This is a genomic window from Variovorax sp. P4_B11, from assembly GCF_056402355.1.
The window spans coordinates 1-55067 of record NZ_JBFUHO010000008.1 but is presented as its reverse complement, the minus strand read 5'-3'; the positions used below and the strand labels follow the sequence as shown (position 1 = coordinate 55067).

The following is a 55067-nucleotide window of genomic DNA, read 5'->3' as shown; positions in this document are numbered from 1 at the left end:
GGCCGATCGTGAGGTCAAGTGGGGCAAGTTTGTCGTCGATCCCGAATGGGTCGAGGTCAGAAAGGCGAGCGAGGCAGCCGGACCGATTGTTGCGAATATGGACAGCTCGTTCTTGGCGCCAACCTCTTTCTCACCTGCGAAATAGTCTCTTCCGCGCGGACGACACAGTTGGCTGGGACGCGGTATCAACGCCCAATGCCGCTTCAGTCTGGCCTACAGCGCTAACGACCGGGGCTGCGCACCACCAACGCGTTGGCTCAAGCTTCTTGAGCGGAGCGTGGCGGGATTCATTCGCTCTTGCGACACAGCTTATTCAGGTAGTGCCATGGTCGACTGCACCAACCTTGAGGGTCAGTCGGCGCCAGCCGTGCGCCCCCGCGCACCTTGCTGCGCTTGGTGACCTGAGCTCTATTCGGGTCGAGCTTCGGAAGATGTCCACGCTGATATGGCGACCGGCCACACCAGCAGAGCGGGAGCCGATCGAGGTGCGCGTGAGCCCCGACGAACTTGTGGTGGTGAGCTACCCAGGCCCCGACCGATCCATCAGCATGAGCGACCTGCGCGCCCGGCGTGCTGTGAGCCGCCGCTGCCGCAACGGCCGCATCGGTGAATTCCTGAAGGAGCTGGACCTGACCGAGGGGCGAGCTACGGGCATCCCGAAGATCCTGAAGGAGATGGCGGGCAACGGTTCGCCTCCCCCCTGTTTGAGACCGACGTTGATCGAGCGGCTTTCGTCATCCGGCTGCCGGTGCACGCAGGCGCGCGCGCGGCCAGGGAAGTCACCACGGAAGTACGCCGGGTCGTCGCGGCCATGAATGGTGAGCTGTCATGCCAGGAACTTCAGCGCCTGCTGAGGCTGGCGAATGTCGAGCATTTCCGAAAGGCCTATTTGTTGCCGGCGCTGGCCAGCGGCGTGCTGGAAATGACGCTTCCGGAGGCACCGCGCAGCAGCAAGCAGCGCTACCGTCTCACCGCGGCTGGCCAGCGGGTCAAGGAACGCCTGTGAGGACGCGGGCATGAGCGAGGCGAGAACCTGTTCGAGGCCTTTCCCAATGTCGCGCGCCTCGCCTTCACAAAGGGCCACTGCATCGGCATCGACATTTCGGAGCCGATGATCGCCGCCGTCCGGGCCCGCGCCGAACGCGAAGGCACGCCGGCCCGCTTCGTCCGCGCCAACGCGCGTCCGAAAAATATCCACAAATTTCGGACAAATGAAGCTTGATGAGCAGGTTTGGTTGTCCGTAAGAGGCGGCATGTTTCGGACAATCCCATTGCATAATGTCCGAAAAACGTATACAAATATCGGACAACCATGTCCGACCTCAAATCCGCTGTCCTATCGCTTGTCATAGCCGACGGAGCCAGCCGCGTCTGGGTGCCGACGGACTTCGCTGCTTTCGGCAACCGCGACGCCATCGACAAGACGCTGCAGCGCATGGTCCGCGACGGCGAACTGAGGCGCATCGACAGGGGCCTGTACGACAGACCGACCATCAACCGGCTCACCCAACGGCCCACGAGTCCGGACTATCGCGCCGTGGTGGACGCCATCGCGCGCCGGGATCAACTTCGCTTGCTCGTCGACGGCATGACGGCCGCGAACGACCTCGGCCTGACCGACGCGGTGCCTGCCCGGGTCACGATTCACACAGACGCCCGGCGCCGGGCCGTCAAGCTCGACAACCTGGTCATCGACTTCAAGCAGACAGCCCCCAGCCGTCTGTACTGGGCCGGCCGGCCGGCCATGCGTGTCGTGCAGGCTTTGTATTGGTTGAAGGACACCTTGGCCACGGATCGGCAGCGAATTCTGAGCAAACTGAGCAAGCTGCTGGAAGACCCGGCTCATGGCGATGCCGTCCGCAAAGACCTGCTGGAAGGCCTCAGTATGTTGCCGACCTGGATGCAAAGTCTCGTTCGTGAACTGCCGGGATGCGATCCCCAAACCGCGAAAGCCTCAGTGCTCAAACGACCCAAGGCCAGCGCAAGTGCGAAACGTCCCCGCTCGAAGAGCGCGATCAGGGAGGGGGCTTGAACGCCGACTTCCAGACCGTGATCGCGGCCGCAGATGCCGAGCGGCGAGATCTTTTCCTCGGCGCGGCGGCGCGCCTTGGCACCGCTGTCCAGAACGTCGAGAAGGACTTCTGGGTCTGCTGGACCCTGGACGCCTTGTTCAACGGCCTGCCCGGCGGTGGTCCGCGCCTGCTGTTCAAGGGCGGCACGTCCCTCTCGAAGGCCTTCGGGCTCATTTCCCGGTTCTCCGAGGACATCGACATCACGGTCTTCCGCGATGACCTGGGTCAGGGCGTCGAAGCGGCAGACCTGGATGGGCTCAGCGGAAAAAGACGACGCGCCCGCCTCGACGCCATCCGCGATGCATGCCAAAGCTACGTCGCGGGACCGTTGACCGCGCAGTTCACCGAAGTCGCGGCCGCTGCGATTCCCGCAGGACGCTTCCGGCTGGAGGCAGACCCCGATGACAAGGACGGTCAAACCCTGCTGTTCTGGTATCCCGCTGTGACCGCCGCCGAGGGCAATTACATTCGCGCCGCCGTCAAGATCGAGGCTGGCGCCAAGTCCGCGCTGGACCCGCACACCGCCGCAACGGTGACGCCCTACGTGACGGCCGATCTACCCGATCTGGACCTCGCAGTCCGCAATGTCACGACGGTGCAGCCGGAACGAACGTTCTGGGACAAGGTCATCATCCTCCACGGTCTGCGCCAGTGGTACGACCGCCGCAATGAACTGCGGCACGAAGGCCAGCGGGTATCGCGTCACTACTACGACATTCATCGACTCGCGCAAGCCGGCGGAGCGCAAGCCTGGCAAGCCGATCACGGGCTTGCCTCCGATTGCGCCACACATGCCAGGCTGTTCTTCGGCAGCCCGGACCTGGGGCTGGACACGGCGGCTGCCGGTACGTTCACGCTGACCCCTGACGGCGCCATGCACGAGGCACTCGGGCGGGATTACGCAGCCATGTCCGGAATGATCTTCGGCGACATCCCGCCCCTGGACACGGTGCTGGCCAGCGTTGCTGCCTTGCAGGAGGCCATCAACGCGGCCGGACTCACGCAAAGTGGGGGCCGCTTGATCGGATAGGCCGTGGCGCGCTGCGGGGCGATCGGTCATGGCATGGCAGCCCACAACGGTGGCGTCACGCGGACGCGAACTATTGTCCCGGCGCCTTCGCAACCCTCTTCCTCCCCACCCCCAGACCCCCAGCCCCCGCAGCCCCCACGATGCGCCGAAAGGTAGGGCATTCCATATGGCTAGGCGCCGGGCAGGCGGCGGCGTGCCGCAGGCCGTCGCGCATGGCGCTCAGTTTGCGGATCGTCCGGTCGAGTTCCTCCGCCTTGGCCGCGAGCATCTGGCGGTCGATGCGCGGCTGCCCCTCGGGCGCGAACATGCGCGCGATCTCGTCGAGCGAGAAGCCGGCGGCGCGCCCCAGCGCGATCAGCGCCAGCCGCTCCAGCACACCGGGATCGAACAGGCGGCGCAGCCCGCGCCTGCCGGTGGAGGCGATCAGGCCCTTTTCGTCATAGAACCGCAGCGTCGATGCGGGAACGCCGGATTGCCCGCTCGCCACTTCTGGGAAAGCGTTGACGACTGAGAGGCATCCTGCAAGATGCACAGGCCCTTGCGCGCCTCGCCGCCTGTGCCTGACGTGCAAGTGGGGCCGCATCGCGCGCCGAGCGACGAACGCCCCTGGAACGCGCACACTGTTCGCTCTCGGCCTTGCCGGGATTGGAACGTCGGATGACGGAACTGAACATGGCGCGGCAGCGCGGGATCCTGGTGTGGGAGGCTGCTTGCGAGCGACTCAAGAACGCACTGCACGCGGCCGCGCATATGCCGCCAGCGACGCCCGAACAGGTCGTGGAAGCGCTGCGCCTCGCCCGCCAGGCCCTCGAAGAGCTTGAACTGGCGTTTGCACCGGAAGACGCCGATTGATCACGAACGCCGGCCCCGTCGGGGGACCTGGCAGGCCTGGCCAGCCAGGCGCTCTCCGCTGAGGTCTATAGCCCCCCAGGGGGCTGGGGAGATACGCCATGGCCCTGTTTCTTGAAGCCGCCGAAGCCTTGGTCACCGACTATCTGCACGGACGCACCCTGCCGGAGGTGGTGCACAAAGCAGCAGTGCAAGCGGTTCGAACGCGGCTGATCGATGGGAAGCTGCCCGTCCTTGACAAGGTGCTGTGTAGCGATATCGACCGCGAGGCGAGTTAGGCGCCTGCGCAGCGCCGCCATCCTGATCGCGCGCAACTACTTGTCTCGACGAGCGCTGGCAGACGTGTCCGGCGGTTTCGGCGCAACGTCCTCCGGCTTCTTGAAGTCGCCGATCACGCCTTTCAAGGGACAGATCGAGAATGCCGGGCATTTCTTGCAGCCGACGGCTATTGCAATCGGGCAAAGCGTCATATGGACCTCCTTCTCGCGTGGCCGGCCAGCACGAGCATCGAGCCAACGCGCGACCAATGTACTCCTTGACGCAGCACCAGGTTGTGGCCCAAGGGCAGATGTCCAACAAGCTGTTGGACAGCTTCCTCATTCGGCCAGGCCTCGGCAAAGGCCCGCATGTACATCAGGTTGGCGCGCGAAAAACCCTTCATGTCCGGAAAGGCCGTGCGCAGATCGTGCGCCGGTTGCTCGATCACCTTGGCACCCCAGCCCTCGCGCGCCTGCGGCTCCAGGATTTCGCGGCCGATCTGCCGCGCCAAGACGCGACGATCCGACAGGCTATTGCCGGCGACGTCCTCTCAGGTGGCGCAGCGGTCGATGCGCGGCCGCCCCTCCGGCGCGAACATGAGCGCAATCTCATCGACGGTGGCGGCCCGGTTGGCTTCCATCAGCCGGTGGGCGCCGATGCGGGTGACGGCGCCGAGAGCTTGGGAGAGGCGTTCGTCGTCAAGCCAGGGGATCGCCTGGCCATCGACGTTACGGCCGTGACTACTACTTGCCGGGTGGGCGGAACTTGGCGGCCAATGCTCCGGCAGCCTTCATCCCCTCGGCTAGCTGTTCCATCGTCACTAGTTCAAGCGAGCTGCCTTCAGTGACCGTGCCGGCAGCCATCGACACGATCCCAAGTGGGATGCCCTGAGTAAGCGTTCCCTCTGTGATCGCAATTATTTCGCCCGACATGGGTGAGTACCACAAGTGCAGCAATTTCACGCCGGCTGCCTCATAGAACGCCTTGACGGCCGCCGTGCGATCTTCCGGCTTGGCGAGCATTCCCTTGAATGCTTCTGGGCTGTACTTGGCGCGTATCAGATGAATGCTCATGATGTGTCTCCTGTTTCGCCGAGGGGATTCAGACATGTTCAATTTCGCCACACTGCGAACGCCTTCTACTTGGGCTCGCCTTGGCAGGGTACCGCCCTGAATTCCTTTCGTCTAGAAGCTGTCCATCGCGTGTCGGGAGTAAATGAGTCTTTCAGTCACCCAGGACAGTCGGCCCCGGCACATAGTACGAGCCACGCCGTTCTCCATGCTTCTCAAGCTGCCCGGCAATTCGCAGGCGCTGTAGCAGGTCACGGGCCTGCGGCGCGCTCAATCGGCACAGTTCCATCACGTCTGCCCGCCGAATCTGCCCATGCTGCCGCACGTAATTGAGCACCAGTTGCGCATGCTGCAGGCTGGTGAACCCGGCTTGACGGGTATAGCCGGCCTTGTCGCCCAGAGCCTGGTAAACCCCGGACTGAGTGTGTAGCTGCGACCGCGCGCCGCGCCGTGCGCCTGCACCAGGCCGGCCTCCACCAGCGACTCCAGCGTGCGTTTGGCCTGCGTGACATCGCGCTGGATGTGCAGGGCCAGTTCGTCGGTGCGCAGGCGCTTCAGCTCCCGCAAGGCGGCCAGGGTGATCAGGCTGTCGATGGGCAGGGCAGTGCCGCGGCGGCTCTCTTCCTCGATCACCAGCCGCAAGAAGGATGAGTCCGCCTCGACGGTGGCCAGTTGCAGCACCACGTTGTGCACATCGGTGCGCCGGTAGTCGGGCTCCGGCCGGCCGAAGCGCAGCATGCCGCGGTAGATCGTGTCCACGCCGCGCCCCGAACGCTCGACGATCCCAACGCGCTTCATTGCGTCGGCCAGCGCACGGTTGCGCGGTCGCGGCTCGGTCGTCAGCAGATTGGCCAGCGTCACGCCGTCCACCAGCCCGCCGGGGTTGCTGATGGTCAGGCCCTCGTCGTCCAGCCGAACATGCACCGCACCCAGGCGGTGATAGTCGCGATGGACCAACGCATTGGCCACCGCCTCGCGAAACGCGCCCATGTCCACCTTGGGCACCGGCACGCGGAACAGGCTGACCTGGATCTCGCGCTCCGGGTTGTAGGGCCGGAAGTTGGTCTCCAGCCAGTCCAGGGCCTTGAGCAGCGGGAAGCGGCGGAATTCGTTGAAGCCGACCGCCTCGCGCGCCAGCACCTGAAAGGCGAACTCGTGCGTGGGCACCAGATCGCGCAGCGCCTGCTCGCGCCCGACCAGCAGCAGGCCGGCGAGCGTGGGCAAGCGGCTGCCGTCCACTTGGCGGGCCGTGAGACCCAGCGCGCCATCGAGCGCCTCGTCATCCAGTTCCAGCAGCACGCGATCGCCACCATATTGCTGCACGCTCTGGCGCAAGCGCTCGCGCTCCAGCGGGTCGAGGTCGGCCGGGGTGGCGCCCGCCACCACCTGCGCCGACGCATCCATCAGCCCGAAGCTGGACGCCCGACTGGAGCGGCCATGCGGCAGCATCGCAACGCATTCGGGCTGGCCATCCGCAAAGTTTCCTGTTCGAGCTGGTCTTCAGTCATGGCTGTGCGTCGGAGTCGTCGAGGGCACCGAGCGTGCCCAAATCGTTGGCCAGCTCCGCTTCGATCGCGGCGATGCTAGGCAGGCTGTGTTCCAGCGCATCGGGCAGATCGCGCAGCAACTGATACTCGGCCACGCCGATCGGCTTGTCGATGCCTGACAGCGCGTATTCGGCGACCAGACGGTTTTGTTGCTTGCACAGCAGCAGGCCGATGGTGGGCTTGTCGTCGGGGGCCTTGATTTGCGCGTCGACGGCCGAAAGGTAGAAGTTGAGCTGGCCCGCATGTTCGGGTTTGAAGGCCGTGGCCTTGAGTTCCACCACTACATAGCATTTCAGGCGCGTGTGATAGAAGAGCAGGTCGATGAAGAACTCGTCGCCCGCCACCTCCAGGCGGAACTGCCGCCCGACGAACGCAAAGCCCGCACCGAGTTCCAGCAGGAAGCGCGTGATGTGGCGGATCAGACCGTTTTCGATCTCGCGCTCATGCGCGTCATCACCCAGGCCCAGAAAGTCGAACAGGTAAGGGTCTTTGAGCGTGTCGTGCGCCAGTGCCGAATCAGGCGCCGGCAGGCGAGCCTGAAAGTTGGTGACCGCCGTGCCCTGGCGCAGGTGCAGGCGGTTTTTGATATTCAGCGCCAGCGTGCTGCGCGACCAGCCTTGCTGCACCGTCTGTTCGGCGTACCAGGCGCGATCTGGTGTCGCATCCAGCTGGGTCAGCAGGGTGACGATGTGGAACCACGGCAATTGGTCAGCGGGCTGCTGACCAAATTGGCCGTCAGGGCAATGCTGGGCAAAAAACCGCATGTACTTCAGGTTGCTGGACGACCAGCCGCGCATGTCCGGAAACGCGTCCTTCAGGTCGCGCGCCAAGCGGTCGATCACCTTGGCGCCCCAGCCCTCACGTGCCTGCCGCTCCAGGATGTCGCGGCCGATCTGCCAATACAGCCACACCAGCTCGCGATTGACGGCCAGCGCCGCGCGCTGCTGGGCGCTGTGGATGCGGATCTTGAGCTCGGCCAGCCAATCGGCGTAACCGGCTGGCGGCTGGGTGAGGGAGGCAGTGCGCTCGGTCATGGCATGGCAGCCTACAACAGTCGCGCCACGCCCACGCGAACTAATCCCCCGGCGCCTTCGCAACCCTCTTCCTCCCCACCCCCACACCCCCAGCCCCCGCAGCCCGCACGATGCGCCGGAAGGTAGGGCATTCCATATGGCTAGGCGCCGGGCAGGCGGCGGCGTGCCGCAGGCCGTCGCGCATGGCGCTCAGCTTGCGGATCGTCCGGTCGAGTTCCTCCGCCTTGGCCGCGAGCATCTGGCGGTCGATGCGCGGCTGCCCCTCGGGCGCGAACATGCGCGCGATCTCATCGAGCGAGAAGCCGGCGGCGCGCCCCAGCGCGATCAGCGCCAGTCGCTCCACCACGCCGGGATCGAACAGGCGGCGCAGCCCGCGCCTTCCGGTGGAGGCGATCAGCCCCTTTTCGTCATAGAAGCGCAGCGTGGATGCCGGAACGCCGGATTGCTGCGCCACCTCGGCGATGTCCAGATGTCTCATCCTCTTGACAGGACAATTGGTTCGCGTAAGAACGGTTGCGGACCCGCCAAGGGCTTGAGCGGCTCACATGCACGCCGCAGCATGCTCCGGATGATTAAAAATGACGGCGCTGCCGAATCTGCCTATACCGTTCGTTGGCTCCCTGAAAGGGCAAGATCGTGCTCCGTCTCTACTTTCGCGAACCAATCCCCGAACTCAATCAAGCCGCACATGCACTCGATGCCGCCGTGACGGCGCATCTCCGGGGTGACGCGGCGGCCGCGGCGGACCGCATTCATGCGACCAATACGCCGATCCTTCGCGAGTGGATCGAGTCGCTGTGGGGCAAGAAAAGTCCCTACGTAAAGTTTAGGGCAGTCGCTGGCGCCCCGCCTCACATCCCGAGGTCACAGCGAGCCGAAACTCGCATGCCGTCCATCTTGGAGAAGCGTGCTTTGGTCGAACGCGACGGCTTTCATTGCAGAGTTTGTGGCATTCCGCTGATCCGAGCGGAGGTGCGAGCGAAGATGGCCAAGGCCTACCCGAAGGCACTCCCCTGGGGGGACTCGAACAAGACACAGCATGCAGCGTTCCAGGCGCTGTGGTTACAGTACGACCACATCGTGCCGCATGCGCGTGGGGGGCTGAACGACACCGACAACATGATCATCGCTTGTGCCGGCTGCAACTATTGCCGATGGCACTACACGCTTGAGGAGGTAGGCCTGTCGGATCCTCGCCTGCGCGAGCCCGTAAGCTCCGAGTGGTGGGATGGGCTAGAGCGTTTCATCGAAGTGACGCCTCGGATTCGCCGCGACATAGATGCCTAGGCGGCGAGTCGCACCGCTCGTTCTGGCAGACCCAACCGGTCCATCCCGAGAAGCTCTTCGCGATCCAGGTCGAAGGGCAGAACTTCCAGGCTGAGGCCTCCGCCGAAGTCGAAGCGGTCGAGCGCCGCTGAAAAGGCCTTTGTTCGCGGATAGATCAAAGCTAGAGATCCCGATCCGTTGAGGTACTTCTGGCCGTAGGCGAAGAGCTGGTAGAAGTCCCCTTGGCTCAGGCCGTACTTGTCTTTGCGATTGCCCGCGTCGAGCAATTTCCACTTCGTGTCCAGCACCCAACGTCGGCTGCCGTCAACGATATAGATGTCGGGTTCCAATTGAAAGATCGGCCGCTGCTGGTGTTCGCACAAGGATAGGCTTCGGGCTGGCGTCCGCATGTCGATGCCTTGCACCAGGGTGCGGCGTAGCCAGCGGGCCACGAAACGCTCGAAGAGCTTTTCCATCGGGAAGAGCAGGCTCATTCCCTCGTAGTCACCGGCCAACGCCAAGGGCATGTGCTGGTTCAGGATCAACTCGCACCAAGGTTTGACCTGCCGATAGTGCGCAAGGAGGCGATTGGTTCCCCAGGAACGAAAGTCCCGATCGACCTGCTTGCTGACAGGAATTTCGACAAGGCGGAGGCTCAGTTCTTGAGCCAGGCGCCAGTTTTCGGGATCCTGAGTGCTTGTTCGCACTCGCTCTAGCGCTAGCTTCAACAGTCGGTTTTCAGGCCGATCAGGTAGATAAACGTCATGACGCACATGGAAACGGTGGCCACACCCTGGCCGTTGGCGCAGTTGCAAGTTCAAGTCCAGCCGCCCCCGCAAGAACGGCAACTCGTCTTGAACCTGCTGGTATTCGAAACGCAAGCCGCGGGTGACCAGCGCGTCCAGCGCCTGAAGAAACTGACGCAACACCCACTCAGACAGTGGCGCGTCAAACAACTGGAGCGACGCTGCGCCCACGTCGCGCGCAGGGAGGTCCAAATGGGCCAGCAAGAGTTTGCGAAGCAAGGCGCGCGCCTCTGTAAGGCTACCGCCCTCGGCATGGTGTTTGGGGACGATTTCTACGACCGTGCCGCAGGGCGTTTGCACGACTCCAACGAAGTTTTCTATCTTCAAGCGCCGCCGGCCTTCTACCAGTGCCAGACGCGCACCGCCGCGCGAGAAGGTATCGCTCAAACGGCACAGATGATCGAAGGCCGACTCCGTCACTTGAGCGCAGTCTAGTGACGCGTTGACGGGCTCGGTGCATAGCCAGGCGTGTTCACGGACACTGATCCGCTTCGGTTTCATTCGCCTGCCGTCGCGCCACGGACATCGATCACGCCCAGGTAACTATCCTTCCTTCGAAAGGCACCGTTGTTGACCGTCCAGGCCTGAGGGTTGCGCACCACGTTCACGTCGGGGCCGAACAGGTCGCTCGCATCCATTGATCCACCAGTGATGAACTGGAAATCCGCGGCCTTGCGATGGTCATTCAGCACCCATTGAATTCGCTGCCAGTCGTCAAAGAAGTACTCCTGCAGCAACGGCAGCGCCTGGTTGCGAAAGATTTCGCCAAGCTTGGACAACGTCGGCGTATCGCGCAACGGCATGAAGTAGGCATGACCCAGGCAGTGGTCACGATCCAGCAGCGCCTCGATGCGCTGATTGAGTACCTCGAGCAGGCGATCGATGGGTATGCCGTCGACTGTCATACCCGCCAGCAGATCGGGGCGGGGGGGCATCTCCGTGAACACGAATCGTCGTCGAAGCGCCACGTCCATGCTCGTCAACGATCTGTCGGCAGTATTCATCGTACCGATGATGTACACATTCTCGGGAACGCTGAACGGTCTCTTGGAATAGGGGAGGACCACTTCCAGCTGCTCGTCGGCGCCGGCCCGCTTGGAGGGTTCGATCAGCGTGATCAACTCGCCGAAGATGCGCGAGATGTTGCCTCGGTTGATCTCATCGATGATGAGTACACGCGCATCGTTGAGGTCGTCCTGGATGTCGATGGGCGACTCCGCGGCAGCTCGACTGGATAGTTGCTCAACCAACGGTGCCAGGATGTTGCTGTAGCCGTTGACCAGGTAAGGTTCCAATCCTTTGCCCGGAAGTTTGTCGACGGCTTGCTTGCTGCGAATGTCCTCGATACTGATCTGCCCGGCTCGAACGCCATCCGCCAATGTCGCAAGCATGTTCATTGCGAACGCCAGACGGTTGCCGTTCGGCTTGGTCAGTTCAACCAGTTCAGAGGTCACTTTCGTCACGTCATAACCGCCCAGTGGGCCAGTTTGTAGAACGCCGCTGGTTGATGTGGTTGGACCGCTGCTTAGCAGTCGCTGCAATTTGTCTAGATCAATGGAGTCTTTCCGAAGTTCATAGAGCGTCATCTGGCTGAACTGGTTCTTCATCAGTTCGTCATGGGGCAACGATGGCTCATACGTGCGCAACCATCTGACAGATCGCTTCTGAGAAAAGTCGCCGACAAATTCGCCGTGCGGCTGGAACTGGTAGTCACCCGCCACTTCGCCGATCGCTCGAAACTTAAAGTTGCCGTCGCTGATGACTATCAGGTCGCCCAGCTTCATGCGTGTGACGAACCAATCTACCGCCTTGACCTCGTAGTCGTTTCGGGGCGCGTCGACCTTCAGGCCACGTAGCTGGAATCGCTTCAACACATCTTCGCGCGAGGTGCAGCCGGCGAAATCCACGCTTCCGCCCCAACCCAGCAAGGCGTAGCCGTTTTGAATGCACTCGTCGTAGATCGAGGCGTCGCTACCCTGGGTGTTGCCTAGCGACATCTTCCAGATGCGACGGCCGTGCACGTCGATCGATTGAACTTGTCCGGAAGCGGCCTCCGTCGGACGCGACACTTTGGCTGCAGCAGCGTCGCAGAGCGACTTGAAGATCCCATCGACAACGTCGTAGCGAATCTGCCCCGATTCCTCCGTGGTTGTTGCTCTTAACCCCTCGATGAAGTCCTCGTAGCTGAAGCTTTGGTGGAAGGTGGTGAAACGAACCCGATGCTCCTGGACCAATACGTCGAAGCGCGTCTTCAGAGCACGACGGTCCTCGCTGTGCTGCTCCAGGTAGGCCGGGTCCAAGATGGCAAGGGCTGCGTCGATCGTTGAGAACGTCTTGCCGGTTCCGGGCGGACCATAGAGGATCTGGTTCAGCGGTTGTAGCGTTCGGGAATCGTTCATGCGAAAAATAGAGAATCTCTGTCGTCGAAGTCGGAGCCGATTGGCGATGCTCGGAGAAGCTCAGTTGAGACGGGATCCGTCGTTGACCACCGCATAGGAACTGGGGCCGGCGTTGGCGCGCCCACGAGGCTAGTCGTGGGATTGCTCATGGTTGCTGCTTCCTCATGGGTGCCACGCGCTGATCGAACTCGCTCGGGACGAACGGCATTCAAATCTAGCTAGCGAGCTGTGTCGATTTCGGCGCTCGCTTCAACTGGCGCCTTGGGTGCAGCGAGCGCAACGGTCCAGTGGCCGCCCGCTTCCTGGCGAAGGCCGAGCAGATCGTAGGTCTTGAGCATGCTGACCAAGCCCGAATGGCCATAGGTCTGCGGAGAGAAAGCCGGATCGGTCCGGCGCAGGTACGAGCCGAGGCTGCCCACATGCACACGCCCATCGGGTGACTCGGCTGCCATTAGCTTCACCGCGTTCACGACGGTCTTTGGTCGCAACTTCGGTATTACCGTTGAGGCGACCTTTGCGGGCTGTACCGAAGTATTTGCGGATAGCGCGACCTCAGACGGCGTCCACTCGAAGAACTGATCGCTGGCATTGCGCAGCGCTTCGGGTGTCTTGGCCTCGCCGACAATATGAACAGTAGTGCCGCGCTCACGAAGCTTGCGACACAGGTAGGCGAAGTCGGAATCACTGGTTACGAGACAGAAGGTTTCTGCGCGTTTGTCGAATAAGGCCTCGAACGCGTCGAGCGCGAGGGCAATGTCCGAGGTGTTCTTGCCCGCGGCGTATTGGTACTGGAGGCACGGCGTGAAGGCCAGACGGACCAGTGCATCTTGCCATTTGTTGGCGAGGGTGCTGTGATTGCCATAGCCGCGGCGCAGCACTACGCGGCCGAACTGGGCGACGACCCGAAGTGCGAACTCAAGGATCTCTGGCGTTGTGTTGTCGCAGTCCACAAGAACTGCCACCCTGGAGTTGGCGACCGGGTCAGTTTGCCCCATTGAATACTTCTCCTGCCATATGGCCTGAGGATGATATGGCAGAACGGGAGCTTCCCAAGCCGTAGACGTCCTGGACCTAATCCCTGGATGCCTTCGGAATCCTCTTCCTCCCCACCCCCACCCCCCCAGCCCCCGCAGCCCGCACGATGCGCCGAAAGGTAGGGCATTCCATATGGCTAGGCGCCGGGCAGGCGGCGGCGTGCCGCAGGCCGTCGCGCATGGCGCTCAGTTTGCGGATCGTCCTGTCGAGTTCCTCCGCCTTGGCCGCGAGCATCTGGCGATCGATGCGCGGCTGCCCCTCGGGCGCGAACATGCCCGCGATCTCGTCGAGCGAGAAGCCGGCGGCGCGCCCCAGCGCGATCAGCGCCAGCCGTTCGATCACGCCGGCATCGAACAGGCGGCGCAGCCCGCGCCTGCCGGTGGAGGCGATCAGCCCCTTTTCGTCATAGAAGCGCAGCGTGGATGCCGGAACGCCGGATTGCTGCGCCACCTCGGCGATGTCCAGATGTCTCACCCTCTTGACCTCAAGTCGACTTGAAGTTGCACAGTCTAGCTTCCGCCTCTCGAGGGCAAGCGAAAAAAGGAAGACGACCATGGATGCCATCACGCCACAGACCGACAACGAGCAGACCGCGCTTTGGAACGGCCGCGCCGGACGCGCCTGGGTCGACGCACAGCAGGTGCTCGACCAGATGCTCAAGCCCTTCGAAGACCGGCTCGTCGAAGCGGTCCGCGCCGGGGCCGGGCAGCGGGTGCTCGACGTCGGCTGCGGCACGGGCAGCACGACGCTCGCCGTGGCGCGGCAGCTCGGCGCCGAGGGCCACTGCATCGGCATCGACATTTCGGAGCCGATGATCGCCGCCGCCCGGGCCCGCGCCGAACGGGAAATAGACACGCCGGCCAGCTTCATCCGCGCTGACGCGCAGACCCATGCGTTCGAGCCTGCGAGCTTCGACCTGATCATTTCGCGCTTCGGCGTCATGTTCTTCGACGACCCTGCCAGGGCCTTTGCGAACCTGCGGCGTGCCGCAAGGGATGGCGCCGAGTTGCGCTTCGTCGCCTGGCGGAGTGCCGCGGAAAATCCGTTCATGACGACCGCCGAGCGCGCCGCGGCACCGCTGCTGCCGAACCTCCCCGCTCGACGGCCGGACGCGCCGGGGCAGTTCGCCTTCGCCGACCGGCATCGGGTCCGCGCCATCCTGGAGGAGGGCGGCTGGGGCGAGATCGATACTCGGCCGATCGACGTGGCCTGCACCCTGCCCGAGAAAGAGCTGGTCGGCTATCTGACGCGGCTGGGTCCGGTCGGCCTGGTCCTTCAAGAGGCGGACGAGTGGACTCGCGCGCGGATCATCGAAACGGTCCGCACCGCCTTCGATCCCTATGTGTATGGGGATGAAGTCCGGTTTACGGCGGCGTGTTGGATGGTTGGTGCTCGGGCGGTGTCTGCGTCGGAATCCCGACCATGATCGGCGGCGTGGGCTACAAGGCGCTGCATCACTTCTACACGAACCACTTCGTCAATAGCAACCCGCCCGATACTCCGCTGGTGCCGATCTCGAGCACGAGGCAATTGCGGACAGGAGACTGAGACGCAAGCGTTGCAGGGGACATGTGCAGCTGGATGCTTTGACTCCGCGGCAATAGTGCAGGAGCCTGCTGCACAAGCACGGGCTCCAACCACGCTGCGGCGAACGCGCGCCTGAAATTAGGTCGACGTGACGAAATACCCTCCATATCCGCCATGACGGATCTCGAATTTATGCGCTCGCGGAACTAGGGACAGACTCAATCCTGCTTCCCCAAGATATATCCGCATGTTGGTGTCGAAAAATCATTTTGAGCGCTGATGCGTGGCTCCGAGCGAGAGGCGCACACTCAATGATCGGGACTTTCTCGAGCACGGTGCCACGAATATTTGCCAACCAAAGTAACGCTCCGATCATGGGGATGTAAGCGCAGCTAAAAGCAGTTCGCCATGGCGTGCGCGAATTTCATCTCATTGATCTCGGTCAAAATGATATATAGTGACTGTAGCAAGATCAATTAACCATTAGTTGCTACCACCAGACATGCCCCGTCGCCTCTACATACCAGAAGAAGTCCTGAAATCAATCACGGAGCACATTGAAACTTCGATCCCAAGAGCGGTCGCAGGCTTCATGTCCGCAAACGAAGAGGAGGACACGATGACCGGGCACTTAGGAGGGTGCTTGCGAACGGGCGTGCATATCGTTGAGGTGTCGAATTCTGAGATCGATGGGCCTTGGAAGTGGTCAATCGAATACAACAAATTTCGAGGCCGAGGAAAGGATGCTAATGAGCGCTTCATTGGAGCCGATGGGATTATTGAGCTTTCGCTTGATTCGTTCGGTCGAAAAGAAACAAAGTCGCTCCTCTTTCAAGCGAAGGTTGATTGGCGAACGGACCGCTCCCTTTTGCAGCAAGCAGTACTGCTTTCAACGTGGCGCGAGGCGTCTATTTTCATCAACTACACTGAAACCGCCATCGAGGCGCTGTCAATCGATAGCGTACTTCGGAGTCGAGGTATCCGCTCCAACGCCAATGAAGTCATAAGTCTTGCGGATGCCCTCACGAAGTATTTTATAAAATGCAAGATTGGCAGCACAGATTTGGCCTACGATGCAATTGCGCGACAGTTACGGTGGCGGGCAACCAATGGCGTTATTGTCGCGACGCAATTTTCAATTCCTCATCGCCTGCGCGTAAAGGTCAAGGCGCCGGGATATAAACACAAGCTTCAGTGGGACAAACTGATTCCAAAAACAGAGATCCATTCGCATCGAATGGCCGTTGAACCAGATGAAGTGCTTGCACCACTGTTGACTTCCGCGATGGCAGAGCCGAAGGGTCAACTCCGGGCACTTAGCTCGGCCTACCACCCTGACAAACTTGGCGACATGAATCAACTCCTGAGGGATCTTGCCACTCGCCGAATGCAGGAGATCAATGCGGCGTATGCGGAGGTCAAGGGCAAACCGACTCGAGACTGAACTTACCTGGTTGCGGTTCGCCTGCGGCCTTTCCTTGTCCGCAGCGATGTCCCGAAGTCGAAGGATTCAAGACAGGGCTGATCGGGGTTGACCACGTCCGGTGGCGGGTTGCCACTGCCAGTTCGTGTAGCTGGCTTTCGATTTTGTCGCGCTCTGCCACGCGCGCTGCGCGCCTGGCAACAGATAAATAAAAAACTACTCGGGACAAACGGCGGTGGACAACGCTTCGCGTTGACCACCGCCTGAGCCTGCGCCGAACACATGATCGCTGCAGCAAGGAAAAACACCGAGCTTCACGCGCTCGGTAACATTGCGCCGTGAGGCAACATGGGGGGCTGTTCCTGATGTCGCTTGACAAGAGCCCATATCGCTCAGAGAAAAGCCACGAAACCTAATGGTTCCCATGGCAAATTGCGGTCGTTGCCGGCCGCACGGCATTGCAATGATTCGATTAAATCATCGTCGCCGAATAGCTCCGGGCTTTTGCCATTCACGGAAGAGCTTCTCGAAAATTTTATAGCGACCTTCCAAGCTGGTTTGATCATTTGTGGTTCTTCCCATTGTGTAATACGACAGCATCTGTGCATTTGCGGCTGCCGGATTGATTCGTTGGGTCTGCACGGCTTCTTTTATTTCTTGTGTAAGATATAAAATGAAATCTCGAATTTCATTGACTAGGCGCGGATGTTTTTTCGCGAACCAATAATAAATCGGAATGCTGCCTGCAGATGACAATAGCTTGTCTTTGTCCATAAACTCGTTGGTTAACAACTCAAGTACTTCAAATACGCTATCTCGCGCTTTATAGTATGGACTGACATTCGGGTCTGATTCGCCCTTGTTTTCGACATCCCATTTGGCTGCATTTTTGGCAAAGTTATCAAGATCAGATTTTTTTGTATCGGTAAAACTTCCTGAAAATTCGAGCAGCAAGAGTTTGGTAATCAAATTATGCTCTTGCATTCTCCCAATAGAGAATCGGATTTTCGAGGTGAAAAATGGGTGATCAGCCAATTCTCTGACCAAAAGAGGCGCCGGGCCGGCCATGGCGTTGCGCTGCTCCGCGCCGGTCGCCGCTTCCCCCATGTTCAAACGTAAAAATAGCTGCTCAATTTTCCTCTCATCATCCGTCAAGACATTCATTACAGTTGGAACAAACGATTCGACTTTTTCGGCTATTAACCGATACTTGGCCTTCAGTTCGCTATACGACATTCCTCCTATTGACGCATCTGGAAATTCATCGCATACGCATGATTTGTTTAGGCGAACAGCATCGGCAAAAAAATCAAAAATCGCACCCAGTCTCTGCTTGCCGTCGATAATGGAGTATGGCTTGTGCGTCGGATTTAGCTCCGCGACTGGCATTTCATAAAAATTGCCGATATAAAATTTCGGCACGTCGAAGTCGTTCAGCAGTGAATCGATCAAATGCGCCCGCTTCCAATGACTCCATATTTCGGCGCGGCGTTGATAGGGAGGCGCCATATCTATCCGGCCGGCAATGAAATCCCTATGCCACGACGAAAAGTCCTTTGATTCGTGAAGAGTGATTTTTAGCATCATTACATCCCAAATCCACGACTGCGCCTAATTTCCATCGCGAGACCTTGCAAGTCTGGAAAACTCACGGAATCAGTGTATCCCAATCTCACCAAAACAATGAGCATCTCTGAAATGCATTCTTTGGGAATCACAATTTTGACAAGTGCTCCCTCGGGAAAGTTCTCTTTTTCATACTGCTTCTCCATGGGAGATAAGTCTTTGCCAAAGATGGTGAACACACCACGCTGCGCAAACATCCTGGCATTATTCGCTATTCCCAAGATCGCAGCCGGACGCTCTTGCATTGACGCCATGGCGGATGCTTCCAGCTCACCATTAATAATTTGCTTTGGCCCGTATGCGGTCGCAGGTTTGGTGCCATGCGAAATTGCCCCTAAATCCTTATGATCCAGCATGGCAAGGGCATGTTGGTTCCAAAAAACGGGGTTCATCACCCACACGGCCGCCTCTTCCGCATACCTCCCTTTCACTAAAGGAGCGGTGCTTAAAGCAAAATACAACGCAATTAGCGGATTTGTCGACCAATCCAGCAGTCGGGTTGGTATGCCGTAGTGCTGCATAATAAAAAGCAAACGAAAGTCGGCATCTTCGGAATTTCCGTTGTTCGTCTCATTATGGAATACCGCCTGGCGACGGAAGTCCTCGAGCATTACTCTTTCGAGCCGCATCAGACTTCGAGGATCTTTCAGGCTTGTATGCCTGAAAAGGCCTGGTTTTAGACCGTGTGTCTTGCCACGGCCTACGCCTCTATACCAATTCCCCTCCATTTTTCGCTCAACCGGTGCGGCCGATGTATCGGGGAGGAGGTCTTGCGCATGCCGGGCAAATTCGGGCACGGATTCTATTGTGTAAACGGTTACCTTGGGCACGCCCCATCTCCAGCAATTTGGTTGGATATTTCTATATTCGTTCTGCAGCAGCGCGGGCCGCCATCGATCCAAATTTTCTTGGGTTTCATCAGTTATTCAGAGTCAAATTCACTCAGATCGGCCGCGCGCTACCCATAGAACTGCCCCGCATGAAGTGAGCCCGCGTGCTACTGGTCAATCCACACCAAGTGACGCAATCCTAATTTCTGACTTGCGTCCAAAATCATTTCTCGCATCCCAGCGTTGATGGTTTTTCCGGTTTCTATAAGTATTGCCGCGTGAGGATATCCGGACTCCAGTTGATAAGCTCGCTCAAAAACCGAGATCAGAATCGACTTCCACTCCCTGCTGTTACCCCAGCAAATAACCCTACCATCAATGAGCTGCCGGCCGTGGGGTTTGTCATAGGATTTTTTTATCGTGGCATCCTTCTCTTCCAAATGAATTGCAAGAAGTACTTTTCCCCAGTCATCCTGTAGCCGAGATCGAAGATAAGGCTTAAGCAATGAGTCCTTGATGTAAACCCGAACCTTCCGTGCGTCCATGAAATGAGAAAGCACGCCGCCTACGTCCTTATCCTTAGTCCAATTCTCATACCACGTGGTTCGCTCAAGGTCAGATATCCTTGGCCAATCCAATTCGTCAGCTTTGGCCCATATTTTTTGTTTTATACGATCTCTGATGTCGACGGGCAATGCGGCGCTCATTGGACAGCTCCTGGAGCTGCTGGCATCGGAAAGTTGAACTCCGGAAGTTCCAATTTGGCATCTCCCTCTCGATTGAAGAGATCGGCCTGATCGAGTAACCATTCGAACATGAAGTGGCCTGCGCCCTGATCTGAGAACTGAACGACTCGCTCTAACAAATCGAGTCGTTCTACGTCTCCCGCAATAGACTTTTGCAAATCAATCACTTCGGAAATTCGGCGTAGGTCACTCACGAAGTCGAGAACCACCACCTTCTTCTTATTTGGTGCCAAGCGCAGACCCCGACCAAGTTGCTGTACGAAGATGCGCCGACTGTGGGTGACGCGCATGAACGCGAGCATGTCAACGTCGGGCACGTCCACGCCTTCATTGAAGATGTCGACCGTTGTTACCGCATTGATGGTGCCTCGGCGCAACCCAGCCATCGTCTTTTCCCTCTCGCGTGGCTCCATCTCTCCTGTGATGTAGGCGGACTTGAAGCCATACAGCCGCAGCATTGCGGCGAACGTCTTCGCGTGCTCGACACCTGCGCAGAACACAATAACGCTACGGCGAGTCTCGGTTTTGAACGTGTCGGCGATGACTCGCGCAGCCTCCTCGTCGCGAGTCGGAATGAGGAGACGAGTGTTCAACTCTCTAATGGAATATTCGTGTCGTGACTGCTTGCGAACAAAGTCCCAATTGATGTTATCCGCTAGCAAGCGGTAGTCCGCCTCGCAAAGGAAGCCGCGGCGCAGTCCCTCATCGATACCAATCTTCGCGACGGGCTGCCCCAGGACCGTGTCAATGTCGAAGCGGTCGCCCCGCCATGGCGTCGCTGTCGCCCCGCCTACCATTGGGGCTCCGAGTTCGTCGATCACGCGACGAAAGCTCTCCGAGCCGATATGGTGCGCCTCGTCCACCCAGACCAGACCGAACTGCGGGAGCGTGTCCAGCCGCGGCAAAACGCTTTGTACGGTGGCGAAAGTGATGCCGTCCCAAAATGTTGGCTGCTCGCCCCCCACCAAGAGATGGCTCGGAATGTTCTTCGGTAGCTGCTGCCAAAATTCGCGTTGCAGCTGTTCGACCAATTCGCGCTTGTCGGCCAGCACCAGTATTCGCCCGGAATCGATCACCCCGTCACGAAGAAGTTGGGCAGTGGTTTCGGCCATGACCACCGTCTTGCCGAGCCCGGTGGCAAGAACTAGTTGACCTCTGCCGGTTTCTCGCAGCGCCGCGCCTAGGCGTTGAACACAGTCGTCCTGGTAATCACGCAGTTCGCGCCGCGCTCTTGGATACTCCGGGCTGCGACGCATCATGTCGATCAAGGTCCCCGGAGGTAGCGACTCAATCCGGATACCAAGGCGACCATACCGGTCGATCGCCCCATTCAACGCCGGGCCGAACGCGCGGGATGTCGCAATCGCCAAGCGATCCGCCTCGTAGTAGCGCGAGGCTTCAACCACTTCATCAACGGCATGCGGGTCTGGATAACTGTCGCTGGTGAACTTGCATTGGACGACCCAGAGCTGTCCGTTTTTCACCCCCAGCACGTCGGCGCCACGGTCTCCTGAACCTCCGACTATGCGAACATCCTCAAATGCGTTCTGAACCAGGAGACGAGCAACGTCTCGCTCGAAAGCGCGCCAGGATCCGTTGAGAAGTCGTCGCGAATCGAGGAAGAAGCCCTCCATTTCAGGTGCTTCCGTCCGAACCCAGAATGCGCACTGAGAGCGTCGCGCGGATCAGTTCATCGCGATCGCAGCGGTCGAGGTCGCGCGGACTCTGGGAGGCCAGCCAGACGGCATCGGCCAGGTAGGCGTCGTAGCGCTCGATGACTCGCGCGCGAGCTTCCTCGTTGACTTTCTCGTCACCATAGTCCAGGCTGGCATAGGGTTGCGCCCAGAACTTGCCGTCGAAGAAAAGCTCCGGGTGATGTCGCGCAAACAATCGAATATCGACCGGCTCGGCATACCCCAGGAACTCACCCGAATCAATGACGGTCTGAGCGCTCGATATCCCGGTGGAAGCGAGCTTGCGACGAATTTTGTCTTGCGCCGCTTGAGGCAGTCCGGCGAACAAGGCGGTGAATACGCTCGAGTCAGCAAGAAGACCAACGGATTGAGCGATCTCCCGAAGAGCCTTGTCGGCGAACGCGATGATGCCTTTCGGATCCAGCTTGGTTTCTTCAGCATACTCACTGCGGAGGTCCGCGAGAATGGTGGCGAAGACGGCAGAATCGGGACTGGTCTCTCGCAAGAACTCATACGTCTTGAATGCCAGTTCGCACAATATGGCGTCCGTTGGCGTCATCGTGACCGATCGGAACACCGGATGATCAGGGTTGAAGAGGAACAGAAAAGTCCTTGTCCCCGGGTCTTCGATTTTCAGAGTCCAAGGTGCCTTGCGAGGCAGGTCTCGATCGTCGGCACCCACCACGAACGCCTCGACTGTGAATTCGACCTTGAGCAGCGGATGCTTGTAGACACGCGACAACTCATGCAGTTTTTGTCGGGTGGGAACCGCAACGGTTTCGCTGGCGCCTGCGCTCCCACCGATCGGCGATGTCACATCCGAGCCGGTCATCGGCGCCGCATCGCCCTCATCCAGAAATCCATCTGGCGCTGCCGGTGTCGCCGTTCCAGGTCCAGTGGCCGTGGGTGTCGCACCGACGATGCCACGATCCTCCTCCTCAACGAGCGCGTACCACTTGTCGTCCGTCTGGTACTCAGGGTCACCCTTGTTGAATAGATCGGCCATCTCCATGGCGCGCTCGTTGTTCTTAACGGCAAGAATCCGAGTCCACCGCCCTGTCTTGCCCTGTGGACTGCTTCGGCGAAAAGCCTGGAACAGGCGATAGAGCGGGGCATCCGGTGGCTCGAAGCCCAACGCGCGGGCTTTTTGTGGCTGCAGTGGGCCCTCTCCCCGGATCAACGCCACCATTTCCGCCCAGGATGTGTCGTCCCGTTCGAATCGGTCCTTGGTGTAACTCACTCGACAATGGTCGAGGTGCACCTCGCCGATGAATCGCCCACGGTTGCGCTGATCGTCGATCGGATATTCGCGCTCAGGCCTCTCACCGCCAGTCCACACGAACAAATCCTTGTTCTGGACTTCAATGACGCGCCCGTTCCGAATGATGTCGATGCCAAAATCCTCCTCGTGCATGTAGCGCTGCAGGCCTACCCAACCGTGCAGCCGGCGTTTGACCTCAATGGTCTTGCAATCCGCGCCAGCGGTTGGGCAGCCTTGTTGCCCAGAGAAGGAAATCATGCAGGTTAGGCAGTAGTGCCGGGATGGAAGCGCGTAGTCAAAGCTTTCCACCGCGTGGACTGGTTTGCCGTCACCGCCTTGCACCGAGCGATCAGGCTCCCAGTGGCAGGGACGCTTCGGCTGGACATTCTGTCCGTTCAGCTGCAGAGAAAACGAATCATCCTTGGAAAGAAGTAGAGGCGCGTACACGCGTGCCAACTGCCTGCGGATCTTCTGATGGTTGGCGTTCTTCGCAAAATAAAGACGCTGATCCGCCTTCAGTTGCAGAATCTTGATCTCGGTACCGTGCGCCGAAGGATCTGATTTGGGTCGCGTCAGGCGAGGCGTGTGGTAGCTCCTCGTTCGACGCAATTCGTTGAGGTCGATGCGCAGGCCCGTCCACTCATGGTCACCCGCGCGAGTGGCATAGACCTCGGTGACCATGCCCAACCGCGCGGTGGCGATGTTGAACCCCATGCCAAACAGACCGAGATTGTCCAGCGGGTTGTTCCCACTCCATCCGGCGCGGACGGCCCTTTCCAACTGCTCGATCGTCATGCCTGGGCCGTTGTCCCTTATCGTCACAGCGGCGTCGGCCCGATCTTGCGTGGGCAGACTGATCGACACCGATGGCGACTGGACCTGTTCTTCGCCACGGCGCGCATTGATGAAGGCATCGACACTGTTGTCGATCAACTCGGCAAGACATTTCCACTGGTCGAGATTAATCTCGCCAAGAATCTGCAGAACCCGGGGATCGGGAGTCAGATCGAAATCGTTGGCCATCGTCGTCCTAGTCTCGTGATCGATTGGTGATTCGGGTCATATTGGCGCACGCCTCCAGACTTGCCGCGACCGAGCGAGCCACCACCTCGGCCAACTTCACTGGCACCGCGTTCCCGAGCTGACGCATGGTCTGACTCCATGAACCGTGGAACTCGTATTCGTCGGGAAAGGTTTGAAGTCGAGCGGACTCGCGGACCGTGAAATAGCGGACCGTTCCATCATCCTTTATGAACATGTTCTCGCCGCCGGGGACCCCGTGATATCCAGCCTTCAGGGTTTTCGAGGGCTCATCCAAAGCACTCCCAGTATGACCGACATATGTTCTGGCTCCTGGAGTGAAAACATGGTTGGGAATTCCATGATCTCGGTCGGACTCGGGATCGGGAAGATTGCGCAACGCGTCGCGAGTCGTTTGCCAACGGTCAAGAGTCAGCAAGGAAGGCGTCGATCGCAAAAGCTCCACGCGTTTCGCGTAACGCGGCAGAACCTCAGACTTTCGCTTCCGGCTGATACCGTGTTCATCCCAATAGGTGCCGTCGATCCATTTCGAAACAAGTAGGGCATCCTCCGAATGTGTCGGGTCGGGGAACGACCAACGCGCGCCAATGTCCGAACGAAAGCCAACGAAGAACACGCGTTCCCGCTTTTGTGGCACCCCGTAGTCGGCGGCGTTGAGTACGTCGACCAGTACGTTATAGGTGGCGGCGCCGTTGTTAGCGGAGTGGTGCTGCTCCAGACGCGCGCGGTGCTGCTTCCAGTTCTCGCCCTTTCGCCGCTCCAGTTCCGGGTACTGCAGTTGTAGATGAATGTGTGAGAAATACGAAGCGAAGGTCTTTCGTGTGAGCCCTTTGACATTCTCAAAAATGAACGCCTCCGGCATCAACTCTCGCACAGCCCGAACCGCCTCCGGGAACATGTTTCTATCGTCGCGCTGCCCTTGGTGCTTGCCTCCCATGGAGAATGGCTGGCATGGCGGCCCTCCGGAAACCACGGCGATATCTTGGCCGAGCGGCCCGAAATTGAAACTTCGCGCATCGACCTCGTGCACTGGCCACCCCTCGACCGCGTGGGCATGGTGACGTTGGTTTTCACGGAAGGTTTCGCACGCGTCATGGTCCCATTCGACCACGGCTTTGTGCTGAAACCCGGCATTCGCCATGCCGATAGCGAGCCCTCCCGCACCAGCGAAGAGTTCGACACTACGCATCAAGAAATCCCCTTATTCTTGTTTTGAGCTGGGCGATGTCACTCAGCTCACATTCCCAAATCGTCAGAACATCCCAGCCCGCTTCGCGAAGTGCATGCTCATTCCTCATGTCGCGCTGCCGATTCGCTTCCAACTTGGGTAGCCAGAAATCCTGGCGCGACTTGGGCAACCGGGCTAACGCGCAATCGGTGTGCCGATGCCAAAAGCAGCCGTGAACAAACAGCACTTTCCCGCGAGAGCGAAACACCAGGTCCGGTTTGCCCGGCAAATCTTTTGCATGCAGGCGATATCGATAACCCATTGCGTGCACGATTCGCCGTACCGCCATTTCGGGCTTTGTATCGCGAGAGTGCACGCGCCCCATGACCTCCGAGCGCCGAGCTGGGGTGAGGCTGTCCATGACTCATTTCGATTGCGAGAGCAGGGGCCACTGGTCGGCGACATACTTTTCCGCAGCGTCACGCATGACCCAAGCCAAAGATACCTTTTTGTCGCGAGCGATTCGTTCTAGTTCAGCGTGAAGCGCTTGCGGAAGGCTTACGGAAGCACGAACGATTGCCTGCGGATCCTGCCCATGATCTCTTGTCGATTGCTTCATCTGACCACCTCACACACCAGTTTGCACCAGATTACATCATATTGGTGTGTCGTGCGAGAGCAGTTTCTGTGGACGCCGAATGAATCTTGACCCCGGCATCGTGCTTCAGCCACGGTGCGGCGCCGATGCCTTGGCTTCCTTGCGCTCCAGCTCGCGAGCCCGGATGCGCCCCTTCGTGTTGGCCGTGGCGTGAGTGATGGGGTGACTCTCGTTTCCCGTCTCCAAGATGTAGGCAGTGATTGCGCCCCATAGCCTCGGCCTTGGCACGCGCGTGAATGACACCCGAGCCGCACGTTGGGGTGCCGCATGTACTGACCCAAGCCGCCCCCACCCCCACCCCCCGCGCCACCTGTGCTCATGCTCGTGGCCCCCGGACCATCATTCAATCTATGTCGCGCTCCTCGGTCACATGCTTGAGCGCCGCCTTCAGTCAGCGGCTCGCCGGCTCGTCGGCCTGCGACCGTCGTCCACCGGTACAGCTTGTGAAGGCTATGCCAGGCTTGGCGGACATTCAACCATGTGTCCGTGTTCAATGATCTGCTTGACCGCCTCGGTCTTGGTTTCTTCAGGTCATCTTCTTACTCATGGTGTTTCAGGATCGCCGCCAGTACCGCGTTCCTTTCAACCAACGCGCTTACGTATGGAACCGCGACGACCAGTGGGACCGCTTGTGGGGTGACATCCGTGACCGCGCGGAGGCTCGTCTTCAAGGCGACAACATGGTGAGAATCTTCAACCCGATCGCACACACACACTTTGGCGGAGAAGTGGGGCGAGGCCGCGATCGACGCGCGGGCGCTATTGGAGGTGGCATGTATGCTCTGGAGCGGTCCTTCCTGAGAAAGACGTCGATTGATATATGCTGGCAAATGCGACGCGCGGAACGCTCGTGAGGCTCGCGAGCGGGCCCGATACCCTATTCTGCAGACATGTGGCGGTTGATTGGCTTGTATTTGCATCCCAATGCTATTGAGCTACCTCTGTCACATTCTAAGGCAAACGAGTACTGTCAATAAACGCGACTTCGTAAAATAAATTGTTCGCAGCAATATTAGAGGTCGCCGAACAATAGTATCAATCTAAGAGAAAGGTATCAAAATGCTCGAGTTCCAGCGCGGTGAAATTGAATCGTACGATGACCGGGCTGGCTATGGCTTCATTAGACCAGACGATCCCTCCGAAGAGGGGCAAAAATTGCTTGTGCATCGAAAATCTTTGCGCTCGCCAAACCTGCAATTGGAACAGGGTGATCGTGTTTTATATCAAACAGAGATCGTGCCTCGGGGAATTCTAGCCATTGATGTGCACCCGGAAAATTCCGAAGCAGCAGAAGAAATAGGCTCGCCGACATATTTTGATGGCCATGGAATTATTGAATCCATAAGTCTAGATCGAGGATACGGACACATAAACGGAGAAAATAAACTACGTATCTTCTTCAGATTCGCGAATCTAGCGTTTGACCCAGTAGAATTTGGCGCGGGTACTAGTGTTACATTCCAATATAAAAACACATCAAGAGGGCCAGAGGCTCGACTCGTCACTCTTTCGGTCAATACTTCTTCGGCGAACTTTAAAAACATCGGTGCACAAGGGGGCCGGCAGCAAGATCTTCTGGCGAGCGCGATAATTTCCCGGGATTCAAAAGACTTTGAGAATGCGGTCAAGCTGTACAAGAGAGGTTTGGAGGAGCAGCCGAGCGTTCAACTGGTGACAAGTTATGCTGCAATGGAAAAAAATCGCAATCGACGCAAAGAGGCGATGCTCGTCTATGAACGTGGTTTGGAGTTGTTCCCTGGGAATTTGAAGTTGTGCGAGGACGCCGGCTTTCTCGCAGGCGCAATGAATAATCATAGGAAGGCTCTCGATTTTTTAGAAAAGGGATTGTCCTTAGCTGGAGGGGTCGAGCGAACCGAGCGAACATTTCTTCTTTCAATCGCTCGATTGTACGTAGCTCGGCCAACCGCCGAAGAACAGCAAAAGGGACTCGACTACTACCATCGAGCAAAACGAGCGTTTGACAGCAGTCGATATGGCAAGGGAACTTTCCCCAAAGAAGATTTACTTGCCATGGGTGTGGCGGCCATTAAACTGCAGCACTATCGCGGAAATTTGATAGTCGAATTCATTAAAAGAATTGGCTTTAAGATAGTCCGCGCCCAGCTTCTTGAGCAGGCAACCACGGGTGCCGACATAGTGGTTGAAGTAAAAAACCCAGAACTTATCGAAAGCTACGGTATTTCCGGCAATCTTCTTATACGTTGCATTTTCAAATCAACGCTGACACTGGCCGACATTACGGGCCTTGAAAAGGTGACTGCTGATTGGGGTGCTACGGGTCTAATAGACGACCAAGTTTCCCTACTAATGGTCGGCTCACTGCCGGAACAGGTCGAGAAGTTACTTTATCGGCGGGTTGAAGACAAGCGCAGAGCAACTCCTGCAATTGTTCCCCTCACTCAGTCACTTATAGAGACTGCTGACAACCCACTCAGCGCCCTACGCTTTGTGCTGGATCAATGGCTTCATCGGAGAGATCTATTTGCACAGAACTTCCCAGTCTCAGGACGTCGCTTCTTTGGTCGTCATAGACCGTTAGCAGAGCTAAGAGAGGCGATCGCCAGTGGTACCTCCGCCGGAATTTTCGGACTTCGGAAGGTTGGCAAGACCTCGTTGCTAAAAGAAGTTGAACGCCGGTCAAGCGAAAGTGGAGACATCGTAATTTACGTTGATCTTCTGCGCGTCCCGGCGGACATCACCGATACGCGGTGGATATACTGGAAGCTCGCATCAGAACTCAATCTGCGCTTGATCCGCAGCGGAATAAAATCTATCACTTGGCGATTAGGGGGGAAGTTTGCGGACTATTTGGATGTGCCGCCCGACTTTCCCGTTGCTACTGCGTTCGATTCAGATCTCAGTCAAACGTTAAACGCAATCCGAGGAACCGCTATTACACCACGCCCGCGTGTCGTTCTAATGCTTGACGAGATTGAGAGAATTCTGCCAAATGAATTGGGAAAAGAGGGGTTTGGCGGTTTTTTTGACTTTTTCAGTTACCTGCGAGGTGTTGCGCAAGAGTCGGACGATTTTGTTGTGATTGTTACAGGAGCCAACGCAGCAATTGCGGAGGCGTCCCAGTTTTCAGGAAAAGACAATCCAGTATTCAATTTCTTCAAAGAAATTTACGTCCCGCTTTTGCAGCCACCGGAAACTGGGCAGATGCTCAGGACGTTAGGGCGCGGAATGGGTATGTATTTTGCGCCAGAAGCGTTCGAACAAGTCCATGCGTTGACGGGTGGCCATCCGTTTTTTGCCAGACAGTTTTGTAGCTTTTTAAGCGACCGCTATTCGGATCGACCTTTGACAGTCGATTTGACCATGATCGATGCCATCGTTGGCCCTTACCTCGCTGTTGCCGGAAAAGACTTCCAAGAGATTGTTGATCGTTTTTCGAGAGACTATCCGCATGAACTAAATGCGTGTTTGGCTGTTGCGGCCGCAGGAGGAACGTTGGAAATAGCTGAACTCAATGCAAAAATTGAAGGCGATCTTAATCTTAATCACCTTCTTGGCTATCAATTGATTGCGCTGGACGGGCTTAGCGTAACCCTCACGATGGGTCTGATGCGGCAATGGCTCTCGCGCCTGATTCCAAAAGCAGTTTGAAAATGAATTCCAAAATTACTCCAAATTCATTGCATTTCGCGGGCCGGATTCTAGAGCGAAGCCTTCTCGCTAACGCCATTCAGAGAACTAATGCTGTACTGCTTTACGGTGGCCGCCAAGCCGGAAAAACTGCACTACTTCGAAGAATTGCGGCAGAGCAGGCTGCAATACCTAAAGATGCCAATGAATTGTCGCAGCATGAGATTTATGTTTACGTAGATCTGATGAGGCTCCCATATGATGCGACGCCATCTGAGTTCTTTGCTTTGCTTGCTACAGAGTCAGTGCAGGCAGGAGTGGAGCAAATTAAAGGATTCGCAAGGCCCCAACTGCCGAAGATTTGTAACTTAGAAGATTTCATTTCCTCACTCGATGAAATAAGAAAAGGATGTTTTCAAATTGACTTGAGACTAATTTTTCTTCTTGACGAGGCAAAACGAGTACTTGGATCGAGATTTCCCAGGGGATTTCAAGACAATCTTTTCTCCTTGCTTTTTGGGGAGCCGTCGGAGCAAGCTCGCGTAGCGATGGTTTTCTCTGGAACTCAGCATCTCAATGAATTTCTAAAAGATGACACTTCCCCGATAGGAAGTAGATCGCAGTCTATTAACCTTGTTAACTTAGGGCTTCCGGATGTTAAGCGCTTGGGCGACGCTTTCCTGTCTGCAAAATACGAAAARGAAGCCGTCGAAGAAATTTCCGCATTGGTGCATGAATTAACAGGCGGACATGCGGGTCTTACGACAAGGACAATGGAGTTGGTTGCGACTAAGGTGAGTCTTGATTGGGAGGAAATAGCTCAGTCAATCTCTCATCAGAGTCTCTCTTTGTTTGAAAATTGGGCGACATCTTTTAGTGCCGAGGCACGCTTCATAGCAGAATATCTCATTGCCTCAAGGAAGACGAATTTGCGCGAATCTGTAGTAAAGGTTGAGGCAAGAGGTCTTAATAAGTTCTTTGTTAGCAGGGCTTTTGATGAGCTGCAATACTCCGGTGTGGCCATCAAGACAGGCGATTCTCTAATCCCTGTCGGAACGATATTTTGGTCATATTTTTCAGATTTTCAACCTGATGACCATGTGAATATTGATGCGCACGCAGACAGAGATGTATGGCATCTAGTCGAGGAGACAGAACTTGCCATGCGAGAAATAATAAAGAAGAAGTTTGAGCAGAAATTTGGTCTTCAGGCGGAGAATAGAATGGCCAAAATTCTTGGAGAAAAAGCTTGGGGTGAAATTCTCGCAATGCAGAAGAAGTCGTCGACCCAGTACAAGTATTCTCGACAAGTTAATTCTCGCGAATTAATGTCCTGTATGTACATTGGCCAATTGGGAATGTTGATGACAAACGGGCTTGCCTGGGATCTCTTTAAAACATCGTACCGCGACAAGCGAGAATTAGAAGATAAGCTCTCGGCAGTAATGCCGGTCAGAAACGATCGAGCGCACTTCAATACCGTCCCCAAAAAAGAACTCGACAGATGTCGGATCGCCTGCGACGATTTGCTTGCAATTGCGGAAAGAATGCGGGAGGACAGCGTCGGCTGATGCCCTGTGCGTCGGGCGTGAATGGAGCACGCCAGGGCACCGGCGCGCGCCGCGCGGCATTGTGCAGCGTTAGGGGACGGCAGGCTGGCGGCCCGTCGCCACAAGCTGTCGGGGGGGGGTGACGCCCATCGAGTGCGTTTTCCACTATCGCGCCTTGACAGTGGACGACATCTGGATTCCGGTAGGTGAAAACGTTGTTATTGAAAAGTTCCAGCTTGTGGAACTGCGTGATTGATGGTGTTGGCAATAAGACACCGGGCAAGGGACGGGCCACGCAAAGGCGTTAGTCGTGGGACGCATGCATCCAGGACGCAGGTCGTTGATGCATTGGAACTGGCTGACAACCCACAGACCGCAGATAAGATTGCAACGCACGTAGAGAAATTTTTCGCTGGCATGCTCTCTGAAGCCGACAAGCGACCGGCGAAGACGATGACGGCGGCGACGGCATAGCGGCCTAATGTGTCATCGTCAGTTACTTCGCGCGGCGTGAAATCGAGTTGAGCACCTTCACTGTCGAGCGCGAGTTGCGTTTGCCGAGGTCGACTAGTCACGCTCGTCACGCTCGAATGCTCTGCCAATTCGACGCGTCCCATACCCAGCCACGAAGCCGCTCCAGGCTCGCTTCCTCAGATTCGGAATGAAGATGTCGCCGTCGACGCTGATCAGCCACCCATATGCCCAACTTGAACCCATCGGGCGTGACGTAGCTCCGCGGAACCAGCGAGTGCCCGTTTTCTTTCGTATACGCGACTAAACAGCGATAGTTTTCTAGCCAGCGCGTGTGACTGCGGACATTACCCATGCGGAGAGGAGCATTCCCTGGAGTGTTGTTGGCTTCGTGGGGAGTATCTGCGAATTTGACATGAAGAATGTGGTGCTTGCGTGTGTTGCAGTCCGCGTGGCACGCAGGCGAACGTGCGTCTCTCGCTCCTCTTGGGTGCCTACCGAAGGCAGGTGGTGAGGGACCGATGGTGCGGCGCGAGACGCTGCCAAGGCGCGACATGCCGCTGCCTCAGGGTCGGCGCCTGGCTTTGCTCGGCGGCTTCTCCAACACCGCTTGGTTCGACCTCCGCAGAGAACCGCCCTTTGCCGATGGCGGAAATGTCTCTGTGATGCCTTCGAACAAGACTGGAAGCGTGGTCCCGAGGCAGTAGCAGATCGATCCCAAGGTGAGTAACGACGGATTGACGTAGCCGCATTCGATCTTGGAAATGCGGGAGCGCTCCACCTCGGCTTCGAAGGCCAGCATCACTTGCGTCTTACCCGATGCTTTTCGGATGCGTTGCAGGTTTTGCCCGAGGGCGATTGTCAGGGGGTTCGGAACGTGGGTCGCCTTCTTGGATCGACTTCTCTTTTTCGGGGCTGTTGCGGTCACCATGCCCGCGAGATTCAAGGAATGTGCCTATGGAGGAAACGTCGTAAACAACACATAATGAGAGCGCGTGCCTTCCGGGGCACTCGCTTCATAGCAACAGAGGGGCAACAAAAGCCCCAGGGAGACGACATGAACCGCACGCTGAATTCTTCGCTGCCGTAGCGCCGCCGCTACGCAGGGGGCGCTCGCCACGCCGCCCTGCGCACCCCTCTACCTCGATCTCGTCACGGCGGGTCCGCGAGCGTTCGCGCCCGTCCGTCGATCGGGCTTGCGGCCCGAGGCCACAGGTGGAGCGTCGACCTTTCCACCCACTTGCAGTCCGCGCACTCGCGGTGCGAGGACCTGCGCCTGAGCCGCCTCACTTTGTCCGTGGAGCCCTCGCTCCGTTTTCTTGCAACCCAGGGAGAAGATGAAATGACCAAGTCCAAAGAAATCTACGTTTCCTTCGGCGTCGACGTCGACGCCGTATCCGGCTGGCTCGGCTCGTATGGCGGGGAGGATTCCCCCGACGACATCTCGCGCGGCATGTTCGCGGGCGAGGTCGGCGTGCCGCGCCTGCTGCACCTCTTCGAGTACCACGACATCAAGGCCACCTGGTTCACGCCCGGCCATTCGATAGAGACCTTTCCCGCGCAGATGCAGGCGGTGGCCGATGCCGGGCACGAGATCGGCCTGCACGGCTACAGCCACGAGAACCCGATCGCGATGACGCCCGCGCAGGAAGAGGTGGTGCTCGACAAGAGCATCGAGCTCATCACCTGGCTCTCGGGCCGGCGGCCCACGGGGTACGTGGCGCCGTGGTGGGAGTTCAGCCCGGTCACCAACGAGCTGTTGATCAAGAAGGGCATCAAGTACGACCACAGCCTGATGCACCACGACTTCCATCCCTACTACGTGCGGGTCGGCGACTCGTGGACCCGCATCGACTACTGCCAGCATCCCGATACCTGGATGAAGCCGCTGCGGCGCGGCTTCGAGACCGAGCTGGTCGAGATCCCGGCCAGCTGGTACCTCGACGACCTGCCGCCGATGATGTTCATCAAGAAGTCGCCCAACAGCCACGGCTTCGTGAACCCGCGCGACATCGAGCAGATGTGGCGCGACCAGTTCGACTGGGTGTATCGCGAGATGGACTACGCGGTGTTCCCGATCACGCTGCACCCCGACGTCTCGGGCCACCCGCAGGTGCTGTTGATGCTCGAACGCCTGATCCGGCACTTCAGCGCCTTCCCGGGCGTGCGCTTCGCGACCTACGACCAGGTCGCGGACGACTTCCTGCGGCGCCAGCCGCGCGCCTGAGCGCCACGGCCATCCTCATCCGCAGCGATGCACGCCCATGGACGCCACCACCACCACACTGCGCGGCGAGGCCGCGAACGACGCCGCGCGCGACGCCCGGCCTGACACCCTCAGCGACACCCACGCCATCATCGCCTGGGCGCCGCCCGAGGTCACGCCAAAGCAGGTCACCTACGCCACCTGGGTCTGCTTCTTCGCCTGGGCCCTGGCGGTGTACGACTTCATCCTTTTCGGCACCTTGCTGCCGCGGCTGGGCGAGCACTTCCAGTGGACGGCCGCCGAGCAGGCCCGGCTCAACACCTGGGTCACGCTGGGCACCGGGCTGGTGGCCTTCGGCATCGGGCCGATCGTCGACCGGCTCGGGCGCCGCAAGGGCATCATCATCGCGGTCTGCGGCGCGGCGATCTGCTCGGGGCTGACCGCCGTCGCGGGCTGGGTGGCCGGCGCCTCGGCCGGGCTGGGCTTCGTGCTGCTGGTGCTGGTGCGATCGCTGGCGGGGCTGGGCTACGCCGAGCAGACCATCAACGCCACCTACCTGAGCGAGCTGTTCGCCGTGGTCCACACCGACCCGGCCGCCACCCGGCGGCGCGGCTTGATCTACGCGCTGGTGCAGGGCGGCTGGCCGATCGGCGCGGTGCTGACGGCCGTGCTGGTCACCCTCCTCTATCCGCTGGGCGAGCGCTGGTTCGGCGCGGGCGGGGGCTGGTCGCTATCCTTCCTGTTCGCGATGTTCCCGGCCGTGGTGATCGTGATCCTGGGGCGCCGGCTGGTCGAGACGCCGCAGTTCCTCACGGCGCGGCGCATCGCCGAGCTGCAGGCCGCGGGGAAGCCGGCGCACGCCTGCGCGCTGGCGATCACGCGGGGCGTCGAGCTGGAGGTGGGGCATGACACGGGCATCGGCGCGATGTTCCGGGGCAGCTTCGCTGCGGCCGCTGCTGTCGCTGGGGCTGGCCTTCCTGCTGAACTGGTTCGCGATCGTGATCTTCACGGTGCTCGGCACCTCGGTGCTGGGCGGCTCGGGCGGCACGCCGGGCAAGGGGGTGGATTTCTCGAACGCGCTGCAGGTGCTGATCGTCTCCAACCTGGCGGGCTTCCTGGGCTACGTGTTCCACGGCTGGCTGGGCGACCGCATCGGGCGGCGCAACACGGTGGCGCTCGGCTGGATGGTGGGCGGCGTGGCCTTCTGGGCCATGTTGCAGGCGCCGCAGGGCGACTTCTGGCGCATCGTGCCGCTGTACTCGCTGGGGCTGTTCTTCCTGATGGGGCCGTATGCGGCGGTGCTGTTCCTCATCGGCGAGAGCTTTCCGAGCCGCATCCGCGCGACCGCGGGCTCGTTCATCGGCGCGCTGGGGCAGCTCGGCGCGATCGTGGCGGGCTTCGGCATCACGCACACGCTGTCGCAGGGGGCGGACTGGGTGCAGGCCGCGCTGTATTGGGGCGCGTTGCCGTGCCTGCTGTCGGGTGCACTGATGTGGCTGGTGCCGCATGTGGACCCGCGGACTTTGAAATGAATCTTCAACAACGAAACCAGGGAGTCACCATGAACCAGTCACTGAAATTCATCATCCGCGCGACCGTGACAGCGACGCTGCTGTTGCTGATCGGGCCCTGCTTCGCGCAGGACGCCTATCCGACCAAGCCGGTCCGCATGGTGGTCGGCTATCCGCCTGGCGGTGCGACCGATGGTGCCGCGCGCATCGTCGCCAACAAGCTTGGCCCGGTGCTGGGGCAGCCGGTCGTGATGGACAACAAGCCCGGCGTCGGCAGCACCCTCGGCACCGCGGCGGTGGCGCATGCCGCGCCCGACGGCTACACGCTGCTGATGGGCAACACCACCGCGATGTCGATCGCGCCGCACCTCTACAAGAAGCTCGGCTACGACCCGCGCCGCGACCTGGTGCCGGTGGCGCTGATCGGGCGGGTGCCGCTGGTGCTGTTCGTGCACCCCTCGGTGCCCGCGACCGATCTCAAGGGGCTGGTCGAGCTGCTGAAGAAGAGCGCCGGCAAGTACGACTACGCGACTTTCGGCAACGGGTCGAGCGCCCACCTGACCATGGAGATGCTCAAGGGTTCGGCCGGCGTCGACATCAGGCATGTGCCCTACAAGGGCAGCTCGGCGGCAATCAACGACGTGCTGGGCGGCCAGGTCCCGCTGGCGATGGACACCATGCAGTCGACCCAGCAGCACTTCGTGGCGGGCAAGCTGCGACCAATCGCGATGAGCGGCGAAGAACGCTCCACCCTCGCGCCCGAGTTGCCGACCTTTGCCGAGCTGGGCTATCCGAAGATGACGCTCAGCCCCTGGTATGGCGTCTTCGTGCCGGCCGGCACGCCAGGCGCGATCGTCGAGCAACTGGCCTCGGCCATTTCCCGCAGCATGCGCACGTCCGACATGCAGGCTCAGCTCGCGACGCAGGGTGCCGAGCTGATGGTGCTCACGGGGGCGGCTGCGCGGGACTTTCTCGACGAGGACGACGCGCGCTGGGCCGAGGCGGCACGTATCTCCGGCGCGCAGCTCGACTGATGGGAAGCGCCAGCATGAACGACTCGATCACGGGCGATTTCGATCCGGCGCGGCACCGGATGACGGCCCAGCGGTACTTCGATGACTTTCGCATCGGCGAGCGCTTTGTCTTGCCGTCGCGCACGATGACCTATGCCCTGTTCTCCGCGTTTCAGCTGGCGAGCGGCGATAACCATCCGATCCACTACGACGTGGCGTACTGCAGGCGGCACGGCGCGCCCGACATGGTCGCGCACGGCTTCCAGGTGCTGGTGCAGACCGCCGCCGGTGCGGGCCTGTTCCCGCACATGGTGGAGGACTCGCTGAAGACGTTCCTCGAACAGTCCAGCCGCTTCCTGCGCCCCGTGCATGCCGGCGACACACTGTATGCCGCACTGGAGGTCAGCAGCCTGGTTGCGAACACGAACACCGGTGTCGTGACGATGTCCAGCACGGTGTACAACCAGCGCTCGGTGCTGGTGATGGACGGCGTCCAGAAGTACCTCTTGCGCAAGCGCGCGATCAGCCTGGTCGAGCGATCGGGCGGGAAAGAAAGGGCATAGGGCATGCCTACTGAACGCTTGCGTCCATTGCAGGGGCTGCGCGTGCTCGACCTGAGCAAGGTGCTGGCGGGCCCGCTGTGCGGCCAGCACCTGGGCGAGCTGGGCGCGGAGGTCATCAAGGTCGAGCCGGTCGGCACGGGCGACGACAGCCGAGGCTGGGCGCCGCAGGAGCAGGGCGAGTCGGCCGTGTTCCTGGCGGTCAACCACAACAAGCGCAGCCTGGCCGTGGACCTGAAGACGGCGCAGGGGAGGGAGGTCGTGCAGCGGCTTGCCGTGGATGCGGACATCGTGATCCAGGGTTTCGGCGGCGGCACCGCGGTGCGCCTGGGGGTCGACTACGACACGCTGGCGCTCGTCAACCCGCGCTTGATCTACTGCGAGATCTCCGGCTATGGGCGAACCGGCCCGATGGGCGACGACCCGGGCTACGACGTGATGCTGCAGGCCTTCAGCGGCATGATCAGCAGCATGGGCGAGACCAGCGGGCCGTTCGCGCGGGCCAGCTTCTCGCCGGTGGACCTCGGCACCGGCATGAATGCGGTGGCAGGCATCCTGGCCGCGGTCATCGAGCGCAGCCGCACGGGCAAGGGGGTCTACGTCGAAGTCTCGCTGCTGGACACCGCGATGAGCTTGATGGGCGTCATGGCGCAGGCCTACTGGCGCTCCGGCAAGCTGCCCGAACGCATGGGCACGGCCCATCCGGCGCTCGCGCCCTACCAGGCCTTCGAGGCCTCCGATGGCTTTCTCATGCTGGGTGTCGGCAACGATGCGCAGTGGGGCAGGTTCTGCGCTGCGGCGGGACTCGATCGCTATCGCAGCGACCCGCGGTTCGTCACCAATGCGGCGCGGGTTGCGAACTTCGACGAGACCGTTGAACTGGTCGGCTATTGGATCCGTACCCGCAGCGTCGACGAGTGGCTCGACGCGCTGTGGGAGGCCGGCGTGGCGTGTTCGCCGATCCAGACCTTGGATCGAGCGCTTGCGCATCCGCAGCTGGCTGAACGGCAGTTGGTCGTGGAGTCCGAGCACCCGTTGCTCGGCATGGTGTGGAACATGGGATTTCCGGTGAAGCTCGATGGGCAGCCGCGTGGGGCCTCTCGCGCGGCGCCGCTGCTCGGCGAGCACACGACGGACATCCTGCGGGAGGCGGGCTACGCGGCCGTGGAGATCGCCGCGATGGTCGAGGCCAGGGTGGTCGGGGTCGCAACGCCGTTCAGTGAGCCTAGGAGGGTGAAATGACAACAAGCGAGACACGGGCGCCACGCCTCGGTGCGAATGATCGAGCAGATGACGGCGGCGGGCGTGATCGGGGAAAGCGCACCAGGGCGAAGCAGCTTGCCTCTCCATTCCCGACCGCCCGCCCACTCAGGCTCCCACCGTCGCTCTACCTGCCGACTCCCAAGGCCAAGCCCACGCGCAGCGAACCCGCCGCCCTTGTCGGAACCCAGGTGAACCGCCTGCGCCAGGCTGCCGGCGTCTCGGCCCTGGAGCTTTCACAGCGCTCGGGCGTGTCCCGCTCCATGCTCTCGCGCATCGAGAACGGCCAGGTATCGCCCTCCGTCGAAACCCTGGACCGGCTGGCAAACGCTCTGGACATTCCGCTTACACGCTTCTTCGCCGATCCGCGCTGCCGCACCGACTTCAGCCATGTGCCCTCGGGCAAGGGCCTTCGGGTGGAGCCTCTCGGCGCCGTCGCAGACTACCGCTACGAGCTGCTCGGCCATGTGCTCTCTGGCAACCTGTTCGTCGAGCCCTATCTGGTCATGCTGGAGGCCGACGCCCAGCCCCATGTGACGTTTCAGCATCCGGGCCTGAAGTTTCTATATCTTCTATCGGGCGCCGTGACCTATCGCTATGGCCCCAGGCGCGTGAAACTGCGCGTCGGTGATTCGCTGCTCTTCGATGCCACCGCACTGCACGGCATCGAGGACATCGGCACGCTGCCGGTGTCGTATCTCTCCGTGGTCTTTACTTTGCGTGGCTAGGCAGCCCCCTCCCTCGACGCCCTTTGCGGCGCCAGCAGGAAAGGCAGAATGCGGCCAGAACCGGCCCTTCGTCGGTGATGCTCTATCCGCCCGTCAGCCGACCTTCGCGACAGCACGCGCGCAATCGGGCCGAGAGCGATCACGCCGAGGGGGATCGAACGCCGCCATTGACACTTTCAGCCACGCAAGCCCCTTGATTTTTCCCCCACGCGGAGCGCAGACTTGCCGCCGGCACATCCCGTGCCGGAGTCCGCCGCTCTTGCCGGCGGGAGGAGTGCACAGATGATTACCTTCGTCAGAACTGCCGCCGTCGCACCCGGAAAGACCGCCAGCGCCATCGCCTTTGCGAAAGAGATCTCGGCGTACATGAAGGACAGCTACAGCTTAGATCTGGAGGTGCTGATGCCCATCGGCGGCAATCCGCAGCGCATCGCCTGGGCCGCGCGCTACGAGGATCTCGCGGCATTCGACGCCGTGGGTCTCAAGATTCTCGGCGACAAGAAGTACTGGGAGATCGTAAACAAGAACACCGACAACTTCCTGCCGGGTTCCGTCAACGACGCCATCTGGCGCACTGTTTGATTTGAGGTAGCTTCGTCCGGATGACACTGGACTACTCGCGGATGACCCATTCGCCATCGCGGCGACCGGTGAGAAGGGCGAAGTCGGCTACGTGCTTGCGCACGAGTCCAAGTCCGTCGACTGGAGGATTCTTTTCGCGCAGGAAGGCCGGGTTGTATAGCTTCGACTGATAGCGCGTGCCAGCGTCGGCGATTTCACCACCTCGGGCGACATCGCGATTCACCGCACGGCTACCGTTGAAGTTGGCGCCACCAAGAGCCACTCATCATCGGCGCCCGCTGCTTTATCGCTGCCGGCGCCTACTCGCAGTGGTGGCAACTGGGTCGCTGAGGATTGCTCGCACTTCTCGGTGCCGACGCGATGCAGCGATGACCCAAGTCGAATCAGAATATCAAGCTCGAGCCGTTCGTTGCGGCCGTGAGCGCTCGCTCTCCAACGTTGAATAGACGTAGAAAATGCTCAAAGCTGTCGTTTTCGCTTCTCTGTGCGCCGTCTCGTCCATTGCGATGGCTGCTGATTCCAACTCTGTGTCTTGGACCGCCGACGTCGTCTGCATAATGCGCGCCATTGCTTCGGAAAATCCAGACCCGAAACTCCGGAACCCAGACAGCTTGGCTGCGCAGCTTTGTCCGCGTCCTGACGGCTTTCGCGACTACGCGTCGGCGCGAGAAAAGATTGATGCAGCCCCTGAGTTTTATGCTGGTTATTTCTACGTCAACGCTCGGACAAAATACATCGACAGCGTCCTGCGGCACGCGGCCGAGTCGGGAATCGAGCAGGTCGTGATTCTTGGAGCCGGCTTTGACAGCCGGGCATACCGACTGCACGACAACTACCCAACGTTGCGCTTCTTCGAAGTTGACCTACCGGCAATGACTGCCGGGAAGAAGCAGCGGCTGCGGGACGCCCGCATACAGATTCCAGGTCAAGTGACCCTTGCCTCTATCGATTTCGAAACGCAAGCCCTCGAGGATGTGCTGCCGGCAGCTGGATACAACGCCGCAAAGAAGTCCTTGTTCATCCTCGAAGGTGTTTCGATGTACATCAGCGAGGCCTCAACCGGGACGTCGCTGGAATTCGTTCATCGCCATGCAGCGAGCGGCAGTTCCATCGTCTACGACTACGTCCTGCGCGACATCCTCAGCGAAAGTCGGTCCAGGTACTACGGCATGGAATCCAGCGCAGAAGCTGTGGCGGTGCACGGCGAACCGTACGTGACAGGATGGACGCCCGCCGAGGCGGCAGGCTTCGTTCGCTCACATGGATTGAATGTGATTGAGGACCTCGGCCCGGACGCGCTCGCCGAGCGATTTCTCATCGGGTCAACGGGCAAGCCGGACGGAAAGCCTCTCGAAGGAATTCGAATCATGCAAGCGTCCGTTCCATAGCGCCTTGCATCGGGTCAAGCTCAGGCAGATGTTCACGTCGTCCTTGCAGGGAAAGCAGGTCGTGGTGCCTAGATGTCCCTGACCGGTACCCGGTTCATGCAGCCTGAACTCGTCGAGCTGCTGCAGCGGAAGGTCGGTCAATATCTACGTTAGCTGGAAGCGGAGGCCGAGTCGAAAGGCAAAATGCGGCCGGGAGCGAACGGTTCCACCGGTCCTGCCTTGACATCCTGAAGGTCTCCGAGAACACTGAGTTGGTGTTCCTTGTCCGTCGTAATCCCTCATGACTCCGGAAGCTTTGCTGCAAGCCTATGACGAGGCAGCGCTGTGGCCTCGCAGCCGCTCAGCTGCAGTACAGCCTGACGTTGCCGCCGCGTACCAGGAGGCCTTGAAGGTGCGAGCATTGCGGATGGAGCGCGGTGAGCGCCCCCTCGGCTACAAGATTGGCTTCACAAACCGAACGATATGGGAGCGGTACGGAGTTTTTGCGCCGATTTGGGGACCTGTTTGGGACACGACGCTGACGAAGTGCGAAGGCTATGGCTCCATTGACCTGACAGGCACCTGCCAGCCTCGCCTCGAGCCTGAAATCGTCTTCGGTATTGCCGCAACTCCGCCTGCTGATGTCAGCCTCGAAGCACTGTTTGGCTGCATCGATTGGGTCGCGCCAGGCTTCGAAGTCGTGCAGTCGCACTGCGTCGACTGGAAGTTCACCGCTGCGGAGACAGTCATGGACGGCGCCCTTCACGCGCGCCTCCTGGTTGGCCGGCAGACGCCGGCTCACGTATTCGCCAACACCGGCGACGCACTGGACAAGCTCTTTGCGAACACTCGCGTCAAGCTTCATTGCGGTGAGCTGCTCAAGGACGAGGGGACAGGAATCAACGTGCTGGACGGCCCTTTGCACGCGCTACTTCACTTCGTGAAGGAATTGCAGCGGTGCCCCGGCGCGCCCGCGTTGCAGGCTGGCGAAGTGGTGACTACCGGTACGTGGACCGACGCTTGGCCGATTGAGCGGGGTCAGGTATGGCGCGCCGAGTTCGACACGCCTTTTCAATCGCTTGAGGTCAGGACCCGCTGATTGGGAGACGAGGCGGTCTCGCGTCCTGCTGGAGCGGCTTCCAGAAGGCAGAATGCGGGCCAGAAGCAGCCGCTCGGCAGGGTCCGCAGGGCGCTGCGGGCCCCAGTGCAGCCGACTTTGGCGGAAAATCAACCAATATTGCATGTCACCCCGACGCGGGGAACTTCAATGCGGGCATGGACCTGGGGTCGTTTCGGGATGGCGTGCCGCGCACCAAAGTTTGGCGTCGCAACACCCCGAGGAGGGCACCCATGTTCGCAGTCGAGAACCTAGCGTCCGTATCTCAGCTGCTCAGCGATGTGTACTCAGAGCGCATCAAGCCAGCTGCTGCAAGCACCCAGCCCGCGATTGTTCGAGGGGCAGTTGGACTGTTCTTGGTTCGTGATGACGGCGCCAATGGGACCAAGTTGGCGAACGAGGTCGTATCAAGCTTTCAATACTGGCACGCCCGCACCGGACACCATTTCGACGGAGTCTTTCTAGGTTGGGGCTACGATGCAGCGCCCGCTTACCTTAATGACGCCTTCCTACGGTGCGTGCATGACCTTGAGGAACTGCTTGACTGGCACTATAAGGGCGGCGCGCAACTGCTGCTCGTGGATTTTGTCTACGACCTGAATCGGCGGCAGGGACATCTAGACTTCGCGAGTGGCGTTCCGCTTGACATCTCCAAGCTCCTGGATGAGAAGAAATATCCTCAGCTGGCGCCGTTGATTGAAGAAATCATTGAACCGCTGCGCAAGCCGCCAGAGCAAGAAGGGCCGTCGCCATCTTGGGTTGTGTCAGACTATATTGCCGCCCTCAGAACGCGCAGGTTCGTATGGCAGGAGCTCATCAAGAAATTTGGAGCCCTCCTAGGCTGGGCTGACGATGTCGCAAATTTCGCAGTACGTGACCTGCGCCGAAAAGCGCATTGAGCCAGCCAGTCAGCAGTCGGCCCAACACCAGACATCCAGCTATGCGCGATAAATCAATCCGCACCCCGTATGTCCTTGCCGTTTCACGGAGCCGTTCCCACACATTCTCCAAGGCAGGCACGAGCAGCATTCGCCTGCTGAAGGGCCTCGGTAAAGCCGCTCGAAACCCAATCAGGCGGCGTTCCAGTGCTGAAATGACGCGCGAAATCTCTTAGGGTCGAACGCCTTCTATTGGGCTGTTCGGAAGTCGGCTTCGGTCCCAAAGCCCCGAGGCCGCGACCGGCTACATTCGGCGAGTCTGAACAGCCCGCCTCAGCGATCGTCGAACGGCGCGAACACCTCCGCCACCCAGTCCACGAAGAGCCGGAGTTTTGCGCTCAGGTGCCTGTTGCTTGGGTAGACCACGTGCAACGGGTGCCGCGGGCGGGTCCAATCGTCGAGCACGGTGCGCAGCCTTCCGCTTTCGAGGTGAGGCACGACCATGAACTTGAACGCCTGGCCGAGACCGACACCAGTGAGCAGCGCGCTCAGATGGGCTGTACTCTCGTTGACGGCGACGACGGCCTGCCCTTGCACCAGCACCTGCTCGGCTCCCCTGCGGAACTCGAGCGGGGAGGCCCTTCCGGTGAGCGACGAGAAATAGCCGACGATGGCATGACCCGGCACGCGAGTCTTGTCCTTCGACCCCGGCTCGCTCGGCACCAGTTCGGAAGGATGCTTGGGGACACCGCGCGCGCCGAGGTAGAGCGGGCTCGCACAGGTGACCCAGTCGAGGTCGGCAATTCGTCGGGCGACGAGCGACGTGTCGGCAAGCTCACCGCCTCGAATCACGCAGTCAACACCTTCGCCGATGAGATCGATCGCACGGTCACTGACGCCGAGGTCAATGTGCAACTCCGGGTAGCGCGCACGAAAGCTCGGCAGCGCAGGAATCAGAATCATGTTCGCCAGCACCGACCCGATGTCGACACGGATTCGGCCGCGAGGCTGAGCCCGTGCTCGCGCTGCGCTCGCGTCCATCTCGTCAAGGTCGCCGATGAGACGCGTGGCCCGCTCGTAGTAGGCCGCCCCCTCGGGCGTCACGTTGACGCGCCGTGTCGTCCGCTGCAAGAGCTTCGTGCCGAGGTGGCGCTCGAGGTCTTGCACGAGCTTGGTCACTGTCGGGCGCGGAATGTTCATGGAGTCCGCGGCCTTCGAGAACCCGCCTGACTCGGCAATCCGCACGAACACTCGCAGGGCAAGCAGTTGGTCCATGGCTGGCCAGTTGGTGGTTTCACTGGCCGAGATTATTCACACACATGAAATAAGAAATCAAGTTCGTCGCCTTTATTCATTTGCGTGAACTACCTAACCTTCACTCATCCTTTCATCAACTGGAGCACGACATGGGCAACAAACTCTCTGGCAAGGTCGCAGTCATCACCGGCGGCACCACGGGCATCGGCCTCGCTGCAGCGAAGGCTTTCGCGTCGGAAGGCGCATTCGTCTACATCACGGGCCGCCGTCAGCCTGAGCTCGACGCTGCCGTGGCGGCCATCGGAACGAACGCGACGGGTGTGCGCGCCGACTCGACCAAGCTGGCCGACCTCGACCGGCTGTACGACAAAGTCCAAACCGTTCACGGCCGCATCGACGTGCTGTACGCGAACGCCGGCGGCGGCAACATGCTGCCGCTGGGTGCCATCACCGAGGAGCACTTCGACGAGACGTTCGACCGCAACGTCAAGGGCGTCGTGTTCACCGTGCAAAAGGCGCTGCCGCTGCTCGACAAGGCGGTCGATGGCGCATCCGTCATCCTGGCCGGCTCGACGACCAGTGTCATTGGCACCGCGAACTTCAGCATCTACAGCGCGACCAAGGCCGCGGTTCGCAACCTCGCCCGCAGTTGGGTGCTGGACCTCAAGGGCCGCGCGATTCGCGTCAACACGCTGTCGCCCGGACCGATCCACACGCCCGGTCTGGTCGAACTCGCCGGGCCCGACCCTACGCAGCAACAAGGTCTGCTCGACTACCTGACCTCGCAGATTCCCATCGGGCGCATCGGGCAGCCCGAAGATGTCGCCAAGGCCGCGGTCTTCCTCGCCTCCGACGACTCGTCGTTCATCACCGGCATCGAACTGTTCGCCGATGGTGGCATCGCGCAAGTCTGAGCGACGAAAACGATCTCCAACCCACAGAGGAACCTATGAAAACCGCTCTCGAATTGCTTCAATCCTATCAAGACAACATCCGAACTCCGGCTGCAGCCGCGGCCCTCTTTGCGGAGGACGGAGTGCTCGAACTACCGACCGTGAAAGCGTATGCCCAGGGACATGCCGCCATTGAGAAGCTGATCTCCGGCCTTCTTGCGAAGGTTCCGGACTTCCGATTCAAAAACTTCAAGGTCTGGATCGATACGCCCGACAAGGTCTTTGGCGAATACTCCGTCGAGGCACTTGTGGTCGACACCGGCAAGATCTATCAGCAAACTTACGCGGGCGTGCTCATTGCAGAGGGCGGCAAGATCAAGCTGCTTCGAGAAGCACTGGATACGGCAGCCGCAGCGCGGGCGTTTAGCAAGGACTGAACGAGGAAGCCCATTGGATTTCGGGCACCTCGCAGGACTCATCCACTGCCATTGCGTCGAGCAGCGAATGCACGATTTCGTCGCCCTCGATGCACAGCAGCGCGGCGCCGAGAGGGTCAGCGGTGCTCGATCACGCCTTCGATGGGATCGACTGTGGCGTCTTTCCACGGCGCGCGACCGATCATGCGCAGCGTGTCGGCGTACCCCGCCTGCCGGCGGGTTCGGATGCCCGAGGGCGTGAAATCGATATCCTTGGTCTGGTCTTCGCCGTCCACGCGTGGCGCGACCAGGTGCACCACGTGCATCGTGGTGCCGCAGCCCCAGGAGGCCAGTTCCATCACCGTTGGGTCGGCTTGCTTCGATGCCGGAATCTGCTTGTGCAGTTCGCGGATCACATGGCGTAGCCGGTGGATCTGCTTCTGCCGCGCGATGTGGCTGTCGGCGCGGCTGGCAAACTGGATGTCCTTGTGGCGCGCCATCACCTGCCAGATCGAGTCGGGCTCGGGCGCCGTCTGGTGCCACACGTTGACAGCGAAGATCACGGAGTCGTGCCGCGGCTTGTCGTCCAGCACGGCCTCGATGGGCGTGTTGGAGTAGATGCCGCCGTCCCAGTAGGGCTGGCCGTCGATACGCACGGCAGGGAAGGCCGGGGGCAGGGCGCACGAGGCCATCACGTGGTCAACGCCGAGCACTTCCTTGCGGGTGTCGAAATAGCGCATTTCGCCGCTGCAGGCGTTCACCGCTCCGACGGTCAGGCGCGTGCGGCACTGGCACAAGTACTCGAAATCGACCAGCGACAGCAGTGTCCCGCGCAGCGGTGCCGTGCTGTAGTAGGAAGCCGCCTCCACCCCGAGCTGCGCGGCCGATCCGCGCAGCGCATGCAGGTTGGGCGCGAAGAAGTTCGGGATGCCCCGCATCACGGTCGCCATGTTCGACACCATGTTGCCCAGACCCATCCAATCCGGGGTGCGGAAGGCGGGCGTCGATGCCTGCATCAGCTCCCAGAAGGCATTCAGGCGATCGAGCCGGTGTTCGGGGCGGTTGCCGGCGATCAACGACGCGTTGATCGCCCCGATGGAGGTGCCGATGACCCAGTCGGGGTCGATGCCGGCTTCGTGCAGCGCCTCATAGACGCCGACCTGATAAGCGCCGAGCGCGCCGCCGCCCTGCAGCACCAGAACGACCTGGCCCGGGAGTTCGCCGTTGCTGCCCCCGTTGCCGGCCGCGCCTCGCGGCTTGCGTGAATTCGCCATGGTCGTCTCCCTGCAGTCAATGCGATGTCCAGCCGCCGCCCATGGCCAGCGCCGATGAGAAGTTGATCGCCATCACTGCATCCCATTTTTCGTCGGCGAAACCCTCGTTCGGCGCGACATGCTGGATGCGACGACCGGATTCGCCGTCACGGCGCCCTGCACCTCGCGGACGGTGGCGGACTGGTGTCGGGCGATCTTGTCGCGAACGGCGGGATGAATGTGGGTTTCGGCAAGGACTGCGCGGGGCATGAGTGCTTTCTCCGGAATTGCGAAGCAGCTTACATGCGCCGCGCGGCTTGGTAAAAGTCTCGTTCGGAATGGATCGCCCGCCGCCGCGCTGGAAAGCCGGAAAGCGGTCATCGAGACCGTCGGCTCATGGCCGGGACTGCCTGTTCGCCAAACTCGCCGATAGCAGCCCTTGGCCAACCGGGCGATCACGCTGAAGGTCAGCTGCCAGGCACGTCCGCGAACTGGTGCTCGCGGCCAACTGCGGACGTTCACTTCCTGCCGGCCAAGGTCGGCTTTCGAGAAAAGCCGCCTTTCGCCTTCACCGCTGTCGCTGATGGAATGAACACCTGAGTAAACTTCGGGGTGGACTACTCGAGAAAAGCGCGCACCTGCCCTTTAGGGCAGTTGTTGCGCGAGCGAGGTCAGTGCATCATCGCGCGGGTTGCGACGATTTTGCACGCACCTGATCTGTTGCTGAAGGGCAAGCATGAAAGCGGTATTTCCCTTGTTGAAATGGACGGCTATTTGCACCGCCGCGATCACTCTGATTGCGGGCTGCGCCAGCAAGAACGACCCCGTAGCGCAAGCCGCTAGGGCCGACGTCGCAAAGGGTGTAGCCGCACCGAGCATCGCTGAGACAAAGGCCATTGCCGAAGAGGCTTTCATCTACGGGCTGCCGCTCGTCATGAACTATGCGGTGATGTACGAATACGCCGTGGACAAAGGTGGCCCGCAATACAAGGCGTCGTTCAACCAAATCAAGAACGAGGCTCGGGTTTTCACCTACCAAGACACGGCCATCATCACCCCCAACAGCGACACGCCATACTCATTTCTCTGGCTGGACCTTCGCTCAGAGCCGATGGTGATTTCCGTACCGAGGGTCGAGAAGCGACGCTATTACTCAGTGCAGTTGATCGACGGCAACACCTATAACTACGGCTACATCGGCAGCCGCGCCACGGGCAGCGAAGCGGGTGACTACATGGTGGTCGGTCCCGATTGGAAAGGCGCAACGCCCCCAGGCATCAAGAAGGTGTTTACCTCCACAACGCCCTTCGCGCTCAGTGCATTCCGGACCCAACTCTTCAATGCCGGGGACATGCCGAACGTGACGAAGGTGCAGGCGGGCTACAAGGCCCAGCCGCTGTCGGCCTTCCTCAAGCGACCCGCTCCACCGGCCGCGTCGTCGATCAAATTTGTGCCCGCCACAACGAAAGGCATCAAGGAGAACTACTTCGAGTATCTCGATGCCGCGCTGCAGTTCGTGCCCGCGACGCCGCAGGACAGGGACGTCCGGGCCCGGCTCGCACGCATCGGCGTCGGTCCTGGCAAGACCTTCGAGTTCAAGGACCTTTCCCTGGAGCACAAGGCGGCTGTTGGTCTGGGCATGAAGGAGGGGGACGAAAAGGTGGACAAGTTCCTCGCCAGCGGCGTCAAGGACGTCAACGGCTGGAACATCGGCGCCGTGTTCGGTAACGAGCAATTCTTCAATGGCAATTGGCTGATGCGTGCTGCTGCGGCCAAGGGGGGCCTCTACGGAAACGACGCCGTCGAGGCGGTCTACCCCTTCACACGGGCTGACGCCAAGGGCGAAGTGCTCGATGGCAGCAAGCACAGCTACACGATCACATTCCCCGCCGGACAGCTTCCGCCGGTGAATGCCTTCTGGTCGGTGACGATGTATGACGGCAAAAGCCAGTTTCTGGTCCAGAACCCGATCAATCGCTATTTGATCAATTCCCCGATGCTTTCGGGCATGAAAAGAAACAGGGACGGATCGTTGACCCTTTACGTCCAGAGCAAGTCACCGGGCAAGGCCTTGGAATCGAATTGGTTGCCCGCGCCCAACGATACGATCTTCTTGGTGATGCGTCTGTACTACCCTAGTACAACAGCGCCTTCGATCCTTCCAGCAGGTGAAGGAACGTGGAAGCCTCCGGGGATTGTCGCGACGAGGTAGTAGCGCCATCTTGCGGTGAGAAAGGTCTTGCCATCTGCTCGCGCAAACACTTCGGAGCCTCGGTAACGTCAACGGCTGATCTGGGGCCCATTGCTGACATTCAGCCTCAAGAAGCGAACGGCAGCAACGGGCCCGGAGCCGCGGGCCGGCGACAGGCTACAGTCGGCCAACAGCAGGCCAACGGCGGTCGTCCGACCATGGCTCAGAAAGGGCGAGTGCGCACTGACCTCGTCTCACATCTCGGCGTCTATGCGCCGCAATGCCTCGAGAGCGCCAAAAGGAAGCGCAATGGCATCGTCCCATGGAACCCGCGACTCCCGGACATTGATGCGAACGAGCACCCCTGGTGCGTTCTCACCAAACCAGCGCACAGTTGGGATGGCCGTTCCGGCCCCGAGCTCGATGACGACGGGATTCCGCAGTTGCGCCATCCACGTGCGCAGCGCCCCCTCACGGGCCTCGTACTCATCCCCCTGCCAGGCTGCGTCCCCGAACATCAGCACGTTGGGCCGCGCCAATCGTCCGCAATGAGGGCAGACCGGGGGGCGATTGCGCAATGTGCAGGTTTCCGGGTCAACCTGCGGGTCAAAGCCATCGGCCGGCCAGCTCTCCGACCAGCATGGCTTGAGGCACTGCAGCCGGTGAATTGAGCCATGGCACTCCACGACAAAGCTTTGGTCGAAGCCTGCGTGCTGGAATTGCCCGTCGACGTTGCTCGTGAAGACACGGTAGCCGGAACGCTTGGATTCGCCCCACCGCCTCAGGATGAAGAATCCCTTATGCGGCTGGGTCTGCCGGTACAGGTTGAGACGATGGCCGTAGAAGCCCCACGCCCTTTCCGGATTGGTCACGAAGGTCTGAGGATTGGCTGCCTGGTAGAAGTCCACGCCGGCCTTTTGCAATGCGGGATACGCCCGCCAGAAGCCTTCGTTGCCACGGAAATCAGGCAAACCCGAATCGACGCCCATACCAGCGCCGGCGGTGATAACAAGACCGTCAGCGGCCTTGATTACGGCAGCAGCAGCCTCGAATGATTTCCCGATGTCCATGCGCATAGTCTCGCTCCGGAGCGCACCGCCCGACTCAGGCGTTGCCCTGTGGACAACAGCGCCGGGTCCTCCTTTTCCTCGACTAACATATTCCTCTCTGTCAGGTCACGATTGAGAAGAGCGGCTACGTGCTCTTGCGCCTGTGGGTCAGCACCTCGCCCGAGTCTGAGGCCGGCATCCTGCGACAAACACTCCTTGGACATGGAAACAGCTTCGCAATACTTCGTCTACGTGTACCGAGACGCAAAAGGCAATCCCGTGTACATCGGCCAAGGAAAGAACGTAGGGCGCGCGCTGTCGCATGAAGCCGGCGCCTCCAACCCTGCGTTTCGAACCTGGCTCGAGCAGAACGAGAGAACTGCCCAAGTGGAGGTCATCGGGCCGCTCGGTTCTAAGAAGATGGTGGATGCGGTCGAGACCGCCCTTATCTCTGCCTGCAAGCCCGCGACTGCCCTCAAGCTCTTCAACGTCGCTCCGGGCGTCAGCACCTACGCGTTTCGACCGCTCGGCGTCCCTGTCGAACTTGCCGACAGGACGACCCGGCCATTGGGCACCGAAGACTTGGCACATGTCGCCCGAACCCACGGTCCCCTAATGTTTGTCTATGTGAACGAAAAGGCGTTCCCCGACGACCCCGACCCGCTGCGCCACTCCGGGTTCGACCGCGCGAAACTGCCCAGTGACGCAGAGATACTGGCTCGCATGCGGGGCAACTGGCAAGTGGCCAATCGCCTCGCCGCCTGGACGGCAGACCCCGAAACATCTCCGGGGCTGCTCATCGCGGTGAACGGGGGCCCGGGAACCCAGTCCATCATCGCAAGCGCGGCCATTGACCGCAGGGGCTGGGACCGGGCGGAGCGAATCGCAAAGGGCCTAGTCATCCTTCAGCTCCTGGGCGGTGGCATCGATACGGCTGAGCTGCGAGGGCGCCCCATACGGAAAGAGGTTGGTCTGCGCTTCGGGAGCTTTCCTCAGCAACAGTTTCGACTCTTCGGGCCCGACGGCCTCATCCCCGCCAAGACGCGCGCCAAACGCTGCTGAATGAGATGCCGTTCTTCTGACGTGTTGGCCCGAGCCCCCGCGGGGGCGCCCCCTCGCACGGCTGCACAAGAACAACTCAAATGCGGAGCTACTCGACGCATTGCCTTTGGTGACGACGCCAGGCGCGAGCGCCGCCTCAACCGTGGGGCAGAATCCGGCCAGGAGCGGAAGTTCGAACTTCTGCCAGAATTTCAGCCCTATTCCCCTTGTTTTCCGTCCGTCGAATCCCTCATGACTCCGGAAGCCTTGCTGCAAGCCTACGACGAGGCAACGCTTTGGCCTCGCAGCCAGTCAGCAGCGAGGCAGCCAGATGTTGCCGCGGCGTACCAGGAAGCCTTGAAGGTGCGAACGTTGCGGATGGGGCGAGGTGAGCGCCCCGTTGGCTACAAGATTGGCTTCACGAATCGAACGATATGGGAGCGGTACGGGGTCTTTGCGCCGATTTGGGGGCCTGTTTGGGACACGACGCTGGCGAAGTGCGAAGGGCATGGCTCCGTTGACCTGACAGGCACCTGCCAGCCTCGCCTTGAGCCCGAAATCGTCTTTGGTATTGCCGCAACGCCGCCTGCTGACGCCAACCTCGAAGCACTATTTTCCTGCATCGAATGGGTCGCGCCAGGCTTCGAAGTCGTGCAATCGCATTGCGCCGACTGGAAGTTCACCGCTGCAGAGACCGTCATTGACGGGGCCCTTCATGCGCGTCTCTTGGTTGGCCGCGTGACCCCGGTTCACGTATTCGCCGATACCGGTCACGCGCTGGACAAGCTCTTCGCGGACACTCGGGTCAGGCTTTATCGCGGTGAGCAGCTCGTGGACGAGGGGACAGGAATAAACGTACTGGACGGACCGTTGCACGCGCTACTGCATTTCGTGAAGGAGTTGCAGCGGTGCCCCGGCGCGCCCGAGCTGCAGGCAGGTGAAGTGGTGACTACGGGTACGTGGACCGACGCTTGGCCGATTGAGCGGGGTCAGGTATGGCGCGCCGAGTTCGACACGCCTTTTCAATCGCTTGAGGTCAGGACCCGCTGATTGGGAGACGAGGCGGTCTCGCGTCACGCTGGAGCGGCTTCCAGAAGGCAGAATGCGGGCCAACAGCAGACCCTCGACCGGCCCTCCAATTCGACGCGAACGCATGTCCATTCCTCGTCTTCACGCTCTGAGCTCAATTGCAATTGGGAGCTTGTTGGCAACATCGGTTCATGCACGCAGACGAGGCGGAGGTGGCAATGGTGGCGAGGACCCGTTTCCATGGCTCACAGAGTTCATGGCCTACATCCTCCTGGGCATGCTCGCCTTGGCCGTCGTGGGCGCGCTATGGCGCTACGTCACCCGACCCTCCGCCGCGGAGCTGGCCCGGCGTGCTGCTGGCGAACCGGGTCGAATTCAATTGATCGATTCGCGCAGCGGCCTTTGGCGCCGGTCAACCGCGAGGCCATCGACGCGTTGGTGAAGATCGCAGCCCTCACTCCATCACGGACAACAATGAAAAAGTATTACTATTTCGTACCAGCTGCATGCGCCTTGCTCGGCCTGACCAGCGTCGCGCATGCGGTCAACATCGACATCAATGTGGGCACGCCTGCGCCGGTCTACGTCGCACCGGCGCCCGTGTACGTTGCCCCGCGACCGGTGTACGTGCCTCCGCCTGCACAGGTGGTGGTTGTGCCCGGCTGGTATGGCGAGCGCTACTACGATGGGCGTCGCTATTGGAGCCGACGCGATTGGGAGGCCCGCGAGCACTACGACCGAGACCATCGTCACCACGAAGACAATCGCTACCACTGCCCGCCGGGCCACGCCAAGAAGGGCGAGTGCTGACCTGTCAGCCGGTCAATCAAATTGCTTGTGGCGGCGCATCCGCCCACGCCGCTACCTGCGGAGACAGCGCGACGCTGGCCAGTTGCCTCAGCTTCTGCAACTCGGATTCCTGAAACTGCGATGACTGCACGCAACCAAATGCCTTGGCTTCCTCAGCAAGCCGGTGAGCTGCATCCGGCAGCGCATCACGGCCTTGGAGGCGAAATGAAATCGGAGCGAGCGGCCCGAACAACAGAGCGCGCCTGAGTTCGGGCCAGCGTTCAGGATTCGGCTCCACGCCCGCGGCGCGTGCGAACAGCAAGGCCATTTCGAACGGTGGCGTATTCGCGTGATTCACTGCTCCTTCCAGACTCTCGAGTTGATCGGTCTGATGTCGAAGTCGCCGCCCTCGGCTTGCTTGGACACTTCGGGCGAGAGGTACACCGGAAAGCTGCGAGTCGCGCCGGCCGGAATGTTGGAGACGCCGCTGACCCAGAGCTGCTCGACGGCAATCTGCTTGCCGGCCTTGTCCTTCACGGCAACGCTTACCTGGAGACCACATGCAACCGAGTTGTTGTTACGCACCGCGGCAGTGACGATGATGCGTACGCCCTCGGTGAGTGCGCTGTGGCTCTCGACCTCGAATTTTCCTGCGCTGCAAGTCGGGGTGTCGTCTCCTGCAACCACTGACTTGACCCAAGACCAGCCGGCGGCGAAGAGGAAGGCGACAACCGCGAGTGACACCATGGCCGCACCTACGATAGCGATGACTTTCATCGGCTTCATGGCAAGAACGCGCTCAGCACCATCTTGGTGACGCAATTGAACATTGCCTCTCCATTCTTCAAATTGATGTGCGTACACCCGAGACTCCTGCAGGTGCAACCCCGGAAGCATACCGAGTGCTCTCATTGAGCGCAGGCGAATGCCGCCAGAGCTGCCGCCCGCACGGCCCGACGGGGGCCATGGGCCTCACTCGGGCTTGAAGTCGATCGACTTGAGCACCTCGCCCACGCGCTGGTAGTCGGCGCTCAGCGACTTGCTCAGCTCCTCGGGCGTGCGCGACGACACGGCCTCCAGGCCCAGATCCAGCAGGCGCTCGCGCACCGCGGGCTGCGCCATCACCTTCATCACCGCCTCGCGGATGCTGTTCTGCATCGCGGCGGGCACGTCGGGCTTGACCCACAGGCCCATCCACGCCACGGTCTCCAGCTGCGGGTAGCCGAGTTCGGCGAAGGTCGGCACCTCGGGCAGTAGCGGCGAACGCTTGGGCGTGCTCACCGCGAAGGCCTTGACCTTGCCCGACTTGATCATCGGCAGCGACGTCGCCATGCCGTCGAACATGAGCTGCACGTGGCCGCCCATCACGTCGGTCAGCGCCGGCGTGGAGCCCTTGTAGCCGACATGGGTCATGTCGATGCCGGCGGCCTTGTTGAGCTGCAGGCCGATCACGTGCGAGACCGTGCCGGGCGTGTAGGAGGCATAGCTGACCTTGCCGGGGTTGCTCTTGACCCAGCTCATCAGCTCGCCGAAGTTCTTCGCCGGCACCGCAGGCCCGCCCACCATCACCAGGCCGCCGCGGCCGAGCTCGACCAGGGGCTTGATCTCCTTGGACATGTCGTTGCGCATCTTGATGATGTGCGGAATCTCGCTGACCAGCGAATTGACGCCCACCAGAACCGTGTAGCCGTCATGCGGGGCCTGCGACAGGTCGTTCACGGCCAGCACGCCCCCGGCGCCGGGCTTCGGGTCCACCACCACCGCCTGCCCGCTCTCCTTGGCGAGCCCGTCGGCCACCAGGCGCGCGATGATGTCCGCCGAGGCGCCCGCGGGCCCGGCCGCGACGATGCGCACCATCTTGTCGGGCCACTTCGCGGCCGGAGCCGCGTTCTGGGCCTGCGCCAGGCCGGCGAGGCCAAGCAACGAGAGCAGAGAAGCCTGGGCAATGCGCCGCCTTGTCAGATTCGTTTTCATGTTCGATTTCCTATGTATTCATATCAATTGCACCACCGCCCTTTGCGCATCCATTGCGCATGAAGCGGAGGCCGGACTATCGGGGAGCACCGGAGAACCGGCTTTGCCGGGCCGCCGGTATTGCCCCCCGGAGAGTGGGTGCGGGAAAGGGTGCGGTGCAGCTGTGCCGGTGCTCAGCGCGCCGCCAGCTCGGCGATGAACTGCTCGGCCTGCGGCCACTCGCCGAAGCCCGAGGCCGGGTTCAGGTGGCCGACCTCGCCGAGCTCGACCAGGCGGCTGCCCCAGGCCAGGCCCAGCTCGACCACGCGCGCGTGCCGGCCCAGCGGGTCGTTGCGGCTCACCGCCGTGATGCTCGGGAACGGCAGCGGGTCGCGCGGCACTGGCAGCCAGCCGCCGGCGCGCAGGTCCTCCAGCGTCGGGTAGCCCTCGGGCATCGCTTCCTCGAAGTCCGGCGGCGCGGCCAGCAGTGCGCCCCAGACGGCGCGCCGGGTCTGGCGTGCCCAGTGGGCGACCATCACGCAGCCCCCGCTGTGCGCCACCAGGATCACCGGGCCGTCGATGGCCTGCGCCTCGCGCTCGATCGCGGCGACCTTGGTCGCGCAGTCGAGATCGGCGCGGCCCATCGGCGGCACCGTGCGCACCTTGCGGCCCTGGGCTTGCAGGTCCGCGGCCAGCAGCGTCTGCCAGTGCACGTCCACCTGGTCGCGCAATCCGGGGACGATGAGGACCGTCGGCAAGGCCGAAGCACCGTCCATCGTCACGCCACCTTGCGCAGGTAACCTTGCTGGCGTCCCTTGGGGTTGGGCGCGAAGCCGTTGGCGGCCAGGGTCTCCTCGACGGTGTCGTAGAAGACACCGATCTTCAGGATCTCGCGGGCTTCCTTGCCGTTGGCGACCTCGCGGCCGAACTCGCGCGCCATGCGTACCAGCTGCTCGATCTGCTGCACCGACGACACCTTCCCGGTGCGCGACTGGTTCCACAGG

Annotated in this window: 58 protein-coding genes and 3 pseudogenes (1 of these 61 running past the window's edge); 30 read left to right on the top strand and 31 right to left on the bottom strand. The window is 60.5% G+C overall.

The window, feature by feature from the left end; all coding sequences use genetic code 11:
• The 6 genes and pseudogenes from AC1DYD_RS10500 to AC1DYD_RS10475 all read left to right on the top strand — a co-directional run.
• Positions 1-145 carry the final stretch of an NIPSNAP family protein gene (locus AC1DYD_RS10500; protein WP_478172678.1) on the top strand. It extends 182 nt beyond the left edge of the window, so the window shows 145 of its 327 coding nt (coding positions 183-327); its start codon lies off the left edge, out of view; it ends in the stop codon at positions 143-145.
• A gap of 286 nt (positions 146-431) precedes the next feature.
• Positions 432-815: an ATP-binding protein gene (locus AC1DYD_RS10495; protein WP_478172677.1), complete on the top strand. Its 384-nt coding sequence runs from the start codon at positions 432-434 to the stop codon at positions 813-815.
• Complete coding sequence (locus AC1DYD_RS10490; protein WP_478172676.1) at positions 812-1006, top strand: Fic family protein; 195 nt, start codon at positions 812-814, stop codon at positions 1004-1006. Before AC1DYD_RS10495 ends, AC1DYD_RS10490 begins: the two co-directional genes overlap by 4 nt.
• Positions 1007-1078: 72 nt before the next feature.
• Positions 1079-1183: pseudogene (locus AC1DYD_RS10485) on the top strand (class I SAM-dependent methyltransferase); the annotation flags it as partial.
• Positions 1184-1312: 129 nt separating this feature from the next.
• Entirely contained in the window at positions 1313-2032 is a 720-nt protein-coding gene (locus AC1DYD_RS10480; protein ID WP_478172675.1) for a DUF6088 family protein, read from the top strand.
• Entirely contained in the window at positions 2029-3102 is a 1074-nt protein-coding gene (locus AC1DYD_RS10475) for a nucleotidyl transferase AbiEii/AbiGii toxin family protein (RefSeq protein WP_478172674.1), read from the top strand. The genes AC1DYD_RS10480 and AC1DYD_RS10475 overlap by 4 nt, the downstream gene beginning before the upstream one ends.
• A 70-nt stretch (positions 3103-3172) precedes the next feature.
• Here AC1DYD_RS10475 and AC1DYD_RS10470 read toward each other — a convergent pair whose 3' ends face one another.
• Positions 3173-3589, bottom strand: coding sequence for a helix-turn-helix domain-containing protein (locus AC1DYD_RS10470; RefSeq protein WP_478172673.1), 417 nt, complete (start codon positions 3587-3589; stop codon positions 3173-3175).
• A 170-nt stretch (positions 3590-3759) separates the two neighbouring features.
• Here AC1DYD_RS10470 and AC1DYD_RS10465 point away from each other — a divergent pair, with 170 nt between their 5' ends.
• Both AC1DYD_RS10465 and AC1DYD_RS10460 read left to right on the top strand, forming a co-directional pair.
• On the top strand, positions 3760-3954 hold the full coding sequence (locus AC1DYD_RS10465; RefSeq protein ID WP_478172672.1) for a hypothetical protein: 195 nt from the start codon (positions 3760-3762) through the stop codon (positions 3952-3954).
• Positions 3955-4052: 98 nt separating this feature from the next.
• Positions 4053-4229, top strand: coding sequence for a hypothetical protein (locus AC1DYD_RS10460; RefSeq protein WP_478172671.1), 177 nt, complete (start codon positions 4053-4055; stop codon positions 4227-4229).
• 263 nt (positions 4230-4492) lie between these two features.
• Here the strand turns inward: AC1DYD_RS10460 and AC1DYD_RS10455 are convergent.
• From AC1DYD_RS10455 to AC1DYD_RS10435, 5 genes and pseudogenes are all read right to left on the bottom strand, one after another.
• A pseudogene (locus AC1DYD_RS10455) lies at positions 4493-4711 on the bottom strand (DUF1016 N-terminal domain-containing protein); the annotation flags it as partial.
• Positions 4712-4952: 241 nt separating this feature from the next.
• Positions 4953-5282 (bottom strand): hypothetical protein, encoded by a 330-nt coding sequence (locus AC1DYD_RS10450; protein WP_478172670.1) that lies wholly within the window; start codon positions 5280-5282, stop codon positions 4953-4955.
• 285 nt (positions 5283-5567) lie between these two features.
• Entirely contained in the window at positions 5568-6728 is a 1161-nt protein-coding gene (locus AC1DYD_RS10445) for an ATP-binding protein (RefSeq protein ID WP_478172669.1), read from the bottom strand.
• A 55-nt stretch (positions 6729-6783) separates the two neighbouring features.
• Positions 6784-7860 carry a PDDEXK nuclease domain-containing protein gene (locus tag AC1DYD_RS10440; protein WP_478172668.1) on the bottom strand — a complete coding sequence of 359 codons (1077 nt, stop codon included), beginning with the start codon at positions 7858-7860 and terminating at the stop codon, positions 6784-6786.
• 40 nt (positions 7861-7900) lie between these two features.
• On the bottom strand, positions 7901-8338 hold the full coding sequence (locus AC1DYD_RS10435; protein ID WP_478172667.1) for a helix-turn-helix domain-containing protein: 438 nt from the start codon (positions 8336-8338) through the stop codon (positions 7901-7903).
• Between the two features lie 158 nt (positions 8339-8496).
• Between AC1DYD_RS10435 and AC1DYD_RS10430 the strand changes: the two genes are divergently transcribed.
• Entirely contained in the window at positions 8497-9147 is a 651-nt protein-coding gene (locus AC1DYD_RS10430; protein ID WP_478172666.1) for an HNH endonuclease, read from the top strand.
• On the opposite strand, the gene AC1DYD_RS10425 is transcribed toward AC1DYD_RS10430, so the two are convergent.
• The 4 genes from AC1DYD_RS10425 to AC1DYD_RS10410 all read right to left on the bottom strand — a co-directional run bounded on the left by AC1DYD_RS10425 (position 9144) and on the right by AC1DYD_RS10410 (position 13840).
• Positions 9144-10433: an McrC family protein gene (locus AC1DYD_RS10425; protein ID WP_478172665.1), complete on the bottom strand. Its 1290-nt coding sequence runs from the start codon at positions 10431-10433 to the stop codon at positions 9144-9146. The genes AC1DYD_RS10430 and AC1DYD_RS10425 overlap by 4 nt on opposite strands.
• Entirely contained in the window at positions 10430-12331 is a 1902-nt protein-coding gene (locus AC1DYD_RS10420; RefSeq protein ID WP_478172664.1) for an AAA family ATPase, read from the bottom strand. Before AC1DYD_RS10420 ends, AC1DYD_RS10425 begins: the two co-directional genes overlap by 4 nt.
• 218 nt (positions 12332-12549) lie before the next feature.
• Positions 12550-13326 (bottom strand): NYN domain-containing protein, encoded by a 777-nt coding sequence (locus AC1DYD_RS10415; RefSeq protein ID WP_478172663.1) that lies wholly within the window; start codon positions 13324-13326, stop codon positions 12550-12552.
• A gap of 76 nt (positions 13327-13402) precedes the next feature.
• Positions 13403-13840: a helix-turn-helix domain-containing protein gene (locus tag AC1DYD_RS10410; RefSeq protein ID WP_478172805.1), complete on the bottom strand. Its 438-nt coding sequence runs from the start codon at positions 13838-13840 to the stop codon at positions 13403-13405.
• A 79-nt stretch (positions 13841-13919) separates the two neighbouring features.
• Between AC1DYD_RS10410 and AC1DYD_RS10405 the strand changes: the two genes are divergently transcribed.
• From AC1DYD_RS10405 to AC1DYD_RS10395, 3 genes are all read left to right on the top strand, one after another.
• Positions 13920-14792 carry a class I SAM-dependent methyltransferase gene (locus tag AC1DYD_RS10405; RefSeq protein ID WP_478172662.1) on the top strand — a complete coding sequence of 291 codons (873 nt, stop codon included), beginning with the start codon at positions 13920-13922 and terminating at the stop codon, positions 14790-14792.
• Complete coding sequence (locus AC1DYD_RS10400; RefSeq protein ID WP_478172817.1) at positions 14789-14914, top strand: hypothetical protein; 126 nt, start codon at positions 14789-14791, stop codon at positions 14912-14914. Before AC1DYD_RS10405 ends, AC1DYD_RS10400 begins: the two co-directional genes overlap by 4 nt.
• 571 nt (positions 14915-15485) lie before the next feature.
• Entirely contained in the window at positions 15486-16337 is an 852-nt protein-coding gene (locus AC1DYD_RS10395) for a J domain-containing protein (protein ID WP_478172661.1), read from the top strand.
• 456 nt (positions 16338-16793) lie between these two features.
• Here AC1DYD_RS10395 and AC1DYD_RS10390 read toward each other — a convergent pair whose 3' ends face one another.
• The 8 genes from AC1DYD_RS10390 to AC1DYD_RS10355 all read right to left on the bottom strand — a co-directional run bounded on the left by AC1DYD_RS10390 (position 16794) and on the right by AC1DYD_RS10355 (position 25301).
• On the bottom strand, positions 16794-17903 hold the full coding sequence (locus tag AC1DYD_RS10390; RefSeq protein ID WP_478172660.1) for a DUF262 domain-containing protein: 1110 nt from the start codon (positions 17901-17903) through the stop codon (positions 16794-16796).
• Complete coding sequence (locus tag AC1DYD_RS10385; RefSeq protein ID WP_478172659.1) at positions 17903-18772, bottom strand: FRG domain-containing protein; 870 nt, start codon at positions 18770-18772, stop codon at positions 17903-17905. The genes AC1DYD_RS10390 and AC1DYD_RS10385 overlap by 1 nt, the downstream gene beginning before the upstream one ends.
• 167 nt (positions 18773-18939) lie before the next feature.
• On the bottom strand, positions 18940-19479 hold the full coding sequence (locus AC1DYD_RS10380) for a hypothetical protein (RefSeq protein WP_478172658.1): 540 nt from the start codon (positions 19477-19479) through the stop codon (positions 18940-18942).
• Positions 19476-21152 (bottom strand): DEAD/DEAH box helicase family protein, encoded by a 1677-nt coding sequence (locus AC1DYD_RS10375; protein WP_478172657.1) that lies wholly within the window; start codon positions 21150-21152, stop codon positions 19476-19478. Before AC1DYD_RS10375 ends, AC1DYD_RS10380 begins: the two co-directional genes overlap by 4 nt.
• A gap of 1 nt (position 21153) precedes the next feature.
• Complete coding sequence (locus tag AC1DYD_RS10370) at positions 21154-23496, bottom strand: ATP-binding protein (RefSeq protein ID WP_478172656.1); 2343 nt, start codon at positions 23494-23496, stop codon at positions 21154-21156.
• A 7-nt stretch (positions 23497-23503) separates the two neighbouring features.
• Positions 23504-24703, bottom strand: coding sequence for a DNA cytosine methyltransferase (locus AC1DYD_RS10365; RefSeq protein ID WP_478172655.1), 1200 nt, complete (start codon positions 24701-24703; stop codon positions 23504-23506).
• A complete protein-coding gene (locus tag AC1DYD_RS10360) occupies positions 24696-25103 on the bottom strand; it encodes a very short patch repair endonuclease (RefSeq protein WP_478172654.1) in 408 nt (135 codons plus the stop codon). Before AC1DYD_RS10360 ends, AC1DYD_RS10365 begins: the two co-directional genes overlap by 8 nt.
• Positions 25104-25106: 3 nt before the next feature.
• A complete protein-coding gene (locus AC1DYD_RS10355) occupies positions 25107-25301 on the bottom strand; it encodes a ribbon-helix-helix domain-containing protein (protein WP_478172653.1) in 195 nt (64 codons plus the stop codon).
• A gap of 1098 nt (positions 25302-26399) precedes the next feature.
• Here AC1DYD_RS10355 and AC1DYD_RS10350 point away from each other — a divergent pair.
• Together AC1DYD_RS10350 and AC1DYD_RS10345 are read left to right on the top strand one after the other, a co-directional pair.
• Positions 26400-28970, top strand: a complete 2571-nt coding sequence (locus AC1DYD_RS10350; protein ID WP_478172652.1) for a cold shock domain-containing protein — start codon at positions 26400-26402, stop codon at positions 28968-28970.
• A 2-nt stretch (positions 28971-28972) separates the two neighbouring features.
• Positions 28973-30520, top strand: coding sequence for an ATP-binding protein (locus AC1DYD_RS10345; protein ID WP_478172651.1), 1548 nt, complete (start codon positions 28973-28975; stop codon positions 30518-30520).
• A 559-nt stretch (positions 30521-31079) separates the two neighbouring features.
• Here the strand turns inward: AC1DYD_RS10345 and AC1DYD_RS10340 are convergent.
• On the bottom strand, positions 31080-31325 hold the full coding sequence (locus AC1DYD_RS10340) for a helicase associated domain-containing protein (RefSeq protein WP_478172650.1): 246 nt from the start codon (positions 31323-31325) through the stop codon (positions 31080-31082).
• Between the two features lie 210 nt (positions 31326-31535).
• Complete coding sequence (locus tag AC1DYD_RS10335; RefSeq protein WP_478172649.1) at positions 31536-31916, bottom strand: helix-turn-helix domain-containing protein; 381 nt, start codon at positions 31914-31916, stop codon at positions 31536-31538.
• A 396-nt stretch (positions 31917-32312) separates the two neighbouring features.
• Here AC1DYD_RS10335 and AC1DYD_RS10330 point away from each other — a divergent pair, with 396 nt between their 5' ends.
• A complete protein-coding gene (locus AC1DYD_RS10330; RefSeq protein ID WP_478172648.1) occupies positions 32313-33197 on the top strand; it encodes a polysaccharide deacetylase family protein in 885 nt (294 codons plus the stop codon).
• A gap of 15 nt (positions 33198-33212) precedes the next feature.
• Here the strand turns inward: AC1DYD_RS10330 and AC1DYD_RS10325 are convergent, their stop codons facing one another.
• Positions 33213-33368, bottom strand: coding sequence for a hypothetical protein (locus AC1DYD_RS10325; RefSeq protein ID WP_478172816.1), 156 nt, complete (start codon positions 33366-33368; stop codon positions 33213-33215).
• Between AC1DYD_RS10325 and AC1DYD_RS10320 the strand changes: the two are divergent.
• The 6 genes and pseudogenes from AC1DYD_RS10320 to AC1DYD_RS10295 all read left to right on the top strand — a co-directional run bounded on the left by AC1DYD_RS10320 (position 33325) and on the right by AC1DYD_RS10295 (position 38830).
• Positions 33325-34708 (top strand): annotated as a pseudogene (locus AC1DYD_RS10320) (MFS transporter). The gene AC1DYD_RS10325 and the pseudogene AC1DYD_RS10320 overlap by 44 nt on opposite strands.
• Before the next feature lie 29 nt (positions 34709-34737).
• Positions 34738-35721 carry a Bug family tripartite tricarboxylate transporter substrate binding protein gene (locus AC1DYD_RS10315; RefSeq protein ID WP_478172647.1) on the top strand — a complete coding sequence of 328 codons (984 nt, stop codon included), beginning with the start codon at positions 34738-34740 and terminating at the stop codon, positions 35719-35721.
• Between the two features lie 14 nt (positions 35722-35735).
• Positions 35736-36263 carry a MaoC family dehydratase gene (locus AC1DYD_RS10310; protein WP_478172646.1) on the top strand — a complete coding sequence of 176 codons (528 nt, stop codon included), beginning with the start codon at positions 35736-35738 and terminating at the stop codon, positions 36261-36263.
• Between the two features lie 3 nt (positions 36264-36266).
• Entirely contained in the window at positions 36267-37502 is a 1236-nt protein-coding gene (locus tag AC1DYD_RS10305) for a CaiB/BaiF CoA transferase family protein (protein ID WP_478172645.1), read from the top strand.
• A gap of 209 nt (positions 37503-37711) precedes the next feature.
• Positions 37712-38248, top strand: coding sequence for a helix-turn-helix domain-containing protein (locus AC1DYD_RS10300; protein ID WP_478172644.1), 537 nt, complete (start codon positions 37712-37714; stop codon positions 38246-38248).
• A 282-nt stretch (positions 38249-38530) separates the two neighbouring features.
• Entirely contained in the window at positions 38531-38830 is a 300-nt protein-coding gene (locus AC1DYD_RS10295; RefSeq protein ID WP_478172643.1) for a hypothetical protein, read from the top strand.
• A gap of 31 nt (positions 38831-38861) precedes the next feature.
• Here the strand turns inward: AC1DYD_RS10295 and AC1DYD_RS10290 are convergent, their stop codons facing one another.
• The gene (locus AC1DYD_RS10290) at positions 38862-39053 is read right to left on the bottom strand and encodes a hypothetical protein (RefSeq protein WP_478172642.1); all 192 of its coding nucleotides are present in this window, start codon (positions 39051-39053) and stop codon (positions 38862-38864) included.
• A gap of 232 nt (positions 39054-39285) precedes the next feature.
• On the opposite strand from AC1DYD_RS10290, the gene AC1DYD_RS10285 reads away from it, so the two are divergent.
• From AC1DYD_RS10285 to AC1DYD_RS10275, 3 genes are all read left to right on the top strand, one after another.
• Complete coding sequence (locus AC1DYD_RS10285) at positions 39286-40218, top strand: class I SAM-dependent methyltransferase (RefSeq protein ID WP_478172641.1); 933 nt, start codon at positions 39286-39288, stop codon at positions 40216-40218.
• A gap of 280 nt (positions 40219-40498) precedes the next feature.
• Complete coding sequence (locus tag AC1DYD_RS10280) at positions 40499-41296, top strand: 2-keto-4-pentenoate hydratase (protein ID WP_478172640.1); 798 nt, start codon at positions 40499-40501, stop codon at positions 41294-41296.
• 251 nt (positions 41297-41547) lie between these two features.
• The gene (locus AC1DYD_RS10275) at positions 41548-42213 is read left to right on the top strand and encodes a hypothetical protein (RefSeq protein ID WP_478172639.1); all 666 of its coding nucleotides are present in this window, start codon (positions 41548-41550) and stop codon (positions 42211-42213) included.
• Between the two features lie 312 nt (positions 42214-42525).
• Here AC1DYD_RS10275 and AC1DYD_RS10270 read toward each other — a convergent pair whose 3' ends face one another.
• Entirely contained in the window at positions 42526-43467 is a 942-nt protein-coding gene (locus tag AC1DYD_RS10270; RefSeq protein ID WP_478172638.1) for a LysR substrate-binding domain-containing protein, read from the bottom strand.
• A 131-nt stretch (positions 43468-43598) separates the two neighbouring features.
• Here AC1DYD_RS10270 and AC1DYD_RS10265 point away from each other — a divergent pair, with 131 nt between their 5' ends.
• Both AC1DYD_RS10265 and AC1DYD_RS10260 read left to right on the top strand, forming a co-directional pair.
• Positions 43599-44363 carry an SDR family oxidoreductase gene (locus tag AC1DYD_RS10265; protein ID WP_478172637.1) on the top strand — a complete coding sequence of 255 codons (765 nt, stop codon included), beginning with the start codon at positions 43599-43601 and terminating at the stop codon, positions 44361-44363.
• 35 nt (positions 44364-44398) lie between these two features.
• Positions 44399-44779: a nuclear transport factor 2 family protein gene (locus AC1DYD_RS10260; protein ID WP_478172636.1), complete on the top strand. Its 381-nt coding sequence runs from the start codon at positions 44399-44401 to the stop codon at positions 44777-44779.
• Positions 44780-44895: 116 nt separating this feature from the next.
• Here AC1DYD_RS10260 and AC1DYD_RS10255 read toward each other — a convergent pair whose 3' ends face one another.
• Positions 44896-46032: a patatin-like phospholipase family protein gene (locus AC1DYD_RS10255; RefSeq protein ID WP_478172635.1), complete on the bottom strand. Its 1137-nt coding sequence runs from the start codon at positions 46030-46032 to the stop codon at positions 44896-44898.
• Positions 46033-46104: 72 nt separating this feature from the next.
• On the bottom strand, positions 46105-46281 hold the full coding sequence (locus AC1DYD_RS10250) for a hypothetical protein (RefSeq protein ID WP_478172634.1): 177 nt from the start codon (positions 46279-46281) through the stop codon (positions 46105-46107).
• A 466-nt stretch (positions 46282-46747) separates the two neighbouring features.
• Between AC1DYD_RS10250 and AC1DYD_RS10245 the strand changes: the two genes are divergently transcribed.
• A complete protein-coding gene (locus tag AC1DYD_RS10245; protein WP_478172633.1) occupies positions 46748-48223 on the top strand; it encodes a DUF1254 domain-containing protein in 1476 nt (491 codons plus the stop codon).
• A 233-nt stretch (positions 48224-48456) separates the two neighbouring features.
• On the opposite strand, the gene AC1DYD_RS10240 is transcribed toward AC1DYD_RS10245, so the two are convergent.
• On the bottom strand, positions 48457-49278 hold the full coding sequence (locus tag AC1DYD_RS10240; RefSeq protein WP_478172632.1) for an SIR2 family NAD-dependent protein deacylase: 822 nt from the start codon (positions 49276-49278) through the stop codon (positions 48457-48459).
• Positions 49279-49467: 189 nt separating this feature from the next.
• On the opposite strand from AC1DYD_RS10240, the gene AC1DYD_RS10235 reads away from it, so the two are divergent.
• From AC1DYD_RS10235 to AC1DYD_RS10225, 3 genes are all read left to right on the top strand, one after another.
• Positions 49468-50313: a GIY-YIG nuclease family protein gene (locus AC1DYD_RS10235; protein ID WP_478172631.1), complete on the top strand. Its 846-nt coding sequence runs from the start codon at positions 49468-49470 to the stop codon at positions 50311-50313.
• A 231-nt stretch (positions 50314-50544) separates the two neighbouring features.
• Positions 50545-51342, top strand: coding sequence for a 2-keto-4-pentenoate hydratase (locus tag AC1DYD_RS10230; RefSeq protein WP_478172630.1), 798 nt, complete (start codon positions 50545-50547; stop codon positions 51340-51342).
• A 453-nt stretch (positions 51343-51795) separates the two neighbouring features.
• Positions 51796-52131 carry a PXPV repeat protein gene (locus tag AC1DYD_RS10225; protein WP_478172629.1) on the top strand — a complete coding sequence of 112 codons (336 nt, stop codon included), beginning with the start codon at positions 51796-51798 and terminating at the stop codon, positions 52129-52131.
• A gap of 16 nt (positions 52132-52147) precedes the next feature.
• Here the strand turns inward: AC1DYD_RS10225 and AC1DYD_RS10220 are convergent, their stop codons facing one another.
• The 5 genes from AC1DYD_RS10220 to AC1DYD_RS10200 all read right to left on the bottom strand — a co-directional run.
• Positions 52148-52468, bottom strand: a complete 321-nt coding sequence (locus AC1DYD_RS10220) for a hypothetical protein (RefSeq protein ID WP_478172628.1) — start codon at positions 52466-52468, stop codon at positions 52148-52150.
• On the bottom strand, positions 52465-52974 hold the full coding sequence (locus AC1DYD_RS10215; RefSeq protein WP_478172627.1) for a hypothetical protein: 510 nt from the start codon (positions 52972-52974) through the stop codon (positions 52465-52467). The genes AC1DYD_RS10220 and AC1DYD_RS10215 overlap by 4 nt, the downstream gene beginning before the upstream one ends.
• Before the next feature lie 108 nt (positions 52975-53082).
• Positions 53083-54084 carry a Bug family tripartite tricarboxylate transporter substrate binding protein gene (locus AC1DYD_RS10210; RefSeq protein ID WP_478172626.1) on the bottom strand — a complete coding sequence of 334 codons (1002 nt, stop codon included), beginning with the start codon at positions 54082-54084 and terminating at the stop codon, positions 53083-53085.
• A 173-nt stretch (positions 54085-54257) separates the two neighbouring features.
• Positions 54258-54839 carry an RBBP9/YdeN family alpha/beta hydrolase gene (locus AC1DYD_RS10205; RefSeq protein ID WP_478172625.1) on the bottom strand — a complete coding sequence of 194 codons (582 nt, stop codon included), beginning with the start codon at positions 54837-54839 and terminating at the stop codon, positions 54258-54260.
• A 2-nt stretch (positions 54840-54841) separates the two neighbouring features.
• On the bottom strand, positions 54842-55067 hold a 226-nt coding region (locus AC1DYD_RS10200; RefSeq protein WP_478172624.1), incomplete at its 5' end, for a 3-keto-5-aminohexanoate cleavage protein.

Bases quoted from the DNA above. Each gene is read 5' to 3' on its own strand.
- AC1DYD_RS10425 (WP_478172665.1), bottom strand. From the start codon at position 10,433: ATGAAACCGAAGCGGATCAGTGTCCGTGAACACGCCTGGCTATGCACC.
- AC1DYD_RS10465 (WP_478172672.1), top strand. From the start codon at position 3,760: ATGACGGAACTGAACATGGCGCGGCAGCGCGGGATCCTGGTGTGGGAG.
- AC1DYD_RS10210 (WP_478172626.1), bottom strand. From the start codon at position 54,084: ATGAAAACGAATCTGACAAGGCGGCGCATTGCCCAGGCTTCTCTGCTC.
- AC1DYD_RS10480 (WP_478172675.1), top strand. From the start codon at position 1,313: ATGTCCGACCTCAAATCCGCTGTCCTATCGCTTGTCATAGCCGACGGA.
- AC1DYD_RS10260 (WP_478172636.1), top strand. From the start codon at position 44,399: ATGAAAACCGCTCTCGAATTGCTTCAATCCTATCAAGACAACATCCGA.
- AC1DYD_RS10295 (WP_478172643.1), top strand. From the start codon at position 38,531: ATGATTACCTTCGTCAGAACTGCCGCCGTCGCACCCGGAAAGACCGCC.
- AC1DYD_RS10435 (WP_478172667.1), bottom strand. From the start codon at position 8,338: ATGAGACATCTGGACATCGCCGAGGTGGCGCAGCAATCCGGCGTTCCG.
- AC1DYD_RS10350 (WP_478172652.1), top strand. From the start codon at position 26,400: ATGCTCGAGTTCCAGCGCGGTGAAATTGAATCGTACGATGACCGGGCT.
- AC1DYD_RS10340 (WP_478172650.1), bottom strand. From the start codon at position 31,325: ATGGGTAATGTCCGCAGTCACACGCGCTGGCTAGAAAACTATCGCTGT.
- AC1DYD_RS10265 (WP_478172637.1), top strand. From the start codon at position 43,599: ATGGGCAACAAACTCTCTGGCAAGGTCGCAGTCATCACCGGCGGCACC.
- AC1DYD_RS10370 (WP_478172656.1), bottom strand. From the start codon at position 23,496: ATGGCCAACGATTTCGATCTGACTCCCGATCCCCGGGTTCTGCAGATT.
- AC1DYD_RS10315 (WP_478172647.1), top strand. From the start codon at position 34,738: ATGAACCAGTCACTGAAATTCATCATCCGCGCGACCGTGACAGCGACG.
- AC1DYD_RS10440 (WP_478172668.1), bottom strand. From the start codon at position 7,860: ATGACCGAGCGCACTGCCTCCCTCACCCAGCCGCCAGCCGGTTACGCC.
- AC1DYD_RS10270 (WP_478172638.1), bottom strand. From the start codon at position 43,467: ATGGACCAACTGCTTGCCCTGCGAGTGTTCGTGCGGATTGCCGAGTCA.
- AC1DYD_RS10280 (WP_478172640.1), top strand. From the start codon at position 40,499: ATGACTCCGGAAGCTTTGCTGCAAGCCTATGACGAGGCAGCGCTGTGG.
- AC1DYD_RS10495 (WP_478172677.1), top strand. From the start codon at position 432: ATGTCCACGCTGATATGGCGACCGGCCACACCAGCAGAGCGGGAGCCG.
- AC1DYD_RS10225 (WP_478172629.1), top strand. From the start codon at position 51,796: ATGAAAAAGTATTACTATTTCGTACCAGCTGCATGCGCCTTGCTCGGC.
- AC1DYD_RS10255 (WP_478172635.1), bottom strand. From the start codon at position 46,032: ATGGCGAATTCACGCAAGCCGCGAGGCGCGGCCGGCAACGGGGGCAGC.
- AC1DYD_RS10390 (WP_478172660.1), bottom strand. From the start codon at position 17,903: ATGATGCTAAAAATCACTCTTCACGAATCAAAGGACTTTTCGTCGTGG.
- AC1DYD_RS10250 (WP_478172634.1), bottom strand. From the start codon at position 46,281: ATGCCCCGCGCAGTCCTTGCCGAAACCCACATTCATCCCGCCGTTCGC.
- AC1DYD_RS10310 (WP_478172646.1), top strand. From the start codon at position 35,736: ATGAACGACTCGATCACGGGCGATTTCGATCCGGCGCGGCACCGGATG.
- AC1DYD_RS10415 (WP_478172663.1), bottom strand. From the start codon at position 13,326: ATGGGGCAAACTGACCCGGTCGCCAACTCCAGGGTGGCAGTTCTTGTG.
- AC1DYD_RS10445 (WP_478172669.1), bottom strand. From the start codon at position 6,728: ATGCTGCCGCATGGCCGCTCCAGTCGGGCGTCCAGCTTCGGGCTGATG.
- AC1DYD_RS10230 (WP_478172630.1), top strand. From the start codon at position 50,545: ATGACTCCGGAAGCCTTGCTGCAAGCCTACGACGAGGCAACGCTTTGG.
- AC1DYD_RS10355 (WP_478172653.1), bottom strand. From the start codon at position 25,301: ATGAAGCAATCGACAAGAGATCATGGGCAGGATCCGCAGGCAATCGTT.
- AC1DYD_RS10360 (WP_478172654.1), bottom strand. From the start codon at position 25,103: ATGGACAGCCTCACCCCAGCTCGGCGCTCGGAGGTCATGGGGCGCGTG.
- AC1DYD_RS10490 (WP_478172676.1), top strand. From the start codon at position 812: ATGAATGGTGAGCTGTCATGCCAGGAACTTCAGCGCCTGCTGAGGCTG.
- AC1DYD_RS10420 (WP_478172664.1), bottom strand. From the start codon at position 12,331: ATGAACGATTCCCGAACGCTACAACCGCTGAACCAGATCCTCTATGGT.
- AC1DYD_RS10365 (WP_478172655.1), bottom strand. From the start codon at position 24,703: ATGCGTAGTGTCGAACTCTTCGCTGGTGCGGGAGGGCTCGCTATCGGC.
- AC1DYD_RS10240 (WP_478172632.1), bottom strand. From the start codon at position 49,278: ATGCGCATGGACATCGGGAAATCATTCGAGGCTGCTGCTGCCGTAATC.
- AC1DYD_RS10375 (WP_478172657.1), bottom strand. From the start codon at position 21,152: ATGGAGGGCTTCTTCCTCGATTCGCGACGACTTCTCAACGGATCCTGG.
- AC1DYD_RS10460 (WP_478172671.1), top strand. From the start codon at position 4,053: ATGGCCCTGTTTCTTGAAGCCGCCGAAGCCTTGGTCACCGACTATCTG.
- AC1DYD_RS10400 (WP_478172817.1), top strand. From the start codon at position 14,789: ATGATCGGCGGCGTGGGCTACAAGGCGCTGCATCACTTCTACACGAAC.
- AC1DYD_RS10405 (WP_478172662.1), top strand. From the start codon at position 13,920: ATGGATGCCATCACGCCACAGACCGACAACGAGCAGACCGCGCTTTGG.
- AC1DYD_RS10450 (WP_478172670.1), bottom strand. From the start codon at position 5,282: ATGAGCATTCATCTGATACGCGCCAAGTACAGCCCAGAAGCATTCAAG.
- AC1DYD_RS10395 (WP_478172661.1), top strand. From the start codon at position 15,486: ATGTCCGCAAACGAAGAGGAGGACACGATGACCGGGCACTTAGGAGGG.
- AC1DYD_RS10245 (WP_478172633.1), top strand. From the start codon at position 46,748: ATGAAAGCGGTATTTCCCTTGTTGAAATGGACGGCTATTTGCACCGCC.
- AC1DYD_RS10305 (WP_478172645.1), top strand. From the start codon at position 36,267: ATGCCTACTGAACGCTTGCGTCCATTGCAGGGGCTGCGCGTGCTCGAC.
- AC1DYD_RS10285 (WP_478172641.1), top strand. From the start codon at position 39,286: ATGCTCAAAGCTGTCGTTTTCGCTTCTCTGTGCGCCGTCTCGTCCATT.
- AC1DYD_RS10205 (WP_478172625.1), bottom strand. From the start codon at position 54,839: ATGGACGGTGCTTCGGCCTTGCCGACGGTCCTCATCGTCCCCGGATTG.
- AC1DYD_RS10380 (WP_478172658.1), bottom strand. From the start codon at position 19,479: ATGAGCGCCGCATTGCCCGTCGACATCAGAGATCGTATAAAACAAAAA.
- AC1DYD_RS10275 (WP_478172639.1), top strand. From the start codon at position 41,548: ATGTTCGCAGTCGAGAACCTAGCGTCCGTATCTCAGCTGCTCAGCGAT.
- AC1DYD_RS10330 (WP_478172648.1), top strand. From the start codon at position 32,313: ATGACCAAGTCCAAAGAAATCTACGTTTCCTTCGGCGTCGACGTCGAC.